This window comes from Streptomyces sp. CC224B, assembly GCF_030010595.1.
In the GTDB taxonomy this organism is placed as follows: Bacteria; Actinomycetota; Actinomycetes; order Streptomycetales; family Streptomycetaceae; genus Streptomyces; species Streptomyces longispororuber.
In genome coordinates, this window is sequence record NZ_JASCXL010000003.1 from 114,472 (window position 1) to 165,632 (window position 51,161).

General features: G+C 70.1%; 46 protein-coding genes (1 of these 46 running past the window's edge). 23 read left to right on the plus strand and 23 right to left on the minus strand.

The features are described from left to right. Nucleotides 1–812, minus strand: the 5' portion of a protein-coding gene (locus tag QK440_RS02425; RefSeq protein ID WP_282791233.1) for a globin domain-containing protein. The gene continues 841 nt to the left of window position 1, outside the view; only the first 812 of its 1,653 coding nucleotides appear in the window; its start codon is at nucleotides 810–812; the stop codon falls past the left edge of the window. A 392-nt stretch (nucleotides 813–1,204) separates the two neighbouring features. Further along, a complete protein-coding gene (locus QK440_RS02430) occupies nucleotides 1,205–1,855 on the minus strand; it encodes an HAD-IB family phosphatase (RefSeq protein WP_282791234.1) in 651 nt (216 codons plus the stop codon). Between the two features lie 76 nt (nucleotides 1,856–1,931). On the opposite strand from QK440_RS02430, the gene QK440_RS02435 reads away from it, so the two are divergent. Together QK440_RS02435 and QK440_RS02440 are read left to right on the plus strand one after the other, a co-directional pair. Further along, nucleotides 1,932–2,513 (plus strand): DUF2269 domain-containing protein, encoded by a 582-nt coding sequence (locus QK440_RS02435; RefSeq protein WP_282791235.1) that lies wholly within the window; start codon nucleotides 1,932–1,934, stop codon nucleotides 2,511–2,513. Nucleotides 2,514–2,518: 5 nt separating this feature from the next. After that, complete coding sequence (locus QK440_RS02440; RefSeq protein WP_282791236.1) at nucleotides 2,519–3,397, plus strand: GNAT family N-acetyltransferase; 879 nt, start codon at nucleotides 2,519–2,521, stop codon at nucleotides 3,395–3,397. Nucleotides 3,398–3,535: 138 nt separating this feature from the next. Here QK440_RS02440 and QK440_RS02445 read toward each other — a convergent pair whose 3' ends face one another. Beyond that, the gene (locus QK440_RS02445) at nucleotides 3,536–3,967 is read right to left on the minus strand and encodes a heme-binding protein (RefSeq protein ID WP_282791237.1); all 432 of its coding nucleotides are present in this window, start codon (nucleotides 3,965–3,967) and stop codon (nucleotides 3,536–3,538) included. Between the two features lie 30 nt (nucleotides 3,968–3,997). Then, nucleotides 3,998–5,209: an MFS transporter gene (locus tag QK440_RS02450; RefSeq protein WP_282791238.1), complete on the minus strand. Its 1,212-nt coding sequence runs from the start codon at nucleotides 5,207–5,209 to the stop codon at nucleotides 3,998–4,000. A gap of 148 nt (nucleotides 5,210–5,357) precedes the next feature. On the opposite strand from QK440_RS02450, the gene QK440_RS02455 reads away from it, so the two are divergent. Further along, nucleotides 5,358–5,816 carry a MarR family transcriptional regulator gene (locus QK440_RS02455; RefSeq protein ID WP_282791239.1) on the plus strand — a complete coding sequence of 153 codons (459 nt, stop codon included), beginning with the start codon at nucleotides 5,358–5,360 and terminating at the stop codon, nucleotides 5,814–5,816. Between the two features lie 72 nt (nucleotides 5,817–5,888). After that, nucleotides 5,889–6,341, plus strand: a complete 453-nt coding sequence (locus QK440_RS02460; RefSeq protein ID WP_282791240.1) for a GNAT family N-acetyltransferase — start codon at nucleotides 5,889–5,891, stop codon at nucleotides 6,339–6,341. 96 nt (nucleotides 6,342–6,437) lie between these two features. Here QK440_RS02460 and QK440_RS02465 read toward each other — a convergent pair whose 3' ends face one another. Together QK440_RS02465 and QK440_RS02470 are read right to left on the minus strand one after the other, a co-directional pair. Beyond that, on the minus strand, nucleotides 6,438–7,811 hold the full coding sequence (locus QK440_RS02465) for a serine hydrolase domain-containing protein (RefSeq protein WP_282791241.1): 1,374 nt from the start codon (nucleotides 7,809–7,811) through the stop codon (nucleotides 6,438–6,440). 180 nt (nucleotides 7,812–7,991) lie between these two features. Continuing rightward, nucleotides 7,992–8,966, minus strand: coding sequence for a WYL domain-containing protein (locus tag QK440_RS02470; RefSeq protein WP_282791242.1), 975 nt, complete (start codon nucleotides 8,964–8,966; stop codon nucleotides 7,992–7,994). Nucleotides 8,967–9,101: 135 nt separating this feature from the next. Here QK440_RS02470 and QK440_RS02475 point away from each other — a divergent pair, with 135 nt between their 5' ends. Further along, a complete protein-coding gene (locus QK440_RS02475; protein ID WP_282791243.1) occupies nucleotides 9,102–9,497 on the plus strand; it encodes a RidA family protein in 396 nt (131 codons plus the stop codon). A 109-nt stretch (nucleotides 9,498–9,606) separates the two neighbouring features. On the opposite strand, the gene dnaB is transcribed toward QK440_RS02475, so the two are convergent. Beyond that, complete coding sequence (dnaB, locus tag QK440_RS02480; RefSeq protein ID WP_190134567.1) at nucleotides 9,607–11,070, minus strand: replicative DNA helicase; 1,464 nt, start codon at nucleotides 11,068–11,070, stop codon at nucleotides 9,607–9,609. 459 nt (nucleotides 11,071–11,529) lie between these two features. On the opposite strand from dnaB, the gene QK440_RS02485 reads away from it, so the two are divergent. Further along, nucleotides 11,530–12,867, plus strand: coding sequence for an MATE family efflux transporter (locus QK440_RS02485; protein WP_282791244.1), 1,338 nt, complete (start codon nucleotides 11,530–11,532; stop codon nucleotides 12,865–12,867). 225 nt (nucleotides 12,868–13,092) lie between these two features. Here the strand turns inward: QK440_RS02485 and rplI are convergent, their stop codons facing one another. The 4 genes from rplI to rpsF form a co-directional block, all read right to left on the minus strand. Further along, nucleotides 13,093–13,539 (minus strand): 50S ribosomal protein L9, encoded by a 447-nt coding sequence (gene rplI / locus QK440_RS02490; RefSeq protein ID WP_282791245.1) that lies wholly within the window; start codon nucleotides 13,537–13,539, stop codon nucleotides 13,093–13,095. An 18-nt stretch (nucleotides 13,540–13,557) separates the two neighbouring features. After that, complete coding sequence (rpsR, locus tag QK440_RS02495; protein WP_003949403.1) at nucleotides 13,558–13,794, minus strand: 30S ribosomal protein S18; 237 nt, start codon at nucleotides 13,792–13,794, stop codon at nucleotides 13,558–13,560. 75 nt (nucleotides 13,795–13,869) lie between these two features. After that, nucleotides 13,870–14,463 carry a single-stranded DNA-binding protein gene (locus QK440_RS02500; RefSeq protein ID WP_282791246.1) on the minus strand — a complete coding sequence of 198 codons (594 nt, stop codon included), beginning with the start codon at nucleotides 14,461–14,463 and terminating at the stop codon, nucleotides 13,870–13,872. 99 nt (nucleotides 14,464–14,562) lie between these two features. Beyond that, nucleotides 14,563–14,853, minus strand: a complete 291-nt coding sequence (gene rpsF, locus QK440_RS02505) for a 30S ribosomal protein S6 (protein WP_006604399.1) — start codon at nucleotides 14,851–14,853, stop codon at nucleotides 14,563–14,565. 310 nt (nucleotides 14,854–15,163) lie between these two features. On the opposite strand from rpsF, the gene QK440_RS02510 reads away from it, so the two are divergent. The 3 genes from QK440_RS02510 to QK440_RS02520 all read left to right on the plus strand — a co-directional run bounded on the left by QK440_RS02510 (nucleotide 15,164) and on the right by QK440_RS02520 (nucleotide 17,911). Continuing rightward, the gene (locus tag QK440_RS02510; RefSeq protein ID WP_190134571.1) at nucleotides 15,164–15,475 is read left to right on the plus strand and encodes a hypothetical protein; all 312 of its coding nucleotides are present in this window, start codon (nucleotides 15,164–15,166) and stop codon (nucleotides 15,473–15,475) included. Nucleotides 15,476–15,683: 208 nt separating this feature from the next. Beyond that, entirely contained in the window at nucleotides 15,684–16,805 is a 1,122-nt protein-coding gene (locus QK440_RS02515) for a peptidoglycan bridge formation glycyltransferase FemA/FemB family protein (RefSeq protein WP_190134572.1), read from the plus strand. Nucleotides 16,806–16,879: 74 nt separating this feature from the next. Continuing rightward, nucleotides 16,880–17,911 (plus strand): alanine racemase, encoded by a 1,032-nt coding sequence (locus tag QK440_RS02520; protein WP_282791247.1) that lies wholly within the window; start codon nucleotides 16,880–16,882, stop codon nucleotides 17,909–17,911. 136 nt (nucleotides 17,912–18,047) lie between these two features. On the opposite strand, the gene QK440_RS02525 is transcribed toward QK440_RS02520, so the two are convergent. Both QK440_RS02525 and QK440_RS02530 read right to left on the minus strand, forming a co-directional pair. Further along, nucleotides 18,048–19,565, minus strand: coding sequence for a glycosyltransferase 87 family protein (locus tag QK440_RS02525; protein WP_282791248.1), 1,518 nt, complete (start codon nucleotides 19,563–19,565; stop codon nucleotides 18,048–18,050). Nucleotides 19,566–19,813: 248 nt separating this feature from the next. Beyond that, nucleotides 19,814–22,543 (minus strand): transglycosylase domain-containing protein, encoded by a 2,730-nt coding sequence (locus QK440_RS02530; RefSeq protein WP_282791249.1) that lies wholly within the window; start codon nucleotides 22,541–22,543, stop codon nucleotides 19,814–19,816. Nucleotides 22,544–22,917: 374 nt separating this feature from the next. On the opposite strand from QK440_RS02530, the gene QK440_RS02535 reads away from it, so the two are divergent. The 4 genes from QK440_RS02535 (at nucleotide 22,918) to QK440_RS02550 (ending at nucleotide 26,724) form a co-directional block, all read left to right on the plus strand. Next, nucleotides 22,918–23,598 (plus strand): helix-turn-helix transcriptional regulator, encoded by a 681-nt coding sequence (locus QK440_RS02535; RefSeq protein ID WP_282791250.1) that lies wholly within the window; start codon nucleotides 22,918–22,920, stop codon nucleotides 23,596–23,598. A gap of 59 nt (nucleotides 23,599–23,657) precedes the next feature. Beyond that, entirely contained in the window at nucleotides 23,658–24,740 is a 1,083-nt protein-coding gene (locus tag QK440_RS02540) for an inositol-3-phosphate synthase (RefSeq protein ID WP_282791251.1), read from the plus strand. Nucleotides 24,741–24,818: 78 nt separating this feature from the next. Next, on the plus strand, nucleotides 24,819–26,084 hold the full coding sequence (locus tag QK440_RS02545; protein WP_282791252.1) for an MFS transporter: 1,266 nt from the start codon (nucleotides 24,819–24,821) through the stop codon (nucleotides 26,082–26,084). A 127-nt stretch (nucleotides 26,085–26,211) separates the two neighbouring features. Continuing rightward, a complete protein-coding gene (locus QK440_RS02550) occupies nucleotides 26,212–26,724 on the plus strand; it encodes a hypothetical protein (protein ID WP_282791253.1) in 513 nt (170 codons plus the stop codon). A 240-nt stretch (nucleotides 26,725–26,964) separates the two neighbouring features. Here QK440_RS02550 and QK440_RS02555 read toward each other — a convergent pair whose 3' ends face one another. After that, complete coding sequence (locus tag QK440_RS02555) at nucleotides 26,965–28,431, minus strand: CCA tRNA nucleotidyltransferase (protein WP_282791254.1); 1,467 nt, start codon at nucleotides 28,429–28,431, stop codon at nucleotides 26,965–26,967. A 227-nt stretch (nucleotides 28,432–28,658) separates the two neighbouring features. On the opposite strand from QK440_RS02555, the gene QK440_RS02560 reads away from it, so the two are divergent. From QK440_RS02560 to trxA, 7 genes are all read left to right on the plus strand, one after another. Beyond that, complete coding sequence (locus QK440_RS02560) at nucleotides 28,659–31,133, plus strand: DUF6049 family protein (RefSeq protein WP_282791255.1); 2,475 nt, start codon at nucleotides 28,659–28,661, stop codon at nucleotides 31,131–31,133. 47 nt (nucleotides 31,134–31,180) lie between these two features. Continuing rightward, nucleotides 31,181–33,817, plus strand: a complete 2,637-nt coding sequence (gene murJ, locus QK440_RS02565; protein WP_282791256.1) for a murein biosynthesis integral membrane protein MurJ — start codon at nucleotides 31,181–31,183, stop codon at nucleotides 33,815–33,817. A gap of 118 nt (nucleotides 33,818–33,935) precedes the next feature. Next, nucleotides 33,936–35,636, plus strand: a complete 1,701-nt coding sequence (locus tag QK440_RS02570; protein ID WP_282791257.1) for a protein kinase family protein — start codon at nucleotides 33,936–33,938, stop codon at nucleotides 35,634–35,636. A 36-nt stretch (nucleotides 35,637–35,672) separates the two neighbouring features. Continuing rightward, entirely contained in the window at nucleotides 35,673–36,428 is a 756-nt protein-coding gene (sigM, locus tag QK440_RS02575; RefSeq protein ID WP_282791258.1) for an RNA polymerase sigma factor SigM, read from the plus strand. Then, the gene (locus QK440_RS02580; protein WP_282791259.1) at nucleotides 36,425–37,522 is read left to right on the plus strand and encodes a hypothetical protein; all 1,098 of its coding nucleotides are present in this window, start codon (nucleotides 36,425–36,427) and stop codon (nucleotides 37,520–37,522) included. Before sigM ends, QK440_RS02580 begins: the two co-directional genes overlap by 4 nt. Nucleotides 37,523–37,745: 223 nt before the next feature. Continuing rightward, the gene (trxB, locus tag QK440_RS02585) at nucleotides 37,746–38,708 is read left to right on the plus strand and encodes a thioredoxin-disulfide reductase (protein WP_282791260.1); all 963 of its coding nucleotides are present in this window, start codon (nucleotides 37,746–37,748) and stop codon (nucleotides 38,706–38,708) included. A gap of 41 nt (nucleotides 38,709–38,749) precedes the next feature. Further along, nucleotides 38,750–39,079, plus strand: a complete 330-nt coding sequence (gene trxA, locus QK440_RS02590; RefSeq protein WP_282791261.1) for a thioredoxin — start codon at nucleotides 38,750–38,752, stop codon at nucleotides 39,077–39,079. A gap of 147 nt (nucleotides 39,080–39,226) precedes the next feature. Here trxA and QK440_RS02595 read toward each other — a convergent pair whose 3' ends face one another. The 9 genes from QK440_RS02595 to rpmH all read right to left on the minus strand — a co-directional run bounded on the left by QK440_RS02595 (nucleotide 39,227) and on the right by rpmH (nucleotide 46,216). Beyond that, nucleotides 39,227–39,844: a GNAT family N-acetyltransferase gene (locus QK440_RS02595; RefSeq protein WP_190134587.1), complete on the minus strand. Its 618-nt coding sequence runs from the start codon at nucleotides 39,842–39,844 to the stop codon at nucleotides 39,227–39,229. Nucleotides 39,845–40,226: 382 nt separating this feature from the next. Beyond that, entirely contained in the window at nucleotides 40,227–41,336 is a 1,110-nt protein-coding gene (locus tag QK440_RS02600; protein ID WP_282791262.1) for a ParB/RepB/Spo0J family partition protein, read from the minus strand. After that, a complete protein-coding gene (locus tag QK440_RS02605; protein ID WP_282791277.1) occupies nucleotides 41,333–42,409 on the minus strand; it encodes a ParA family protein in 1,077 nt (358 codons plus the stop codon). Before QK440_RS02605 ends, QK440_RS02600 begins: the two co-directional genes overlap by 4 nt. A 263-nt stretch (nucleotides 42,410–42,672) precedes the next feature. Further along, nucleotides 42,673–43,389 carry a 16S rRNA (guanine(527)-N(7))-methyltransferase RsmG gene (gene rsmG / locus QK440_RS02610; protein WP_190134589.1) on the minus strand — a complete coding sequence of 239 codons (717 nt, stop codon included), beginning with the start codon at nucleotides 43,387–43,389 and terminating at the stop codon, nucleotides 42,673–42,675. A 97-nt stretch (nucleotides 43,390–43,486) separates the two neighbouring features. Beyond that, nucleotides 43,487–43,996, minus strand: a complete 510-nt coding sequence (locus QK440_RS02615; protein WP_282791263.1) for a R3H domain-containing nucleic acid-binding protein — start codon at nucleotides 43,994–43,996, stop codon at nucleotides 43,487–43,489. Between the two features lie 14 nt (nucleotides 43,997–44,010). Further along, nucleotides 44,011–45,327 (minus strand): membrane protein insertase YidC, encoded by a 1,317-nt coding sequence (gene yidC, locus QK440_RS02620; protein WP_282791264.1) that lies wholly within the window; start codon nucleotides 45,325–45,327, stop codon nucleotides 44,011–44,013. A 3-nt stretch (nucleotides 45,328–45,330) separates the two neighbouring features. Further along, the gene (yidD, locus tag QK440_RS02625; RefSeq protein ID WP_190134592.1) at nucleotides 45,331–45,690 is read right to left on the minus strand and encodes a membrane protein insertion efficiency factor YidD; all 360 of its coding nucleotides are present in this window, start codon (nucleotides 45,688–45,690) and stop codon (nucleotides 45,331–45,333) included. Continuing rightward, nucleotides 45,687–46,058 carry a ribonuclease P protein component gene (gene rnpA / locus QK440_RS02630; protein WP_282791265.1) on the minus strand — a complete coding sequence of 124 codons (372 nt, stop codon included), beginning with the start codon at nucleotides 46,056–46,058 and terminating at the stop codon, nucleotides 45,687–45,689. The genes yidD and rnpA overlap by 4 nt, the downstream gene beginning before the upstream one ends. A gap of 20 nt (nucleotides 46,059–46,078) precedes the next feature. Then, a complete protein-coding gene (gene rpmH / locus QK440_RS02635) occupies nucleotides 46,079–46,216 on the minus strand; it encodes a 50S ribosomal protein L34 (RefSeq protein WP_016644655.1) in 138 nt (45 codons plus the stop codon). 387 nt (nucleotides 46,217–46,603) lie between these two features. On the opposite strand from rpmH, the gene dnaA reads away from it, so the two are divergent. The 3 genes from dnaA to QK440_RS02650 form a co-directional block, all read left to right on the plus strand. Continuing rightward, on the plus strand, nucleotides 46,604–48,556 hold the full coding sequence (dnaA, locus tag QK440_RS02640) for a chromosomal replication initiator protein DnaA (RefSeq protein ID WP_282791266.1): 1,953 nt from the start codon (nucleotides 46,604–46,606) through the stop codon (nucleotides 48,554–48,556). Between the two features lie 1,033 nt (nucleotides 48,557–49,589). Further along, nucleotides 49,590–50,720 carry a DNA polymerase III subunit beta gene (gene dnaN, locus QK440_RS02645; protein ID WP_282791267.1) on the plus strand — a complete coding sequence of 377 codons (1,131 nt, stop codon included), beginning with the start codon at nucleotides 49,590–49,592 and terminating at the stop codon, nucleotides 50,718–50,720. A 133-nt stretch (nucleotides 50,721–50,853) separates the two neighbouring features. Beyond that, on the plus strand, nucleotides 50,854–51,161 hold a 308-nt coding region (locus tag QK440_RS02650), incomplete at its 3' end, for an NAD(P)-binding domain-containing protein (protein WP_282791268.1).

The window sequence follows — 51,161 nt, forward strand, 5'->3', positions numbered from 1 at the left end:
TAGTGCACGGACCTCGTGCCGTACTTGCGGTGTCCGCGGCCGAGGTGGCCCAGGTGCTCGGTGAGTGCGTCGCCGTCGTCGATGTGCTCCGCCGCCGTAAGCAGGGCCGCCAGGAGCCGGTCCCGCTGGGCGTCCATCGCCGCGGGGAACAGCCCGCGCAGGTCGGGGTGGCGGGTGAAGAGCAGCGCGTAGAAGTACGAGGTGACCTTGTCGGCGATCGGGGCGATCTCGGCCATCGTGCGCTGGACGAGGACGGCGTCGGGGGACGCGGTGCCGGTGGACGCGGCCTTGGGGAGCGCGGCAGCGGACGGCGTGGCAGGAGAGGACAGGGGTTCCGAAGGCGTGGCGCCGGGTGGTGCCGGGCTGCCCGGCGGCGCGGCTGCGGTAGGAGTCGGGCTCCCGGCAGCGGGCTCCTGGCGGGCTCCCGGAGCCGTCACGGGGGCCTCCGGAGCCTTGATGGGAGCTTCCGGAGCCCCCGCGGGGGTGCCTGGAGCCGTCACGGGGGCGCCCGGAGCTGTCGCCGGCCCGGTGGAGGAGGGAGGTGCTATTCGCCCCGGCACGTCGTCGGTGGCCCCGGCTGTCCGCCCGCCGAGGGGAGCGGTGGCCGCCGCGCGCCGTCCTGGTGGCTCCTGGGACGGCCTGCTCGCGGGTCCTGCCGGGCCCGGGGCCGCGGGTTCCGCTCCGTCCCCGCTGCTGCCGGAGGCCGACTGTGCCTCCTCCGGCTGGTCCTGCGGTTTCCGTGGCGTGAACCAGCCGCTGCCGCTGTTCCCGGAAGTGCCGTTGTCCGCCGACGTGGTGGTCGGAGCGTCCATCCTGTGCCTCGCCTCGAACATCTCTCAGTCGGTCCGCGCACTTCCTCGCCGGGACGTGCTTGCTTCCCCGCCTTGCCTCGGCAGCCGTTGACGATCACATTGAACCCGGCGTCCTACGCCTTACGGACAAGTAGGGCATCAATGTGACGTGGGTCGCAGTCACCTCAGCGGCAGCATGGCACCGGCGTTCCGTGCCTGGCGCGTATAGCCGGAAGAAGGGGTTCTCGATCTCCCTACCCCGTTAAGCTCTGTCGATCTGTGCATGTCCTCCCGTCACGCCTCCCGGCCCCCCGCGGACGCGCAGCGGAACGCAGCGGCGTGCACCCTTCCCGACCCTACTGGCACTCGTCGAACACACAAGTGCCGCTGCTTCACTCGAAGTTCCGCGATCCTCACACTTCTCGTGCCTCCCTTACCGGTGTGTGCACCAGTTCGTACGCCTTCCGCAGGTCCCGGCCGACGTAGGAGTGGGTGGCCAGGTTCAGCAGCCGCGCGTCAGCGTTCACGGCCACCGAAACGGGCACCGAGGCGAACAGCTCCAGGTCGGACAGCGAGTCGCCGTAGGCAACACAGTCGGCCCGAGCGACACCGAACTCTTCACAGAGCCGGTTCGCGATCTCCACCTTCGCCGCCCCGGTGAGGATGCCCGCGGGATCCACCGGTGCGGAGAACGGCACGGCGGGGAACCGGGAGCCGTGAGCGGCGTGTGCGCCCCAGCCGAGGAGCCGCTCCACGAAGAACGAGGGCGAGAGGGAGATGACGGCGCAGTAGTCGCCGCGCGCCCGGATCTCGGACCAGGTCTCCTGGATACCCGTCAGCCAGGGCGCCCCGTCGAAAGCAGCCGCCACATGGGCCTCGGTGAGGTCTGTCCACAGCGTGCGCACCCGTACCGCGTACTGCGTCGAGTCGGTGTACCCCGCCACGAAATCCGCCTCGAGCGCGGCGATCTCGTGCTCCAGGCCCAGTTGCCGGGATATCTCCACGGGCGCCGCGGTGCCATACAGCAGGGTCCCGTCCAGGTCGAAGAGGTGAAGGCGCGCCATGTACGCCGAGGCTAGTACCCGGGGTTACTCCCGCTGTCAGACGCTGGGGCCCGCCTCCCCCGGCACGGTGTTTCACGTGAAACTACGCCGTCCCGCTCGCCGGGCCACCCTCGTCGTCCATGTTGCCGCCTCGGCCGGCTGGCTCGGGCTCACCCTCGGGCTCGTCGCCCTCGCCACGACCGCGCTCACCACCGCGTCCCACCCGACCGTCGAGGCCTCCGTTCGCGCGATGAAGGTCTTCACCGACTGGCTCGTCCTGCCCCTGGCGTTCCTCACCTTGCTGAGCGGCCTGCTGCTCTCGCTCGGGACGTCCTGGGGACTCGCGCGTCACCGCTGGGTCTACACGAAGTTCTGGCTGACGCTGGTGACGACCACCGCGTCCGTCTTCGCGCTGCGCCCGGGCATCGGCGAAGCCGTCGCCACCGTGTCCGCGGGCCGTCCGATCCCGAGTACGTCCGACCTCATCGCGGGTCCCCTCATCTCCCTCGGTGCCTACTTGTTCATGACGGCGGTCTCCGTCCTCAAGCCCTGGGGCCCGACCCGGCGCGGCCGTCGCCTGCGTACCGCTCAGCAGCGGGAGCAGAGGCGACTTGGCCAAAAGCGGCGTGCTTCTCCCCACAAAGAGGTGGACGCCGGGGCGATGCGTCAGACAGCCTGACCCGCGTGTCGACACCTTCCCTCTCCGCACTGCCCATCCGCAGGCTCACGCCCCGCGACCTCACCGCCTGCGCCGATCTGTCCGAGGACCGCGGCTGGCCCCGCGAGGAACACAAGTGGGGCCTGCTGCTCTCGGCCGGCACGGGCTACGGCATCGATGACCCCGACGGCGACGGCTTGGTCGCCGCGTGCGTCGTAACGCAGTACGGGGCGTACGAGAATCCAGGGCTCGCGGCGATCGGCATGGTGCTCGTCGCCGAACGGCACGCCCGCCAGGGCATCGGCCGCCGGCTGATGCGGTCCGTCGTCGAGGCGGCGGGGACCACTCCGCTCACCCTGCACGCGACGCCGAACGGCCGGCCCCTGTACGAGCAGCTCGGCTTCAAGACGACGGGCCGGGCCGAGATGGTCCTCGGCCGCTTCGACGCCGAGAGCGGTCAGGCCCAGACGCCGGGCATCACCACCCGCGCGGCGACCGCCGAGGACCTGCCCGTCCTGGTCCGCCTCGACACCGAGGTCTTCGGCCTGGACCGCACCCCGATCGTCACGCGCCTGCCCGCCTTCACCGACCAGCTCCGGGTCGCGGAGGCGGACGGCGAGATCATCGGCTACGCGGGGGCCTGGCCGAACATGGAGACCCATGTGGTCGGCCCGCTGATCGCCCGGGACACGGACACGGCCAAGGCGCTCATCGCCTCCCTGGGTGCCCGTACCGACCGCCCGCTGCGCACGGACATCGACGTACGCCACGAGGAGTTGCTCACGTGGGTCAAGGCGCGCGGCCTGGAGTCCGTCGCCTTCAACGCCGTGATGACGTACGGCGTCCCGGAGCTGCCCGGTGACTGGACGCGCCGGTTCGCACCGCTGACGGTGGCGGCGGGCTGAGGCGGCACGGGCCGGGGCCGCGCGGAGTCCGCGGACAGCGCGAAGCCCGCCTTCACCTGCCGTGATGCGTCCGGCGGGTGAAGGCGGGCTGTTGTCCTGCCGCGGTCCGGGGGCCTGCGCGCGCGGCGGGCCCGGGGGTCAGGCGAGGGCCTCCACCGCCGCGGTCGCGAAGCCGTGGTCCTGCTCCGGGGCGCCGCCGCCGACACCGACGGCACCGATGAGCCGGCCGTCACGGTGGACGGGTACGCCGCCCGCGATGAACAGCAGCGGCCGGTCGAGGGCCGTCGGCAGCGTATGGAAGAGGCCACCGGGCTGGACGGCGTCCACCAGGTCGGCGGTCGGGGCGTTGAGCTGGAGCGCGGTGTACGCCTTGCGGGTGCTGGTCTCGCCGGAGATCAGCACGGCCCGGTCGTCACGCCGGAAGGCCAGGAGGTGACCGCCGGCGTCGAGGACGGTGACGCTGACGGTGACCCCGGCGGCCTCGGCGGCACGGCGGGCTGCGGCCACGAGGGCCTCGGCGTCGGCGATGGTCAGCGGGGCGACGGCGGTGGGGGCGGGGGTGGTGCTCATGAGAGGTGTGTCTCCTTGGGGAGCGGTGTTTCAGTGGTGGACGGCCTGCGCGCGCTCGGCCACGGGGGTGGCACCCGCGATGACCGGGGAGGGCGCGGCGGACCGGCGTTCGAGGGCGGCCGACAGGACGGCCAGGACGAGGGCGGACCCGGCGAGCAGGGCACCGACCCAGTTCGGGGCGGTGTAGCCGAGGCCCGCGGAGATGACCACGCCGCCGAGCCAGGCCGACAGGGCGTTGCCGAGGTTGAAGGCGCCGATGTTGACGGCGGAGGCGAGCGTCGGGGCCCCTGAGGCCTGGTCGAGGACCCGCTTCTGCAGCGGCGGCACGGTCGCGAAGCCCAGGGCGCCGATGAGGACGATGGTCACCGCCGAGGCGACCTTGTTGTGCGCGGTGAGGGTGAAGACGGCGAGCACCAGGGCCAGGGCGCCGAGCGAGACGTACAGCATGGGCATCAGCGCGCGGTCGGCGAACCGGCCGCCGACCAGGTTGCCGCCGACCATGCCGAGGCCGAACAGGACGAGGAGCCACGTCACGGCGGAGTCGGAGTAGCCGGCGACCTCCGTCATCATCGGCGTGATGTAGGTGATGGCCGCGAAGACGCCGCCGAAGCCGAGGACGGTCATCGCCATGGCGAGCAGGACCTGCACGTTGCGGAAGGCTCCGACCTCGTCGCGCAGCCGTACGCCCTCGGGCTTGGGCAGGTCCGGCACGAGCTTGGCGACACCGGCGAGGCCGAGCACGCCCAGGGCGGCGACGATGACGAAGGTGACGCGCCAGCCGATGGCCTGGCCGACGAACGTACCGAGCGGCACACCGACCACGTTGGCCACGGTGAGGCCCGAGAACATGGTGGCGATGGCCCCGGCCTTCTTCTCGGGGGCGACCAGCTCGGCCGCGACGACGGAGCCGATGCCGAAGAAGGCCCCGTGGGCGAGCGAGGCGACGATGCGACCGGCGAGCATGACGCCGAACGCCGGTGCCACGGCCGAGAGCAGGTTGCCCGCGATGAACAGGCCCATCAGCAGCATGAGCATCCGCTTGCGCGTGATGCGGGTGCCGAGCGCGGTCATCAGCGGGGCGCCGAGGACGACGCCGAGGGCGTAGCCGGTCACGAGGAACCCGGCGGTGGGGATGGAGACGTCGAAGTCACCCGCGACCTCGGGAAGCAATCCCATGATCACGAATTCCGTGGTTCCGATTCCGAAGGCCCCGATCGCGAGGGCCAGAAGCGCGAGAGGCATGGAGGTATACCTTCCAAACGGTTGCGGGTGCGCTTAACGTTCGTCCACAATAATTGCAGACGCGGGATATTTGCAAGCGCTGGATATTGCAGTGGTGGACTATCCTGGACGCAGCAGCTCCGGGACGCAGGAAGACGGAGGAACAGGTATGACGGCGACCGACCCCGCACTCACCGCGCTCGCCCAGGGCTGGTGCGCGCTCTCCCTGCTCCACGGGAGGATCGAGTCCCATGTCGAGCGGGCCCTGCAGGCCAAGCACGGTCTGAGCGTGCGGGAGTACAGCCTTCTCGACGTCCTCAGCCGCCAGCACGACGGCGAAGGCGGGCACCTGCAGATGAAGCAGGTCGCCGACGCCGTCGTCCTCAGCCAGAGCGCCACCACGCGCCTGGTGACCCGCCTTGAGGAGCGCGGTCTGCTCTCGCGCTACCTGTGCCCGACCGACCGGCGCGGCATCTACACGAACGTCAGCGAAAGCGGCGCCAAGCTCCTCGCCGAGGCCCGGCCCACCAATGACGCCGCCCTGCGCGAGGCCCTGGACGAAGCCGCGAAGAACCCTGAGCTCGCCCCGCTGGTCCGGGCCGTGGAAGCGGTGCGCGCACCCGCGTAGGCCGTAGACCACCCCGGGCGGGCACGAGTCTCTCCACACCGTCCGGACAGAGGGCTCCCGTAGGCTGCGGCCATGGGAGATCTTGAAATACGCCCGGCCGTCGCCGACGACATCCCCGCGATCGTGGCCATGCTCGCGGACGATCCGCTGGGCGCGCACCGCGAGTCACCGGACGACCTCAGCCCGTACGGCCCCGCGTTCGAGCGGTTGGCCGAGGATCCGAACCAGCACCTGACCGTCGCCGTCCGCGAAGGCCGCGTGGTCGGCACGCTTCAGCTCACGGTCATCCCCGGGCTGTCCCGGAAGGGCGCCACACGCTCCATCATCGAAGCCGTACGGGTGCACGCCGACGAACGCGGCAGCGGCCTCGGCACCCAGCTCATCGAGTGGGCCGTCGAGGAATCACGGCGGCTCGGCTGCCAGTTGGTGCAGCTCACGTCGGATGCCAGCCGCACCGACGCGCACCGCTTCTACGAGCGCCTGGGCTTCACGGCATCCCACGTGGGCTTCAAGCGACAGCTCTGAAGCGGCTCGGCACCGGCTCGTACGGGCCCTGAGCCAAGGCCAGGCCGTTCTGCTCAACGTTTCACGTGAAACAGAACGGCCTGGCCCATGCCCTGCTCAGGCGAGGCCTCGCCAGCCCTCGGGGTCCACCCCGCCCGGCACCGGGGCGTTCTTGTCATACGGCTCGCGCGTGAAGACGAATGACCCGAGGTCCAGGTGGCTCACCGTGCCGTCGGCCCTACGGACGGCACGCAGCCGCTCCCCGGCGTAGTAGCCGTCGAGCCCTGTCCACGTCCCGTCCCCGTTCGGCCGGAAGCGTGAGCCACGGCCACCGCCCGCGAGGGGGCCCAGCCGGACCTCGCCCCCCGCCGCCAGACGCAGCGCCTGCACGCTCGTCCCCCAGTACCAAGGGCCGGCCAGCTCCAGCAGCGACGGGTCCACGTCGGGCAGAGGCCGCCACGGCTCCGGGATACGCGGCTCCGCCTCTGCCACGATCCGCACGAGCTCGGCCGCCACGGTGGCCACCGCCGGTCCCGAGGTGCAGTTGGCCAGGACGACCGTCGCGATGTCCTCCTCCTCACAGGTCCACAGACTGGCGAGGAAGCCGGGGAGCGAGCCGGTGTGGCCCACGAGCGCACCGCCGTCGTACCGCACCATGCCGAGGCCGAACCCGTACGTCTGCTCCGCGTCCCCGAACTCCGCGACGGCCGCGGGCATCTTCATCTCACGGACCGATTCCGCACCGAGCACACGGTCGTCACCTCGCATCAGGAACACGGCGAAGCGCGCCAGGTCCGCCGTCGTCGACCACAGTTGTCCGGCCGGGGCCATCAGTCCCAGATCCTCCATGGGCTCCGGCAGCAACACGTCGGCCCACGGGTGCACCGCCCAACCACCCGCGTGGGGAGCCACCGGCTGCCCGCTCGTACGGCGCAGGCCGAGCGGTTCCAGAACCTCCCGGCGCAGGACGTCCTCCCACGGGGCACCGCGCAGCGCCTCGATGAGCGAACCGAGCACCGTGTAACCCGGGTTCGAGTAGTGGAAGCGGCGCCCGGCCGGATGCTTGAGAGGCTCCTCGCCCAGTACGTCACGCAGCTCCGGCCGCAGTGACGCAGGGCTGCGCTCCCACCACTGTCCAGGCGTCTCGGCCGCGAGGCCGCCCCGGTGAGCGAGGAGGTCGGCGATCGTGATCTCGCCGACGCCGGTGCCCGGAAGGTGCTTTTCCAGCGGGTCGGACAGATCGAGGAGCCCCTCGTCGCGCAGGCGCATCACCAGGACGGCGGTGAACGTCTTGGTGATCGACCCGATGCGGTACTGCACGTTCTCGTCCGGCGCGTGGCCGTCGACGGACGTACGCGCGCCTGTCCACACCAGCTCACCCCCGCGGACGACGGCAGCGACCAGGGACGGGGCACGCCCTTCCGTCTGGGCGGTCGCGATCCGGTGCAGCAGGGCCCGGCGCGTGGAGGGGAGCAGCTCTTCATTCGTCATGGAGCAAGTTCATACGGGCGGAAGCACAGCGTCGAGTCAATTCCTGCTGTACACGGCTTCCTTCCTTCCATGCCACACGTCACAGGGCCGGTTCTCGCCACGGCTGCGCCATGTTTCACGTGAAACACTCCCAGCCTTCGTCATGCCCGGCCTCGAAGCGACCCCTCGTAGCCCTCTGCCTCAGGGCGAGTCCTCGTAACGGGTGACGAGCGCGGCGGCACGGTCCCGCAGGGCGGTACGCAGCGACTGCGGGGACAGCGCCTCCGCGTCCGTGCCGAGCTGCCACAGCGCCCATTCGGCATGTCGCGCGTCCTGGAAGGTCACCTCCAGCCGCAGCCGGCCGTCCGCGTCGGGCTCCTCCGCGCGCACGGCCAGCGCGGTGTCCAGCAGTTCCTCCCGCCGCTCCGGGGCCACCCGGAGCAGCACGGTGACGTGGTCGCCGCCGGAGAGGAACCGTGCGGAGCGTTCCCGCCAGATCCGGTCCAGGTCGACCCGGGACGGTCGCTGGGACTTCTCGGCGAGCTCTTCGGCGGCCAGCACCCGCGAGAGGCGGTAGGTGCGGTCCTCGCCGGACCTGCTCGCCAGCAAGTAGGCCCGATCGCGAACAGTGACCAGACCGATCGGGTCCACCGTGCGCCACCGCGCTGTCTGGCCGGTGGCCGCGTAGTGGATACGCAGCTTGTGCCCGGTGAGCACCGCGCGCCGGACCGTGATCATGGTGGCGTCGGGGACCTGCTCAGTGACCAGCCGCCGTGCCAGCAGGTCGGTCTCCGGTTCGACGAGGAAGCGCTGCGCCGCGTCGCTCGCGGTGGCCCGGTGGCGCTCGGGCAGCGCGTCGAGCACCTTGCGCATGGCCGACGTGAGCGCCGAGCCGAGGCCGAAGACCTGCTCACCGCGGCCCGATCCGGCCGTCAGCAGGGCGAGGGCCTCGTCGTGGTTCAGGCCGGTGAGCTCGGTACGGAAGCCGGGCGCCAACGCGAACCCGCCGTAGCGGCCGCGTTCGGCGTAGACCGGGACACCCGCCGCGGACAGTGCCTCGATGTCACGGAGCACGGTGCGGGTGGACACCTCCAGCTCGCGGGCCAGCGTGTCCGCGGTCAGCCGACCGCGCTGACGCAGCAGCAGCACCAGCGAGACCAAACGGTCGGCGCGCATGCGAAAACTCTAGCGATATACGTGACGGGAGATGTCACGTTTCGTTGCGAGGCTCGTCGCCACGACGTCGACGTCACGGGCCGCGGAGCCGGTGGCCGGCGTACTCCCTCTGAAGCGAACGGAGCTGGCGTGGCGATGAAACGAACAGCGGTCAACCCGGTGGCATGGTCGGCGGAGATGGGCTTCAACCAGGGCGAGCTCGTCTCCGGGCACACCCGGACCCTGTACACCTCGGGCCAGACGGCGATGGACGGCGACGGCAAGCCCCAGCACGACGGTGACATGGCGGCACAACTGGCGCTGAGTCTCGACAACCTGGCGGCCGTGCTGGACGAGGCCGACATGTCGCTCGCCCACCTCGTCCGGCTCAACGTCTACACGACCGACGTCGACCTGCTTTTCCAGCACTACGGCGTCCTGGCGGCCCGGTTGGGCGCCGCCGGAGTGGCACCGGCCACCACGATGCTCGGGGTGACGCGACTGGCGATCCCCGGTCAGATGGTCGAACTGGAGGGCACCGCCGTCGCGTGACGCGACCACGCCAGCACCGCCACACCGGGCCGCAGCACCGGCACCGGCTGGCACCGCCGCCACGACACCCCGGCCGGACGGCCGTACGGCGAGGGCGGCGGCGAGCAGATCACGTCTGCGCCATGTCCACGAACCGGGAGTAGTGGCCCTGGAAGGCGACCGTGATCGTGGCCGTCGGACCGTTACGGTGCTTGGCCACGATCAGATCCGCCTCGCCCGCGCGCGGCGACTCCTTCTCGTACGCGTCCTCGCGGTGCAGCAGGATCACCATGTCCGCGTCCTGCTCGATGGAGCCCGACTCACGCAGGTCGGACACCATCGGCTTCTTGTCCGTGCGCTGCTCGGGACCTCGGTTGAGCTGGGAGAGCGCGATGACCGGGATCTCCAGCTCCTTGGCCAGGAGCTTCAGGTTTCGCGACATGTCCGAGACCTCCTGCTGCCGGCTCTCGGCGCGCTTGGAACCGCCGGACTGCATGAGCTGGAGGTAGTCGATGACCACGAGCCGCAGGTCGTTGCGCTGCTTCAGGCGGCGGCACTTCGCCCGGATCTCCATCATCGACAGGTTCGGGGAGTCGTCGATGTACAGCGGGGCGGCCGACACCTCGGGCATGCGGCGAGCCAGCCGCGTCCAGTCCTCGTCCGTCATCGTGCCGGAGCGCATGTGGTGCAGGGCCACGCGCGCCTCGGCCGAGAGGAGGCGCATCGCGATCTCGTTGCGGCCCATCTCGAGCGAGAAGATGACGCTCGGCAGATTGTTCTTGATCGACGCGGCCCGGGCGAAGTCGAGGGCCAGCGTGGACTTACCCATGGCGGGACGGGCCGCGATGACGATCATCTGGCCGGGGTGCAGACCGTTGGTGAGGGAGTCGAAGTCCGTGAAACCCGTGGGCACACCGGTCATCTCGCCGCTGCGCGAGCCGATCGCCTCGATCTCGTCGAGGGCGCCCTCCATGATGTCGCCGAGGGGCAGGTAGTCCTCGCTGGTGCGCTGCTCGGTGACGGCGTAGATCTCGGCCTGGGCGCTGTTGACGATCTCGTCGACGTCGCCGTCCGCCGCGTATCCCATCTGCGTGATGCGCGTGCCCGCCTCGACCAGGCGGCGCAGGACCGCGCGCTCGTGCACGATCTCCGCGTAGTACTCGGCGTTGGCCGCAGTCGGCACCGTCTGGACCAGCGAGTGCAGATACGAGGGTCCGCCGACCTTGGTGATCTCGCCGCGCTTGGTGAGCTCGGCGGCGACCGTGATCGGGTCGGCGGGCTCGCCCTTGGCGTACAGGTCGAGGATCGCGGTGTAGATCGTCTCGTGGGCGGGGCGGTAGAAGTCGTGGCCCTTGAGCACCTCGACGACGTCCGCGATGGCGTCCTTCGACAGCAGCATGCCGCCGAGCACGGACTGCTCCGCGTCCAGGTCCTGCGGCGGTACGCGCTCGAAGGAGGGGCCGCCGCCGTCCCAGCCGCGCTCGTGCTGCTCCTCGCGGCCGCGGTCGCCGTCACGGCGCGGGCGGGACACGGGCAGCCGATCCCCCGGTCCGCTGTCGGCCCACGGGTCGTCCAAGGGCTCGGAGATGCTCACCGGGCCGCCTCCTCCCGTCCGCCGCGCGGACCTCGCCGTGCCCTCTTTCCTAAGGCACGACACTGACAAATAAGGGGGCCCGGCTCCGGTTCTGACGCGTCGGATTTGCGTGGTTTCCGTGGTGGCAGGACGAGGCGGGCGCCGCACAACGGTAGGCCCGCGGGCACCGTCAGCCAATCTGGTTATCCACAGGCGGTGTGGATGAACGGCCCGATGCTGTGGAGAACCCCGGGAAACCTGTGCACGGCCCGGTGGACAGGCCTGTGAACAAGCCCTCAAGGCACTTTTCGTGCCCGCTCTGACCTGCGGGTTTCCCGTCCACCGGCTGTGCAGAAGAAAAACTTCCCCAGTCGGCCCAAGAACCTGTCGAACGACGCCCGATCCGCCGCCCGGCCCCAGACGAAGTAAGGGTCCTAGGGCAATTGCATCTCTTACCTGTGGAAGATTAGATTGGTGCTCATGACACAGGCTCCCGCGGCACCCGAGGCCGTCCGGCGACGACACGACCGAGAGATCGTCGCACTCGCCGTCCCCGCCTTCGGCGCCCTCGTGGCCGAACCCCTCTTCGTCATGGCCGACAGCGCCATCGTCGGCCACCTCGGCACCGCACAGCTCGCCGGTCTCGGCATCGCCTCGGCCCTTCTGACAACCGCCGTCAGCGTCTTCGTCTTCCTCGCGTACGCCACCACGGCCGCCGTGGCCCGCCGTGTCGGCGCCGGCGACCTTCCCGCCGCCATCCGGCAGGGCATGGACGGGATCTGGCTCGCGCTGCTGCTCGGCGCTGCCGTCATCGCCGCCGCCCTGCCCACCGCCCCCGCGCTCGTGGACCTCTTCGGCGCCTCGGACGCGGCCGCACCGCAGGCGGTCACCTACCTGAGGATCTCCGTCCTCGGCATCCCCGCGATGCTCGTCGTCCTCGCCGCCACCGGTGTGCTGCGCGGCCTCCAGGACACCAAGACCCCGCTGTACGTCGCGGTGGGCGGCTTCATCGCCAACGGCCTGCTCAACGTGCTCCTCGTCTACGGATTCGACCTCGGCATCGCCGGTTCCGCCTGGGGCACCGTCCTCGCCCAGTGCGCCATGGCCGTCGTCTATCTCACCGTGGTCGTGCGCGGAGCCCGGCGCCACGGCGCTTCCCTGCGCCCGGACGTCGCCGGGATCCGAGCCTGCGCGCAGGCGGGCGTTCCGCTTCTGGCACGCACGCTCTCCCTCAAGGCGATCACCATCATCGCCACCGCCGTGGCCGCCCGGCTCGGCGACGCCGACATAGCGGCACACCAGATCGTGCTGTCCCTGTGGAGTCTGCTGTCGTTCGCCCTCGACGCCATCGCGATCGCCGGGCAGGCCATCATCGGCCGCTACCTGGGAGCCGACGATCCACAGGGTGCCCGCGACGCCTGCCGCCGCATGGTCCAGTGGGGATTCGTCTCGGGCATCGTCCTCGGGCTGCTGGTCGTCGCGGCCCGGCCGGTGTTCGTCCCGCTCTTCACCAGCGACGCCACCGTCCAGGACGCGGCGCTGCCCGCCCTGATCGTGATAGCCCTCGCCCAGCCGATCTGCGGCATCGTCTACGTACTGGACGGCGTCCTGATGGGCGCGGGGGACGGACCGTACCTGGCCTGGGCGATGCTCGTCACCCTCGCGGTCTTCGCACCCGCCGCCCTGCTCGTTCCCACGCTCGGCGGTGCGCTGACCGCCCTGTGGGTGGCCATGACGCTCATGATGACCGTGCGCCTGATCACCCTGTGGCTGCGCTCCCGCTCGGGCCGCTGGATCGTCACGGGAGCCACACGCTGAGGCAGGCACTGTTCCTGATGTTTCACGTGAAACAGGCCCCCGGCCCGAGAACACCCCCACCGAAGCGAGCAGAGCACAACCAAGCCGAGCAGCACACAGCGAGGCGGCCCCTGCACAGCAAGCAGGCTCCCGCACGGCGGAAGGGCCCGCTGTACGGCAGCTGCACGGCAAAGGGGCCGCACCCAGCGGGTGCGGCCCCTTCACACGGTCCTGCGAACGCAGCGCTTAGGCAGCGACGACCTCGACGTTGACCTTCGCGGCAACCTCGGGGTGCAGACGCACGGACGTCGCGTGGGCGCCCAGCGTCTTGATCGGCGCGCCCAGCTCGACACGGCGCTTGTCGACCTTCGGGCCACCGGCGGCCTGGATCGCCGAAGCGATGTCAGCCGGGGTGACGGAACCGAAGAGACGACCGGCGTCGCCGGAGCGGACGGCCAGGCGGACCTTGACGCCCTCGAGCTGGGCCTTGATCTCGTTGGCCTGCTCGATGGTCGCGATCTCGTGGATCTTGCGAGCACGACGGATCTGCTCGACGTCCTTCTCGCCACCCTTGGTCCAACGGATCGCGAAGTTCCGCGGGATCAGGTAGTTGCGAGCGTAACCGTCCTTGACGTCCACGACGTCGCCGGCGCCACCGAGGCCGGAGACCTCGTGGGTGAGGATGATCTTCATCTGTCGGTCACCCTTCCCTTAGCGCGCGGTGGACGTGTAGGGCAGCAGCGCCATCTCACGGCTGTTCTTCACAGCCGTGGCGACGTCACGCTGGTGCTGGGTGCAGTTGCCGGTCACGCGGCGGGCACGGATCTTGCCGCGGTCGGAAATGAACTTCCGCAGCATGTTCGTGTCCTTGTAGTCCACGTACGTGACCTTGTCCTTGCAGAAAGCGCAGACCTTCTTCTTCGGCTTGCGCACAGGCGGCTTCGCCATGGTGATTCTCCTGTGTGATCAAGAAGTGGGGGTACGACCCGCCTTCTCGCTCCCGTGGCCGTGGATGGCCCGGGCTTAGAAGGGGGGTTCGTCCGAGTAGCCGCCGCCGGAGCCGCCGGAGCTTCCGCCCCAGCCGCCGCCACCGCCGCCGCCCTGCTGGCCGCCGCCGGCCGGCGCGCCGGTCGCCCACGGGTCGTCGGCGGGAGCACCGCCGCCGCCCTGCTGGCCACCGCCGGAGCCACCGCCCCAGCCGCCGCCCTGCTGGCCGCCGCCACCGCCGCCGTATCCACCCTGGCCACCGCGGCCCGAGGTCTTGGTGACCTTGGCCGTGGCGCTCTTCAGGCTGGCACCGACCTCTTCGACGTCGAGCTCGTAGACCGTGCGCTTGATGCCCTCACGGTCCTCGTAGGACCGCTGCTTCAGCCGGCCCTGCACGATGACGCGCATGCCTCGCTGGAGCGACTCGGCGACGTTCTCCGCCGCCTGACGCCAGACCGAGCAGGTCAGGAACAGGCTGTCGCCGTCCTTCCACTCGTTGGTCTGCCGGTCGAAGGTGCGGGGGGTGGACGCGACGCGGAACTTCGCGACCGCCGCACCGGACGGGGTGAAGCGCAGCTCGGGGTCGTCGACAAGATTGCCGACGACCGTGATGACGGTCTCGCCTGCCATTGGGGGAACCTCTCGGCGGGTTTGCTGCTGGCTGCTGGTGCTGCTACTCGGATCCCGAGTGCCGCCGAGCCCGAGGGCTCAGCGGATCTGAGCCGGGGCTCAGTGGGTCTCGGGACGGAGGACCTTGGTCCGGAGGACCGACTCGTTCAGGTTCATCTGGCGGTCGAGCTCCTTGACGACCGCAGGCTCGGCCTGCAGGTCGATGACCGAGTAGATGCCCTCGGGCTTCTTCTTGATCTCGTACGAGAGACGACGACGGCCCCAGGTGTCGACCTTCTCGACCTTTCCGTTGCCCTCACGGACGACGGAGAGGAAGTTCTCGATCAGCGGGGAGACAGCGCGCTCCTCGAGATCGGGGTCGAGGATGACCATCACCTCGTAGTGACGCATGTGGAACCCACCTCCTTTGGACTCGGCGGCCACGGTCGTTCCGTGGCAGGAGGGTCGTGATGCGTACGCAACGGTATCGGCCGCCACTGACAATCGCGTCCTCCGAGCGGACGTCAGCGGACTTCCGAGAGGGGGAGGCGTGTCCTGTGGCCGAACCAGTCGGGGACTGGCCTGGGCAGACACCGGTGCAGACGGTACAGAGTACCCGCACAGAGGCTTCCGGTTGAAATCCGGCGGCGGAGGGGGAGAATCTGTACACATCGGGTGTGTAGGGCGCTACGATGCGCTGCTCTCCGCAGGAGGTGCCTCCATGGCACAGACAATGCGACGTGACGCCGCCGGTTCCCTCTTCGCCACCGACGGCAAACCTCATCCGCTCCAGGACACACTGCTCGGCGTGACGCTGGTGCTCGGCGCCATCGCCTTCGTGACCGCGATGTTCCACCACCTCCACCTGCTGAGTTCCTGGACCGGCCTGGTGGGGATCTGCACCGGCGCGTACGGACAGTTCATCTCAGTGACGACGCGGGAGCGCTTCTTCCTGATCGTCGGTCTCGGCGCCAGCGCGGTCGGCTTCCTCCTGGGCATGGCACACGGCGGCCTCTTCGGCGGCCTCTGGTGACCGGCGGCGGCCCCGGCTGACCGCGGCCGGGCCGCGCGGCACGACCCGGACCGGCGGCTGACCGGTCCGCACCACCCCTGGTCGGGCACCGGCCAGGGGCGAAGGTGCGACAGGCCCAGACGACGCGCTCGCAGGGCGCAGTAGGCTTCGGCGCTAGAGCCGGAGCCCCTGTACCCATGGGGACACACCAGCCCGAGGAGCGCCGCGAATGAGCCTGACCCTGAGGACCATCAGCCGAGAGCAACATCTGGCGTACATCCAGAGCCTGCCGTCGGCGAGCCATTGCCAGGTCCCCGCATGGGCAGACGTGAAGAGTGAGTGGCGTTCGGAGAACCTCGGCTGGTTCGACGACCGGACCGGTCACCTGGTGGGCGTGGGCCTGGTGCTCTACCGCCAACTGCCCAAGGTCAAGCGCTATCTCGCGTACCTCCCCGAGGGCCCGGTCATCAACTGGTACGCCCCGAACCTGGACGACTGGCTCCAGCCGATGCTCGCGCACCTGAAGAAGCAGGGCGCCTTCTCGGTGAAGATGGGCCCGCCGGTCGTCATCCGCCGCTGGAACGCCCCCGCGATCAAGGCGGGCATCCAGAACCCGGACGTGAAGCGGCTGCGCGACATCGAGCCCACGACCATCGAGCCGCGCGCCTTCGAGGTCTCCGACAAGCTGCGCCGCATGGGCTGGCAGCAGGGCGAGGACGGCGGCGCCGGCTTCGGTGACGTCCAGCCCCGCTACGTGTTCCAGGTCCCGCTGGCCAACCGCTCGCTGGACGAGGTCCTCAAGAACTTCAACCAGCTCTGGCGCCGCAACATCAAGAAGGCGGAGAAGGCCGGCGTCGAGGTCGTCCAGGGCGGCTACAACGACCTGCCCGAGTGGCAGCGGCTGTACGAGATCACGGCGATCCGCGACAAGTTCCGGCCGCGGCCGCTGAGCTACTTCCAGCAGCAGTGGCGGGCCCTCAACTCCGAGGACCCCAACCGCATGCGGCTCTACTTCGCGCGCCACAACGGCGTGAACCTTTCGGCGGCGACGATGCTCGTCGTGGGCGGGCACGTCTGGTACTCCTACGGGGCGTCCGACAACATCGGCCGCGAGGTCCGGCCCTCGAACGCGATGCAGTGGCGGATGCTGCGCGACGCCTACGCGCTCGGCGCCACTGTCTACGACCTGCGCGGCATCTCCGACTCGCTGGACGAGACCGACCACCTCTTCGGCCTGATCCAGTTCAAGGTCGGCACCGGTGGCGAGGCCGTCGAGTACGTCGGTGAGTGGGACTTCCCGCTGAACAAGCTGTTGCACAAGGCGCTCGACATCTACATGTCGCGTCGCTGAGCACGCAGTTCCTGTCTCAATTCCTTCCATACCTCTGTTACACCGCTGTCACGAGAAAGGTTCCGGGACCAGCCATGGCGCTCACGCTCTATGTCGACACCGCGCGCTGGCGGGCACACCAGAAGCACGTGCTTGACCAGTTCCCAGGCATCGTCCCGGTCTGCAAGGGCAACGGCTACGGCTTCGGTCACGAGCGCCTGGCGGAGGAGGTCACGCGGTTCGGCGCGGACATCCTCGCCGTGGGCACGACGTACGAGGCCGCTCGGATCAAGGACTGGTTCAGCGGCGACCTGCTGGTCCTCACGCCGTTCCGGCGGGGTGAGGAGCCCGTACCGCTGCCCGACCGGGTCATCCGCTCCGTGTCGTCGCTGGACGGCGTGCACGGGCTCGTGGGCGCCCGTGTCGTCATCGAGGTCATGTCCTCCATGAAGCGGCACGGCGTCAGCGAGCAGGACCTGCCGCACCTGCACGCCGCGATCGAGGACGTGCGCCTGGAGGGCTTCGCGATCCACCTGCCCCTCGACCGTCCCGACGGCTCGGACGCCGTCGACGAGGTCGTCGCGTGGATGGACCGCCTGCGCGCGGCGCGCCTGCCGCTGCACACCATGTTCGTCAGCCACCTCAAGGCGGACGAGTTGGCCCGGCTGCAGCAGCAGTTCCCGCAGACCCGCTTCCGCGCGCGGATCGGCACGCACCTGTGGCTGGGCGACCACCACGCGACCGAGTACCGGGGCGCCATCCTGGACGTCACGCGCGTCGCGAAGGGGGACCGCTTCGGCTACCGCCAGCAGAAGACGGCGTCCGACGGCTGGCTGGTCGTCGTCGCGGGCGGCACCTCGCACGGCGTCGGCCTGGAGGCGCCGAAGGCGCTGCACGGCATGATGCCGCGCGCCAAGGGCGTCGCCCGTGCGGGCCTCGCGACGGTCAACCGCAACCTGTCGCCGTTCGTCTGGGGCGCCAAGCAGCGCTGGTTCGCCGAGCCGCCGCACATGCAGGTGTCGATCCTCTTCGTGCCGTCGGACGCGCCGGAGCCGCACGTGGGTGAGGAACTGGTGGCGCACCTGCGCCACACCACCACGCAGTTCGACCGCATCGTCGACTACTGAGCACAGGCGCCATTTGTGCCGAAGGGCCGGACGCGAGACCCCTCGCATCCGGCCCTTCGCCGTTCCCTGCCGCCTTCGGCACCCAGGCCCCACGGCGCGCCGCCTCCGCAGCGCACCGACCCAGGGCCGTGTTCGCTCAGGGCGAACGGTCGTCCGAGGACCCCCACTTCACATACGCCCCTCCGTGGTCAGGTGCCCCGTACCGCGAGGAGTCCGCGGCGGGGCCGAGGACGAACACGTCCGGTGCCCCGTCGAGAACCCCGCCCCCGGGGTCGTCCTCCCCGGTCCGCCGCACCACGTCCCGCTCCGGCATGAGGATGTCCCGTACGACGACAGCGCACAGGTACAGCGTCCCCAGCAGATGGACGGCGATGGCCACCTGGTAGCCCTCGGTCGGCAGGCCCCTGTGGGCGTCGCCGCTCGTCGTGTACGCGAGGTACAGCCAGATGCCCAGGAAGTACGCGACTTCACACGCCTGCCAGACGAGGAAGTCACGCCAGCGCGGCCGGGCCAGCGCGGCCAGCGGCACGAGCCACAGCACGTACTGCGGCGAGTAGACCTTGTTGGTGAGGATGAAGGCGGCGACGACCAGGAACGCGAGCTGGGCGAAGCGTGGGCGCCGGGGCGCGGTGAAGGCGAGCGCGGCGACGCCGAGGCAGGCGAGCAGCATGAGGGCCATCGCCAGCTTGTTCACGGTGTCCGTGGTCGGCGGGTCGTCCATGCGCTGGGCCAGGATGAGCCAGAACGAGCCGAAGTCGACGCCCCGCTCCCGGCTGAAGCTGTAGAACTTCGCCCAGCCGTCCGGTGCGAGCAGCATCACCGGCAGGTTCACCACCAGCCAGGCCGCGGCCGTACTGGCGAACGCGGCCACGGCCTCCCGCCATCTGCCCGCCCGCCAGCACAGCACGAGGAGCGGTCCGAGGAGCAGGACGGGGTAGAGCTTGGCGGCCGTCGCCAGCCCCAGGAGGAGGCCGAAGGCCACCGCCCGTCCGCGCGACCACATCAGCATCGCGGCGGCCGTGAGGGCGACGGCGAACAGGTCCCAGTTGATGGTGGCCGTCAGGGCGAAGGCGGGGGCCAGGGCGACCAGCAGGGCGTCCCAGGGACGGCGCCGGTGGATGCGCGACACGCAGACGGCGATGACGGCCGTGCAGACCATCAGCATCCCCGCGTTGACCATCCAGTAGACCTTCTCCTGGTGCTGGAGGCTGCCGCTGCCCGGCGTCAGCCAGGCGGCCACCTCCATGAAGAGCCCCGTCAGCACCGGGTACTCCAGGTACCGCATGTCGCCGGGCAGCTTGTCGAAGTACGGCACGAGTCCGTCGGCGAAGCCGCGGCCCTGGTAGAGGTGGGGGATGTCGGAGTAGCACGCGTGGGTGTACTGCGAGCTCGCGCCGACGAACCAGGCGCCATTGTAGCAGGGCGCCTTCTGCACCATGCCGAGGGCGAACATGCCGAGGGCGACCAGGGCGATGACACGCACGGGCGTCCACCAGGTCGTCAGGAGGAGCGCTCTGCGGCCGACGGGCCCGCCGATCAGCTCGCTGCCGGCGGCGGCGACCTCGTCCTGCTGGGACGGGAGCGCGGGCTGCGGCTCACGCTCACTCGCGGAGGGGTGAGCGCGTGTGGGGGGCGTCTTCTCTGCGCTGGGCATGGCGCACATCCTGCCGTACGGACCCTGCCGGACTCAGGAACCGGACGGCGTCGCGGCCCCGTGGGCAGCCTCCCTCGGGAAGCGGCCCCGCAGCTCTCTGGGCGGCCGAAGTCCCTGCCCAGTCCGTAGACAGCCCGGCAGCCCCGCGGACACGGCTACAGAGCCGCCTGGAGGCTCAGACACGGGCAAGGCCGCCGCACCCGTCAGGTGCGGCGGCCTTGTTTCACGTGAAACACACGCGGACGGCGTCAGTCGTCTTCTCCACCGGTTGGCCCGGCGAAGATGCCTCCCCCGTTGTCGTTGTGCCCGTTGCCACCGTTGTTGTTGCCGTTTCCGTTGCCACCGTTGGCATCACCCGCGGGTGGTGATGTCTCACCGCCCGGTTCACCGATGGCGCCACCGTTGTCGTTCCCGCCGTCCGTGACGCCGCCGTCGTCGTCCCCACAGCCGGGGTCCGACTCCTTGCAGGTCTCGGTCGGGTCGGGGGAGTCCGACGGGGTGGGCGTCTTGGAGGGGCTCTTCGTGGGGGTGGGCGTCGTCGGAGTCGTGCTCGGCTCCGGCTCCTCCTCCGTCTGCGTCGGCTTGGGGATGACGGGCTGGCCGACGATCTTGCCGATGGGCTCAGGCGTCGGGAACGTCAGCACGGGCTCACCCTTGAGCGCCTGGGACATGTAGTCGTGCCAGATCTCCGCGGGGAACGACGCACCGTGGATCTTCTGCTGCCCGCCCGTGCCGAACATCTCCAGGAACTGGCGCTTCTTGTTGGACTCGTCGTCGTCCATCCGGTACATGCTGATCGCCGTGGACAACTGCGGGGTGTAGCCGACGAACCAGGCGGACTTGTTGCCGTCGGTCGTACCGGTCTTGCCCGCCACCTGGCGGCCCGGCAGCCGTGCCGACTTGCCCGTGCCCTCGTCCACCACGGTCCGCAGGACGTCCGTGACGTTGTTCGCGACCTCGGGGGAGAAGGCGGCCTTGGTCTTGGTGGGGTGCCGGTAGACCGTGTCGCCCTTCTCCTCGATCTCCGTCACCGAGAACGGGTCGTTCTGCTTGCCGCTGGCCGCGAAGGTGGCGTAGGCGCCCGCCATGCGGATGGCGCTCGGCGAGGAGGTGCCGAGGGAGAACGACGGGTACGTGGCGCCTGCCATGGAGTTGTCGTCCTTGAGGCCCGCGTCTATGGCGGCGGCCTTCACCTTGTCGAGCCCGACGTCCATGCCGAGCTGGACGTAGGCCGAGTTGACCGACTCCCGCATCGCCTCCCGCAGGTCGATCCGGTAGGAGGGCGGGTTGTAGGACTGCTGGCCGTCGTTGGCCTGCAGCCACTCCTTGCCGTCCTTGTCGGTCCAGACCGTGCCGTCGTAGTTCTTGATCTTGAGTTTGTTCTTGCCGCTGTACAGGCTCTTCGGGTTGATGATGATGCGCTGGGCGTCGCTCTGCTCCGCCGGGCCGGTCTTGTCGCGGATGCCGTTCTTGAAGGCCGCCGCCAGCACGAAGGGCTTGTACGTGGAGCCGACCTGGGCACCGGTCGTGTCGGCGTTGTTGGTGAAGTGCTTGGTGGCGTCCTCACCGCCGTAGATCGCCTCGATCGCGCCGGTCTTCGGATTCACCGAGGCACCGCCGAACTGGACGTGGGTGTCCTTCTCGGGGCGCAGCTTGGGCTTGATGTTCTCCTTGCGGACCTTCTGCACGGCCTTCTCGAGCTTCGCGACCTTCTTCTTGTCGAAGGTCGTGTGGATCTCGTAGCCGCCCTGCTCCAGCTGCTGGCTGGTGATGTTGGTGTTGTTGATGACGTACGCCTTGGCGAGCGAGACGAGGTAACCGATCTGACCGCTCAGCTTGACGTTCGAACGGGGGTTCTCCAGCTTCGGGAACTCGGTGTACTTCTCCCGTTCGGACGCCTCCATACGGCCGTCCTTGACCTCCTCGTCGAGGATCCACGCCCAGCGCTTCTTGGCCCGCTCCGTGTTTGCCTTCTGGTTCGCCGCGGGGTCGATCTCCGGGTAGCCCGCCGGGTCGTAGTACGTGGCGCCCTTGAGCACCGTCGCGAGCAGGGCGCACTGGCTGGGGTCCAGGTCCTGGGCGTCCTTGCCGAAGTAGGCGCGCGCGGCGGCCTGGATGCCGTAGGCGTTGCGACCGTAGTAGGCGGTGTTGAGGTACCCCGCCATGATGTCTTCCTTGGGGACGGTCCGGCCGACCTTTATGGAGATGAAGAGCTCTTTGAACTTCCGGCTGAACGTCTGCGACTGGTCGTCCAGGCGGGCGTTCTTCACGTACTGCTGCGTGATGGTCGAGCCGCCCTGGGTCTGACCGCCCTTGGCCATGTTGACCATGGCACGGGCGATGCCCATCGGGTCGACGCCCTTGTCCTTCTCGAACGTCTTGTTCTCCGCCGAGATGACGGCGTTGCGCATCGCCTCGGGGATGTCCTCGTACTTGATGATCTGGCGGTTGGTCTCACCGCCGGTCGCGACCATCTGCGAGCCGTCGGCCCAGTAGTAGACGTTGTTCTGGGCCTTGGCCGCGTCGGCGACGTTCGGCACCTCCACGAGGGCGTACGCGATGCCCGCGACCGCCAGGAGGCTGCCGAAGAAGCCGATGACCAGGCTGGTGACCAGCCGCCACGACGGGATCCAGCGCCGCGCTCCGCTCCGGCCCGCGCGCGGGTAGTCGATGAAGCGCTTCTTGGCCGGGTGGGCGCGCCCTCGGCCGCGTCCCCCGCCGCCGTCCACCGGTGGCCGGCGCCGACCACCGCCCACGGACCCGTTGCGGGCGGCGCGCCTGGCCTCGGCACGACCCCCGTAGGGCCGCCCGCCACCCTCGGACGCCCCGGCCCCGTACGGCGCGGGCGCGTGCGGCGAGGACGGCGATCCAGTGGCGTCACGTGGTGCTGCGCGGCGGCCGGACGGCGTGCCGGACGCACCTCGCCTGGCCGCTGCACGTCCGCCACCCTGCGGCGGTTTGCGACGGTGCTCGCTCATCGAACGATTACTCCTCGGGCAGGCGCGGTGGTCCGCACCTGGAAACGGCAGCTGGTTTCCGGTCCCCCCGATGCGCGGAAGAGTTCATTCCGGAACTCGCCCGCACGGCACCGGGGACGGTGACGCCACCCCGCGTCACGTGGTTCCCGGCGGTATGCATGGCGCACAGACTACGCACCGTCAAAACCCTCTTAGGACCGAAGTTCACCCCAAATCAGGCAAGTTACATCCTACGAATCGGTGATGTGACGCCGTTCACCGTTCCCCCTCTTGTCGCAGCAGGCACGCCGTCCTATCGTCGTGATGTATCGAGTCGATACATCAGCTCGGCATAAGGGCCGCGGCAGGCAGACCAGGACAGACGGGAGGAGACCATGAGCAGGCGCTCCGGCATCCTCGAGTTCGCGGTCCTCGGCTTGCTCCGCGAGTCCCCGATGCACGGCTATGAGCTGCGCAAACGGCTCAACACATCGCTGGGTGTGTTCCGCGCCTTCAGCTACGGGTCGCTGTACCCCTGCCTGAAGACCCTGGTCGCCAACGGCTGGTTGATCGAGGAGACGGGCACGGCCTCCGCGGAGGCCATGACTCCGCTCTCCGGACGCCGCGCCAAGATCGTCTACCGGCTGACCGCGGAAGGTAAGGAACACTTCGAGGAACTGCTCTCGCAGACCGGCCCCGACGCGTACGAGGACGAGCACTTCGCCGCCCGCTTCGCCTTCTTCGGGCAGACCTCGCGGGACGTGCGGATGCGGGTGCTCGAAGGGCGCCGCAGCCGCCTGGAGGAACGCCTCGAGAAGATGCGCGCCTCCCTGGCCCGCACCAGGGAGCGCCTCGACGACTACACCCTTGAGCTGCAGCGCCACGGGATGGAGTCCGTGGAGCGCGAAGTGCGCTGGCTGAACGAGCTCATCGAGAGCGAGCGCGCGGGGCGCGACCAGCGGTCCGGCCCCGCGAGCTCCGCACAGCAGAACAGCACATCTGGGGAGTCGGACGTCCTGCCCCGGCGGCGGGGGGACAACCCGCCGCCGGATACGTCCGACGACACCGCCAAGTGACGCCCCGCACTCCGCGGGGTGTCATCCGGAATACCGAGATCACACAGGGAGCAACCGGAATGGGTTCGGTTCGCGTAGCCATCGTCGGCGTGGGCAACTGCGCCGCCTCGCTGGTCCAGGGCGTCGAGTACTACAAGGACGCCGACCCGGACACCAAGGTCCCGGGCCTGATGCACGTCCAGTTCGGCGACTACCACGTCAAGGACGTCGAGTTCGTGGCCGCCTTCGACGTCGACGCGAAGAAGGTCGGTCTCGACCTCGCGGACGCCATCGGTGCCAGCGAGAACAACACCATCAAGATCTGCGACGTGCCCCACACGGGCGTGCAGGTCCAGCGCGGCCACACCCTCGACGGTCTCGGCAAGTACTACCGCGAGACCATCGAGGAGTCCGCCGAGGCCCCCGTCGACGTCGTCCAGGTCCTCAAGGACAAGCAGGTCGACGTCCTCGTCTGCTACCTGCCCGTCGGTTCCGAGGACGCGGCGAAGTTCTACGCCCAGTGCGCCATCGACGCCAAGGTCGCCTTCGTCAACGCCCTCCCGGTCTTCATCGCCGGCACCAAGGAGTGGGCGGACAAGTTCACCGAGGCCGGCGTCCCGATCGTCGGTGACGACATCAAGTCGCAGGTCGGCGCCACCATCACGCACCGCGTCATGGCGAAGCTGTTCGAGGACCGCGGTGTCCGCCTCGAGCGCACGATGCAGCTCAACGTCGGCGGCAACATGGACTTCAAGAACATGCTGGAGCGCGACCGCCTCGAGTCGAAGAAGGTCTCGAAGACGCAGGCCGTCACCTCGCAGATCCCCGACCGCGAGCTGGGCGAGAAGAACGTCCACATCGGCCCGTCGGACTACGTCGCGTGGCTCGACGACCGCAAGTGGGCGTACGTCCGCCTCGAGGGCCGCGCCTTCGGCGACGTCCCGCTGAACCTGGAGTACAAGCTCGAGGTCTGGGACTCCCCGAACTCGGCCGGTGTCATCATCGACGCCCTGCGCGCCGCGAAGATCGCCAAGGACCGCGGCATCGGCGGCCCGATCCTGTCGGCGTCCTCGTACTTCATGAAGTCCCCGCCGGTCCAGTACTTCGACGACGAGGCCTTTGACAACGTCGAGAAGTTCATCAAGGGCGAGGTCGAGCGCTGAGCGCACCCACCCCGCGGTGAGTAGGGGTCCCCGGACGAACGCGTCCGGGGACCCTCGCCGTATGTGAGGCTGTCCCCCATGGCTGTCGTCGGTGACCTGCGCGTTCTGCTGCGCTTCCGCGACTTCCGGCGGCTGCTGGCCGTGCGGTTGCTGTCTCAGGGGGCGGACGGCGTCTACCAGGTCGCGCTCGCCACGTACGTGGTCTTCTCGCCGGAGAAGCAGACCTCGCCCGCGGCGATCGCGTCGGCGATGGCGGTGCTGCTGCTCCCGTACTCGCTCGTCGGCCCCTTCGCCGGCGTGCTGCTCGACCGCTGGCGGCGGCGCCAGGTCCTCGTCCACGGCAACGTGCTGCGGGCCGCGCTGGCATCCCTGACGGCCGTCCTGATGTTCAGCGGCGCGCCGGACTGGCTCTTCTACGCCTCCGCGCTGTGCGTCACCGCCGTCAACCGCTTCGTGCTCGCGGGGCTCTCCGCGGCCCTGCCGCGCGTCGTCGACACCGATCGCCTCGTCATGGCCAACGCGCTGTCGCCGACCGCCGGGACGCTGGCGGCGACCGCGGGCGGCGGCCTCGCCTTCGTCGTCCGCGTCGTCGTGGCCGACTCGGACGCGGCCGTCGTCCTCCTCGGCGCCGCGCTGTACCTGTGCTCCGCGCTCGCCGCCCTGCGCATGGCCCGCGGACTGCTCGGGCCCGACAGGGAGCTGGTGCGCCCCCGTCTCGCGGCAGCGCTCGCGGGCACCGCGCGCGGCCTGCTCGCGGGGGTACGCCATCTCGCGGCCCGGCGCCCCGCCGCCCACGCCCTGGTGTCGATGACCCTGATGCGGTTCTGCTTCGGCGCCCTGACGGTGATGGTGCTGATGCTGTGCCGGTACGCGTGGTCGTCGGGGGAGCCGGGCGGGGCCGACGGGCTCGCGCTGCTCGGGGTCGCCGTCGGGGCCTCCGGCACCGGCTTCTTCGTCGCCGCCGCGGTGACGCCGTGGGCGGTCGGCCGCTTCGGCGCCCGCGGCTGGATGGCGGTCTGCGCGGCCGCCGCCGCGGTGCTCGGCCCCGTCCTCCTGCTGCCGTTCGCTCCGGTCCCGGTTCTCGTGGCCGCCTTCGTCATCGGGTTCACCACTCAGGGCGCGAAGATCGCCACGGACACGGTCGTGCAGTCGACTGCCGACGACGGCTTCCGCGGCCGGATCTTCTCCCTGTACGACGTGTTGTTCAATGTCGCCTTTGTCGGAGCGGCGGGCGTGGCGGCCCTCATGCTGCCCCCGGACGGTGAATCGACCGCCCTGGTTGCGTCCGTGGCCTTGGTCTACGCAGCGGTTGCTACCGCTATGGTCAGATTTGAGGCCCAGTAAGTGTCACATCAATGCCACAGAGGCCCGCTGAGCTACGTCGCGCGCGCAGGAGCCGGATAGCTTACGGAGGTCTTTTCGCGCCATCGCGCTTCCGTCTCAGCGTCATGCTTCTTCTAGGGGGATCCCCGTGTCCACTCCGCCGCCCCAGGGCCAGAACCCGTTCGCCCAGGGCCAGCAGCCCTACGGCCAGCCGCAGGGCGCGGGCGCTCCGCAGCACCCGGGCGCGGCCCCGTACGGCCAGACGCCTCCGCCCTACCCGCAGCACCCGGGCGCCCCCCAGCAGGGCGTCCCCTTCTACCAGGGCGGCCCGGACCCGATAGCGCCGCCCAAGAAGAGCAAGAAGAAGTTCATCATCATCGGCGTGGCCGTCCTCGGCATCCTCGGCCTCGCGGGCGCCGCCGTCGTCGCCGGCCAGGACGAGGCCGCGGCGGCCGAGGTCGGGGACTGCATGAGCATCGGCAACCCGGACAGCACCACGGACCCCGACCTGAAGATCGTGGACTGCGGGGACACGAAGGCCAAGTACAAGGTCGTGCAGAAGAAGGAGAGCGGCTCCTGCGACCGCACGAAGTACGCGGAGTACCGGGAGACGGGCGCCGGTGACGACTTCACGCTCTGCCTGCGGCCGCACAAGCCGTAAGGCCATCGAGCCCTGGAGCCCGTAGAGCCCTGGAGCCCTAGAGCCCTGGAGCCGTAGTCATCGACCGCCCCATGGTGGGTCGAGGCGCCGAGGAGCGGCACCGAGGGGCCATGTTTCACGTGAAACATGGCCCCTCGGTGTATCTACGCCGCGCGTGCGACATCTCTCCCTATGTCCCTTGACGCACGAAAGGGGCGGTGTTTCACGTGAAACACCGCCCCTTGTGCCGCAAGACGCCCGTCAGCTCTCCGCGGCCCACCACTCCTTGAGCGCCGCGATCGCCGCGTCGCGCTCCATCGGCCCGTTCTCCAGGCGCAGCTCCAGCAGGAACTTGTAGGCCTTGCCGATCACCGGGCCCGGGCCCACGCCCAGGACCTCCATGATCTCGTTGCCGTCGAGGTCGGGGCGGATCGCGTCCAGCTCCTCCTGCTCCTTGAGGCGCGCGATGCGCTCCTCAAGGCCGTCGTACGCCCGCGACAGTGCGTTGGCCTTGCGCTTGTTGCGGGTCGTGCAGTCGGAGCGGGTCAGCTTGTGCAGCCGCTCCAGGAGCGGGCCCGCGTCGCGCACGTAGCGGCGTACGGCGGAGTCCGTCCACTCGCCGGTGCCGTAGCCGTGGAAGCGCAGGTGCAGCTCCACCAGGCGGGAGACGTCCTTGACGAGCTCGTTGGAGTACTTGAGCGCCGTCATCCTCTTCTTGGTCATCTTGGCGCCCACCACCTCGTGGTGGTGGAAGGAGACGCGGCCGTCCTCCTCGAAGCGGCGCGTCCTCGGCTTGCCGATGTCGTGGAGCAGCGCGGCGAGCCGCAGCGTCAGGTCGGGCCCGTCCGTCTCCAGATCCATCGCCTGCTCAAGGACGATCAAGGTGTGGTCGTAGACGTCCTTGTGGCGGTGGTGCTCGTCGCGCTCCAGGCGCAGCGCGGGCAGCTCCGGCAGGACGCGGGCGGCCAGGCCGGTGTCCACCAGGAGGGCGAGGCCCTTGCGCGGGTGCGCGGAGAGGATCAGCTTGTTCAGCTCGTCGCGGATGCGCTCGGCGGACACGATGTCGATGCGCTCGGCCATCGCCGTCATCGCGGCGACGACGTCCGGAGCCACGTCGAAGTCGAGCTGCGCGGCGAACCGCGCGGCCCGCATCATCCGCAGCGGGTCGTCGGAGAAGGACTCCTCAGGGGTCCCGGGGGTGCGCAGGACCCGCTCCGACAGGTCGTCGAGCCCGCCGTGCGGGTCGATGAACTCCTTCTCCGGGAGCGCCACGGCCATCGCGTTCACGGTGAAGTCGCGGCGCACGAGGTCTTCCTCGATGGAGTCGCCGTAGGACACCTCGGGCTTGCGGGAGGTCCGGTCGTACGCCTCCGAGCGGTAGGTCGTCACCTCGATCTGGAAGCGCTGCTCGGCGCCGTTCACGCGGGCGTCCTTCTGGCAGCCCACCGTGCCGAAGGCGATCCCGACCTCCCACACCGCGTCCGCCCACGGCCGGACGATCTTCAGTACGTCCTCGGGGCGGGCGTCCGTGGTGAAGTCCAGGTCGTTGCCGAGCCTGCCGAGGAGCGCGTCCCGGACCGAGCCGCCGACCAGGGCGAGCGAGAACCCGGCCTCCTGGAAGCGGCGGGCGAGGTCGTCCGCGACGGGTGAGACGCGCAGCAGCTCGCTCACAGCGCGGCTCTGCGCTTGGCTCAGGGCACGGGGATTGTCTTCGTTGGCGTTCGGCACAACAGAAAAGGGTACGTGCCCCGGCGGGCCCCGGCTTCCTCGATTTCCGCGGCCCCCGCGCCGGCCGTCCACGGCGCTCACCTCGGCCCTTCCAGCGGCCCCGGCACCGTCTTCCGATCTTGTGGAGTGGTCCGCGGCACTTAGGCCCTGCGCGTCTCGTTACCATGCGTGGACGCAGCAACCGACAACCACCGACACAGCGGACGACGACGAGGGACGGGCAACGCGTGGCCGAGGCGGCAGACTTCCCGGGGACCGGCCCCTCACCTGCCCACCGGTGGTTCCGGCGGGCGGCGACAGTGCTGGTCGGAGGGCCTCTGCTGGCCGGTCTGCTGCACCTGCCCGCGGACTCCGCCGCGTACGCCGCCGTGCCGGTGCCGGGGACGGCCGCGGCAGGCGCGAAGACCGCCGGGCAGGGCGCGCCGGGAAGCTCCGCCCAAGGCGTGCGGAACACCTCCGGCACCGTTGTACGGACGGGCCTCAAGGCCGAGGCCACCGGCTCCCGGACGGTCGACGTCTCCCTGGACTCCCTGACGCCCGGCGCTCCCCGTAAGGGCGACACCGTCACGGTCTCCGGCACGGTCACCAACGAAGGCCGCGAGCCGGTGACCAAGGCGCAGGTCGGCCTCCGTCTCGGGGCGCCCCTCGGCGGGCGGAGCGCGATCGACGCCGCCGCGCAGCGCGAGCGGTTCCAGCCGGGGTCCGACGGCACCGAGGTCGGCGGCAAGTACGTCCAGAAGTTCGCCAGGCTCGCCCCGGGCGTCCCGCAGCGCTTCAGCGTCTCGGTGCCCGTCAGCGCCCTCGATCTCGGCATCGACGGCGTCTACCAGCTCGGCGTGGCGCTGACCGGCCAGACGGCCGCCCAGCCGTACCCGCAGGTCCTCGGCATCGAGCGAACTTTCCTGCCCTGGCAGGACGGCGCGGCGGAGACGAAGACCAAGACCAAGACCACGTACCTGTGGCCGCTGATCTCCACCACCCACCTCACGGCCCGGACCCGCTCCGACGAACAGCAGACGCCCGTCTTCAAGAACGAGGACCTCGCCAAGGAGATCCAGCCCGGCGGCCGCCTCGCCCAGCTCGTGACGCTCGGCAGCCGGCTCGACGTAACCTGGGTGATCGACCCGGACCTGCTGGTGTCCGTCGACGCGATGTCGGAGAAGTACGACGTCGAGGGGCCGGACGGGACGACGGTGCCGGGCCGGTACCAGTCGGTCGCCAAGCAGTGGCTCAACGAGCTGCAGAAGACGGTCAAGGGCAAGAAGGTCGTCGCGCTGCCCTTCGCCGACCCCGACCTCGCCTCGCTCGCCCACAGCGGCAAGGCCGTCTCCGGGTCCCTCGGCCACCTCAAGGAGGCCACCGAGGTCGGACTCAAGGCGGTCACCTCGATCCTGCACGTCAAGGCGACGGCCGACTTCGCGTGGCCCGCGGAGGGCGCCGTCGACCCGTCGATCGTCGACGTCGCCACGTCGGCGGGCGCCCGCCGGGTGATCGCCCGCAGCGACAGCCTGCGCGAGACCAACAGCCTGCCCTACACGCCCAGTGCGGCCCGTCCCATCGGCGGCGGCACCACCGCCGTGGTCGCCGACGCCCGCCTGTCCACGGCCTTCCAGGGCGACATGACGCGGTCCGAGAACGCGACGCTGGCCGTCCAGGAGTTCCTGGCCCAGAGCCTCATGGTCACGCTGCAGGACAACAGGCAGCGCCACCTCGTCGTCGCCCCGCAGCGCACGCCCACCGCGAGCCAGGCCCAGGCGATGGCCACGGCCCTCAGGACCCTCGACGACGAGCGCTGGTCGCAGCCGCAGGACCTGTCCGCGGCCGCGAAGGCCAAGCCGGACCCGGCCGCCACCACGCAGGTGCCGTCGGCCGCCGCCTACCCGGCGTCGCTGCGCAAGCAGGAGATGCCCCGGTCCGCGTTCGAGAAGCTCCGGATCACCAAGGACAGGCTCGACCGGTTCAAGATGATCCTGTCCGAGCCGGACCGCGTGATCACGCCCTTCGGGCGGGCCATGGACCGCGAGATGTCCACGTCGTGGCGTGGCCGCCCCGGCGAGGCACGCGGCTTCCGCGAGGGCGTGCAGCAGTACCTGTCCGGCCTCATGCACCAGGTCGGGCTGATCAAGAAGTCCAACGCGAAGCTGTCAGGGCGCAGCGCGACGATCCCCGTGACGGTCCAGAACAACCTGGTCCAGGGGGTCGACCACCTCGTACTCCGGCTGACGTCGACGAACCCCACCCGCCTGAAGATCGGCGACGGCCTCTACGAGGAGCAGCCGGTCAAGATCACGGGCGGCGGTCACACCCAGTCCGTCAAGTTCACCACCACGGCCAACGCCAACGGCCGGGTGCCGGTCTACGCCCAGCTCTACACCGAGGACAACCAGCCCTACGGCGAGGCCGTACGGTTCGAGGTCAACGTCACCGAGATCACCCCCACAGTGATACTGGTCATCGCCGGCGGCGTCCTGCTGCTGGTCCTCGCCGGGTTCCGCATGTACACCCAGCGCAAGCGCGCGGCCCGGCTCCAGGCGGAGACCGGCCCGGACGGCGGCTCCGACGGGGACGACGGCACCGCGTCCGGCGCCGCCCCCGGCAGCGGTTCCGGCGGCGGCGATTCCGAGCAGCCGAGTGACCCGGCGCCGGACACCGCTCCCGAAAGCACCGAGGCGTCGCAGACGGGTGAGAGAGTGGACCGTTGAGCGATGTCGTGGCCGGTGGGCCCGCGGACCATGAGGTGGGGTAAACCATGAACGCGCCGTACGACGGTGAGCGCGGCCAGGGCGCGGGCGGCTCCGGCGCGGCCGGAGGCCAGCCTCCAGGCCCTCATGACGAAGGCCAGGTGCCGCACCAGCAGGCACCCGACGCCTACCTCCAGGACGCCTACGCGCAGGACCCCTACCGGGCCCAGGACCTCTCGGCCCAGGACCCGGTCACCGAGGCGCTCTACGACCACGCCGCGCACCCCCCGCCCCCGCCCGGCACGTACCAGGACCCCCAGCACCTCTACGCCCAGCCGCCGCCGTCGCCGCACGCCCCGGACCCCCGTGTGTGGGCGCAGACGCCGCCCCCGGAGCCGGACGGCGTGACCATGCACCTCCCGTACGGCGACGACCCCCGTACGACGCAGTACGTCGGGGTCGACGACCTGGTCAGCCAGGCCGGGGAGGAACGGCACCAGCCGGACGCCTTCGCGCACCTCTTCCGCGACCAGCAGAGCGGCGGCTACCCCGACCCGCGCGGCGCCGCACCGCACGAGCAGGACCCGCACCTGGGCAGCGGCTACCGCCCCGACCCTCGCGGCGAGGCCCACCAGCCCGGGAGCTACCCCGACCAGGGCCAGGCCGGCTACCCCGGCCAGCAGGGCGCCGGGCACCACGACCCGCGGCAGAGCGGCTACGAGGGCCGGCAGGCCGCCCCCGGCTATCCCGACCAGGGCGCCGCGTACCCCTACCAGCAGGGCGTCGCTCCCTACGCCGACCAGCAGGGCGGTGCGCCGTACGCGTATCCGCAGCAAGACCAGTACCACCCCCAGAGCGGCACCCCGTACGTGAACCACCAGAACACCCCCTACGCGCACCAGCAGCAGGGCGGCTACTACCAGGACCCCGACCCGCAGGGCGGCCCGTACCAGGACCCCCAGGCGTACGACCAGCAGTACGACATCGTGCGCCCGCCCGCGGAGTCCCCCACCGTCGCCATTCCGGCGGCGGCGGAGCCGGCGCCCGCCCCGGCCGCGCCCCCGGTGAAGTCCGGCGGCCGCGCGTCCAGCCTGCTGAAGTCCAGCGCCGTGATGGCCGCGGGCACGATGGTGTCCCGGCTCACCGGCTTCGTCCGCTCCGCGATGATCGTCTCGGCCCTCGGCATCGGCCTGCTCGGCGACACCTTCCAGGTCGCCTACCAGTTGCCGACGATGATCTACATCCTCACCGTGGGCGGCGGCCTCAACTCGGTCTTCGTGCCGCAGCTCGTGCGCGCCATGAAGGACGACAAGGACGGCGGCCAGGCGTACGCCAACCGCCTCCTGACCCTCGTCATGGTGGCGCTCGGCGTGCTGACCGTGATCGGCTGGTTCGCGGCGCCCTTCCTCGTGCACCTGCTGTCCACCCCGGTCGCGAGCGACCCGGACGCCAACGAGGTCGGGGTCACCTTCGTCCGCTACTTCCTGCCCTCGATCTTCTTCATGGGCCTCCACGTCGTCATGGGGCAGATCCTCAACGCGCACGGCAAGTTCGGCGCGATGATGTGGACGCCGGTCCTCAACAACGTCGTCATCATCGCGACGCTCGGCATGTTCCTGTGGGTGTACGGCACCTCCGAGAAGTCCGGCATCCGCGTCACGAACATCCCCGACGACGGCGTACGCCTCCTCGGCGTCGGCGTCCTGCTCGGACTCGTCGTCCAGTCGCTCGCGATGATCCCCTACCTGCGCGAGACCGGGTTCAAGCCGCGTCTGCGCTTCGACTGGAAGGGCCAGGGCCTCGGCAAGGCGGCCATGCTCGCCAAGTGGACGCTGTTCTTCGTCCTCGCCAACCAGGCCGGCGCGATCGTCGTGTCCCAGTTGGGCACCGCGGCGGTCAAGCACTCCGGCATGGACGGCACCGGCTTCTCCGCCTACTCCAACGCCCAGCTCATCTGGGGCCTGCCGCAGGCCATCATCACCGTCTCGCTCATGGCCGCCCTGCTGCCCCGCCTGGCGCGCTCCGCGCATGAGGGCGACACCGGCGCGGTCCGCGACGACATCTCGCAGGGCCTGCGCACCTCGGCCGTCGCGATCGTGCCGGTCGCCTTCAGCTTCGTCGCGCTCGGCATCCCGATGTGCACCCTGATGTTCGGCTCGTCCGGGATCAACGGCGCCACCCGCATGGGCTACATGCTGATGGCCTTCGGTCTCGGTCTGATCCCCTACTCCGTGCAGTACGTCGTCCTCCGCGCCTTCTACGCGTACGAGGACACCCGCACCCCCTTCTACAACACCGTCATCGTGGCCGCCTTCAACGCCGCCGCCTCCGGGCTCTGCTACGTGGTGCTGCCCGCCCGCTGGGCCGTAGCCGGCATGGCCGCTTCGTACGGCCTCGCCTACGCGATCGGGGTGGGGGTCGCCTGGCAGCGGCTGCGCAAGCGGCTGGGGGGCGACCTGGACGGCGCGAACGTGGTGCGTACGTACGCCCGCCTCGTGATCGCCTCGGTGCCGGGTGCGATTCTCGGTGCCGCGACCGGGTACGCGATCACGAAGGCGATGGGACAGGGCGTCATCGGCTCGCTGGCCGCGCTGGTCGCCGGCTGCGGCGTCCTCTTCGGGGTCTTCTTCCTCGTCGCACGGCGCCTGCGCATCCAGGAACTCAACTCCCTCGTCGGCACGGTACGGGGGCGCCTGGGACGCTGAGGCACGGCAGTCCGCACAACCATCGTCGGCCATCGCGTGTCGTGCATAGCGGCGGACTGTGGGCACAATTGGCTTCGGCGTCTGACGAAGCGCAACGGATGGGGAGGCAGGAACGACGGTGGCGGAACGGAGCACGGCTGCCGTCGACGTGGCAGATACCAGCGGTGAGCAGCCGCTGACCGCGAAGGCGGAGCAGGCCACGGCCGACGGGGTGGCCCAGACCCGGGAGCGGGACACGGCGGACGACAGCGCGGTGAAGAAGAAGGGGCGCTCGACCCCGACCGGGGCGACCACACCCCCCGAACTGCACAGCGGGCACAAACTCGCCAGGCGCTATCGCCTTGAGGAGTGCGTCACCCGTCTGGACGGTTTCAGCAGTTGGCGCGCGGTGGACGAGAAGCTCCGCCGGGCGGTGGGCGTGCACGTGCTGCCCGCCGACCACCCCCGCGCCCGCTCGGTCCTCGCCGCGGCCCGGTCCGCCGCGCTCCTCGGCGACCCGCGCTTCGTGCAGGTCCTGGACGCGGTCGAGGAGAACGACCTCGTCTACGTCGTACACGAATGGCTTCCGGACGCCACGGAGCTGACCACCCTCCTCGCCTCCGGTCCGCTGGAGGCCCATGACGCCTACCAGCTCGTCCACCAGGTCGCCCAGGCCATGGCGGCCGCCCACCGCGAAGGGCTCTCCCACCTTCGTCTGACGCCCGGGGCGGTCCTGCGCACGTCCTCCGGGCAGTACCGCATCCGCGGCCTCGCCGTGAACGCGGCGCTGCGCGGCATCAGCTCCGAGTCGCCCCAGCGCACCGACACGGAAGCCGTCGGCGCCCTCCTGTACGCCGCCCTGACCCAGCGCTGGCCGTACGAGAACGACGCGCACGGCCTGTCCGGGCTGCCCAAGGACGTCGGCCTGATCCCGCCGGACCAGGTCCGCGCCGGTGTGCACCGCGGTCTGTCCGAGCTCTGCATGCGCGCGCTGGTCAACGACGGCGCGACCGCGTCCCGCCAGGAGCCCGCCTGCGCCACCCCGGACGACCTGGTGAAGGCCATCGGCGAGATGCCCCGCGTCCGCCCCCCGGAGCCGGCCTTCACGGCTCCGCCCGAATACCAGCGCACGTCCTTCCAGCAGGGCTCCTACGGCCGCACCGCGCAGCCGCCGGGCGTCACCCAGCCCATCCCGCCGCCGCCCCCGCTGCAGAGCCGCACCGGCAAGGCGCTCAAGTGGGCGGTCTCCGCGCTGCTCATCGCGGCCCTCGGCCTCGGTAGCTGGCAGCTCGCGGACGCCCTGATGGACCGCGACGGGAAGTCGGGGGACTCGGGGACGACGCGGACGTCCGAAGGCGGCGACAAGAACAGGTCCAGGCCCGGCAAGCCGCTTCAGGTCGCGAACTCCCTGGCGAGCGGCATGGGTGGTGCGTTCAAGAAGTCCTACGAGAACGGCTCCTCGCTCTGGCGCACCTCGACGTACCAGGACGGGCCGCGCCTCGCCCCGTACCAGCCCGGCGCCGGCATCGTCTACGACCTGGGGTCGACGAAGGAGATCTCCGACGCGGAGATCGAGCTCCTCTACAGCGGCGACCGCACCTCGATCGAGCTGTACGCGTCCGATTCGATGTCGCCCACCGGCTCCGTCGGCTCCATGAAGAAGCTCGGCAAGGGCACCACGACCGGCTCCACCCTGAAGCTGAGGGCGGACGCCAAGGTGAAGACGCGGTACGTGCTCCTCTGGGTGACGGAGGTGCCGAGGGTCGCGGCCGAGCAGTACCGCGAACCCGGTTTCCGGCAGGCCATCAAGAACGTGCGGTTCAAGGGCTTCAAGGGCTGAGGGCCGGCACATCTCACCAGGGGGAGGGGGTTGGAGGTGGACGACGCCGCGCGCGACGAGCTGAGCGACCAGGACCTCCTGTCCCGGCACGTCGCCGGTGACACGGACGCCTTCGGTGAACTCGTCCGCCGCCACCGTGACCGGCTGTGGGCGGTGGCCCTGCGCACCCTGGGAGACCGTGAGGAGGCCGCGGACGCCGTCCAGGACGCCTTGGTCTCCGCCTACCGCGCCGCCCACACCTTCCGCGGCCAGTCCGCCGTGACCACCTGGCTGCACCGCATCACCGTGAACGCCTGCCTCGACCGGGCGCGCAAGGCCGCCTCCCGGAAAACCTCGCCCGTCGAGGACACCGAGCGCCTGGACCAGCTCCTGGAGCCGCACGAGTCCGCGGCGGCGCCGGTCGAGCGCGGCGACTTGCACCGCGAGCTCCTGCGGGCGCTGCGTACCCTGCCGCCGGACCAGCGTGCCGCCCTCGTCCTGGTGGACATGCAGGGCTACCCCGTGGCCGAAGCGGCCCGCGTCCTCGACATCCCCACCGGCACGGTGAAGAGCCGCTGCGCCCGGGGCAGAGCGAGGCTCCTGCCCCTCCTGACCCATCTGCGGACCGAACCGCCGGGCGAGAGCGGCGCGAGCAGCCCGGACAGCCAGGGCGGCGGCAAAAAGCCCGGCCCAGGAAGGAACCGGACGCAGGGGACAACCGTCCCACCGGCAGCGGGCCCCCCGCGTACGGAGGGTCCGCAGGACCCAGGACCCGATTCAGCGGCAGTGAAGGGCGGAGGTGGGCGAGCGTGACCACGACGACGGACTCGGCTGGGCACCCGGACGTCTCCGAGATCTCCGACCTCACCGAAGGCCTGCTCTCGCCGTCCCGCACCCACGACGTGCGACGCCACCTGGACGACTGCGCGCTCTGTACCGACGTCTACGACTCCCTCGAAGAGATCCGCGGCATGCTCGGCACGCTCCCCGGCGCCCCGCGCATGCCCGCCGACGTCGCGGAGCGCATCGACGCGGCGCTGGCGGCCGAGGCGCTCCTGGATGCCACGGTGGCCGACGGAGCGCGTACGCCCGCACGTGACGCCGACACGGCCGGGGAAGCGGTCAGCCAGGTGTCGGCCGCCGGGCCCGCCGTCGATGTTTCACGTGAAACATCGGCCGTCCGGGCGAGCACACCGGATTCCGCCTCGAAGGTCTCGGGCCCCGTGCCCGGCACACCGGACGACGCTGCGGAGGTCTCGGAGGCCGCCTCAGGCCCCTCGGCCACGTCCAGCATGCCGGTGGCGTCCACGGGCGCCACCTCGGGGAGCGGTACTCTCCGGCCGGCCGGGCACCCCCGCGCGGCCACCGGTCCGGGGCGCGGCGGGCGTCTGCGCGGCAGGCGACGCCGTACCGCCGTCCTCGGCGCCGTCGTGGGCGCGGCCGCTCTGAGCCTGGGCACGCTCCTGATCCAGCCGTGGGACAACGGCTCGAAGGGGACCACGGCCGGCCGGTCGGAGGGCGCGCACACGTTTTCCGAGGACAAGCTAGAGGACCGGGTCAGCAAGCTCCTGGCCAAGGAGCCCTCGATCACGGGCGTCGGTACCCCGCGTCCCCAGTCGAGCGTCGGCGCCCAGTCCAGCCCGAACGGCCCGAAAAAGGGCTCGACGATGCAGGACGACTATGTCCAGGTGCCCGCCTGTGTCGAGCGTGGCCTCGACGGCCGCACCCCGCTCGCCGCCGACAAGGGCACGTACGAGGGCAAGAGCGCCTACCTCGTCGTCGTCCCGCACGACTCCGACGGCGCGAAGGTGTCCGCGTACATCGTCGACGCCTCCTGTGTGAACGCGTCCTCGTCACCGGACGCGACCGGCAAGGTGCTGCTCACCGAGTCCTACGCCCGGGACTGAGCGGAACCTCTCCGCGGGCCCCGGGCCTTGCTCGCGCGTCTCGTCGGGCACGCTGGCCGTCCGGCGCCGGTCGGGCGCCCCCTGCGCGCCGTGCACGCCGCTTCCGTGTGCTCGGACACGTTTGGGAATGCGCGCCCCGTAGGATCCGTTGGGTGGGGTGAGAGCCCTGAGACAGGCACCCGCCAGCAGTACGCAGCAGTCTTCAGAGACGAGGAATCAAGCCGTGACCGACGTCCGTAACGTGATCATCATCGGCTCCGGGCCCGCCGGCTACACGGCGGCGCTCTACACCGCGCGCGCGTCCCTGAAGCCCCTGGTGTTCGAGGGTGCCGTCACCGCGGGCGGCGCGCTGATGAACACCACCGAGGTGGAGAACTTCCCCGGCTTCCAGGACGGCATCATGGGCCCGGAGCTCATGGACAACATGCGCGGGCAGGCGGAGCGCTTCGGTGCCGAACTCGTCCCCGACGACGTGGTCTCCGTGGACCTCACCGGTCAGATCAAGACCGTCACGGACACGGCCGGCACCGTCCACCGCGCGAAGGCGGTCATCGTGGCGACGGGTTCCCAGCACCGGAAGCTGAACCTGCCGAACGAGGACGCGCTGTCCGGCCGCGGTGTCTCCTGGTGCGCGACCTGCGACGGGTTCTTCTTCAAGGACCAGGACATCGCCGTCATCGGCGGTGGTGACACGGCGATGGAGGAGGCGACCTTCCTCTCCCGGTTCGCCAAGTCCGTCACCATCGTCCACCGCCGCGACAGCCTGCGTGCCTCCAAGGCGATGCAGGAGCGTGCCTTCGCCGACCCGAAGATCAAGTTCGTCTGGGACAGCGAGGTGGCCGAGATCAAGGGTGAGCAGAAGCTCTCCGGTCTCACCCTGCGCAACGTCAAGACGGGCGAGACGTCCGAGCTGCCGGTGACCGGCCTGTTCATCGCGATCGGCCACGACCCGCGCACCGAGCTCTTCAAGGACCAGCTCACGCTGGACGGCGAGGGCTACCTGGTGGTCGACGCGCCGTCGACCCGGACGAACGTCCCCGGTGTCTTCGCCTCCGGCGACGTCGTGGACCACACCTACCGCCAGGCGATCACCGCGGCGGGCACCGGCTGTGCCGCCGCCCTGGACGCCGAGCGCTTCCTCGCCGCCCTCGTGGACAGCGAGAGCGCCACCACCGCCGCTGTCTGATTCCCTCTCCCGCCCCACCCGCACCATGTGAGGAGCCCGCCGTGGCCGACCTGAAGAACGTGACCGACGCCTCCTTCGAAGAGGACGTCCTCAAGAGCGACAAGCCCGTCCTGGTGGACTTCTGGGCCGCCTGGTGCGGTCCGTGCCGCCAGATCGCGCCGTCGCTCGAGGCGATCGCCAAGGAGTACGGCGACAAGATCGAGATCGTCAAGCTCAACATCGACGAAAACCCGGGTACGGCCGCCAAGTACGGCGTGATGTCGATCCCGACGCTGAACGTCTACCGCAACGGCGAGGTCGCCAAGACCATCGTCGGCGCCAAGCCGAAGGCCGCCATCGAGCGCGACCTGGCGGACTTCATCGCCGAGTAAGGCACCGATCCATCGCTGCCGGTCGTGACAGCGGCGCACGATGTTTCACGTGAAACATCGAAGGGGTCGACCCCACGGGGTCGGCCCCTTCGCCTGTTCTGGCGGCGGCTCCGGTCCCCTGACGGGGCTGCCGTGGCACCGGCTCGGTCAGAGGGGCCGGAGGGCTGGTTCCTTCTGCACCGCTCCCAGGAGCCGGTCGAGGGCCATCTCCACGTCTTCCTTCCACGACAGCGTGGTGCGCAGCTCCAGTCGCAGACGGGGGTAGGCCGGGTGCGGCCGGACGGTCTTGAAGCCCACCGCGAGGAGATGGTCGGCGGGCAGCAGGCAGGCGGGCTTCTCCCAGCGCGCGTCGCCGAATGCCTCGATGGCCTTGAACCCGCGACGCAGCAGGTCCTTCGCGACCGTCTGCACGATGACGCGGCCGAGGCCCTGCCCCTGGTAACCCGGCATGATCCAGGCGGTCATGAGCTGGACGGCGTCAGGCGAGACGGGACTCGTGGGGAAGGCCGTGGAACGCGGCACGTAGGCGGGGGGCGCGTAGAGCACGAAGCCCACCGGTACCTCGTCGACGTAGACGACGCGGCCGCAGGACCCCCACTCCAGCAGGACGGCGGAGATCCACGCCTCCTTCTCCAGTTCGGGCGTGCCCGCCTTCAGCGCGGCTTGGCCGCTGACCGGGTCCAACTCCCAGAAGACGCACGCGCGGCAGCGCTTGGGAAGGTCCGGAAGGTTGTCCAGCGTGAGCGGTACGAGCCGTCGCCCCATGAAGGCGGTTCCTCACTTCCTTCGCCCGCGGCGCCACGGGCAGCCGTCAGTGCGCTCCGTTCCCTGAGCAGGCTTCCGACGAACCCACCGACCGCGCCCAGTCCGAGCCCGGCGGTCACCAGTCCGGTGCGGCTCACGGTTCGCATGGCCCTGCCTCCCCTTAGCGGTGCCGTCAGGTGATGCGCCATACCGAACGCATCGTATCCACGAAGTGATTGCATCGATACCGGAAGAAAGCAAAGAGCGGGCCGTGTTCCGGCACACACCGGACACGGCCCGCTTCCCTGAGCGTCACGCGGTTCAGCCACGCCGTCCGCCGGGCCTGAGGGGCCCTTGTGGCGGAGGGTTCTGGGGCTGTGGCGAGAAGGCTCTGAGGCTCGGCTCAGTCCTGCTCGTCCCCGGAGGCGTCCTCGACCTCGGCCAGGCCCCGCTTGAGGACCTGTCCCTCTTCGGGAGCGAGCGTGGAGAGGATGCGCTCCAGGTCCTCCAGCGAGGCGAAGTCGACGACGATCTTGCCCTTCTTCTGGCCGAGGTCGACCCGCACCCGGGTCTCGAACCGGTCGGAGAGGCGCGTGGCGAGGCTCGTCAGAGCGGGGGACACACGCGTCCCGGCCCGGGGTCCCTTGGCCTTCGGCTTCGTCTGGGGCCGCGACCCCATGAGGGTCACGATCTCCTCGACGGCCCGCACCGAGAGCCCCTCGGCCACGATCCGGTAGGCGAGCCGGTCCTGCTCCTCGGGATCCTCGACGGACAGCAGTGCCCGGGCGTGGCCCGCGGACAGCACACCCGCGGCGACGCGGTTCTGCACCTTCGGCGACAGCTTCAGGAGGCGCAGGGTGTTGGAGACCTGCGGCCGGGAACGGCCGATCCGGTCCGCCAACTGGTCATGCGTGCACTTGAAGTCCTTCAGGAGCTGGTCGTAGGCCGCTGCTTCTTCCAGCGGGTTGAGCTGGGCGCGGTGCAGGTTCTCCAGGAGCGCGTCCAGGAGGAGCTTGTCGTCCTCCGTCGCCCGCACGATGGCGGGGATGGCTTCCAGGCCGGCCTCACGGCACGCACGCCAGCGCCGCTCGCCCATGATGAGCTCGTACCGGGACGGGCCGAGCTGCCGTACGACGACGGGCTGGAGGAGTCCGACCTCCTTGATCGAGGTCACCAGTTCGGCGAGGGCGTCCTCGTCGAACACCTCACGCGGCTGCCGCGGGTTGGGCGTGATGAAGTCGAGCGGCAGCTCCGCGAAGTGTGCCCCGGCCGGCTGGCGCAGTTCCTCCACCGTGTCGCCGACGGGCTCCTCCGCTTCCCGCGGCACGGACACGGAGCCCTGCGGCAGCGAGGTCACCTTGGCCGCCGCCACCCCGCGCTCCGCGGTGAGCACGGGCACGGCGGTGGGCGAGGTGGACACCCCGTTCGTACTCGGCGCGACCGACTTCTCTGTGGGAGCCGCAGGGATCAGAGCGCCAAGGCCCCGCCCCAGCCCTCTCCGTCGCTCGCTCACTGGATCCCCTCCGTCATGGTGTGCTGGTCTTTCTGCGTGCCCGCGGCGCCGTGCTGCACGTCGTACCGTACGCCGACCCCGCGCAACGCGATCTCTCGCGCCGCCTCGAAGTACGAGAGGGCACCGCTGGAGCCTGGATCGTAGGTCAGCACGGTCTGGCCGTAGCTGGGGGCCTCGGAGATGCGCACGGAGCGCGGGATGCTCGTTCTCAGCACCTCGTCACCGAAGTGGCTCCGCACCTCCTCAGCCACCTGGGAGGCGAGCCGGGTCCGGCCGTCGTACATGGTGAGCAGGATCGTCGACACGTGCAGGCCCGGATTGAGGTGCCCGCGCACCAGGTCGACGTTGCGCAGGAGCTGACCGAGGCCTTCCAGGGCGTAGTACTCGCACTGGATCGGGATCAGCACCTCCGCACCGGCCACCAGGGCGTTCACCGTCAACAGCCCCAAGGAGGGCGGGCAGTCGATGAGGATGTAGTCCAGCGGCTGCTCATACGCCTGGATCGCCCGTTGCAGCCGGCTCTCGCGGGCCACCAGCGACACCAGTTCGATCTCCGCACCGGCGAGATCGATGGTGGCCGGGGCGCAGAAGAGGCCCTCGACATCCGGGACGGGCTGGACAACCTCGGCAAGAGGCTTGCTCTCCACCAACACGTCGTAGATGGACGGGACTTCGGCGTGGTGGTCGATACCGAGGGCCGTGGAGGCGTTCCCCTGCGGGTCCAGGTCGATCACCAGAACGCGCGCGCCGTGCAAGGCCAGCGAGGCGGCAAGGTTGACCGTGGTGGTCGTCTTGCCTACTCCACCCTTCTGGTTGGCGATGACCATGACGCGGGTCTGCTCGGGCCGTGGCAGGCCCTCGCCCGCGCGCCCAAGCGCTTCCACCGCCAGCTGGGCAGCGCGACCAATGGGGGTGTCGTCCATCGGGCTCGGTGTTTCACGTGAAACATCCTCCCCCACCGACTCGGTACGGGGGCCGGGGACCGGTTCGGTCATCGGTCCCGCGATGTTGGCGTCGGACCGCAAGGATTCACTCTCCTCGACTTCAGGCTCGCAATGAACAGAGCCTCCCATGCTTTCGGGGTCGTGAACCAGCGAGGCCCGGTCTTCTGTGGACGAATCCGTCTCTGTGGACAACTCCGTTCCCTTATCGAGGGAACCAAGTGGCCGACGCTCGCGAGGTTCGGCAGCGCGACCGCGACTGATGATGCCATGCAGCAGTGAGCGACGTTTCACGTGAAACACGATGCACGGCAACCGGGGTGCCGCTGGTGCGACACCCCGGTATGCGTACGTTTGACAGCTTTTGTGGAGTACGGCTCGTCGTCCGGGACGGATCAGCGACGGCGGCGGGTCCGCCCCGTCCGTGCGGCCTTGGCACGCTTGGCGGCGAAGCGCACACCGCCCGGGCTCTCGCCCACCTCGACGCGCACGACGGTGGACAGCGGGTCCACGATCCCCTCGCCCACCTGAACCACGGACACGGATTCGGCGCCGAGCTTGCTCAGCGCGGCTCCTGCCGCCTTGACCTCTTCCTCGGCGGTGTCGCCCTTGAGCGCCAGCATCTCGCCGTAGGGACGCAGCAGCGGGACCCCCCACCCGGCGAGGCGGTCCAGCGGGGCCACGGCGCGCGCGGTCACCACGTGGACGGGCGGCAGCTTGCCGAGAACCTCCTCGGCACGGCCACGGACGACCGTCACATGGTCGAGGCCCAGGAGCTCGACGACCTCGCTGAGGAAGTTCGTGCGCCGCAGCAGCGGCTCAAGAAGCGTGATCTTGAGGTCCGGGCGCACGAGGGCGAGCGGGATACCGGGCAGCCCGGCACCGGAGCCCACGTCGCACACCGTCACGCCCTCGGGAACCACCTCGGACAGCACGGCGCAGTTCAGCAGGTGCCGCTCCCACAGCCGGGGAACCTCACGGGGGCCGATCAGGCCGCGCCGCACTCCCGCCTCGGCGAGCAGCTCCGCATACCGGACCGCGTCCGGGAACCGCTCGCCGAAAACCGTGCGCGCCTGCTCCGGCGCCGGGGGGAGCTCCGCTTCCTCCGTCACGGGGACCGTCCTTCCGTACCGCACTGGGTCGCTGACTATCAGGCTGACAAAGACCGGCCCCGTCTGCGAACAGACGGGGCCGGGAACGAGCTGCCGATCAGGCGGGGAGAACCACGACGAAGCGCTGCGGCTCCTCGCCCTCGGACTCGCTGCGCAGGCCGGCGGCCTTGACCGCGTCGTGCACGACCTTGCGCTCGAAGGGCGTCATCGGCTGGAGCTGCACCGGCTCGCCGGAGCTCTTCGCGTCCGCGGCGGCCTTGGCGCCCAGCTCGGACAGCTCCTCGCGCTTCTGGGCGCGGTAGCCCGCGATGTCCAGCATCAGACGGCTGCGGTCGCCGGTCTCCCGGTGCACCGCGAGCCGGGTCAGCTCCTGGAGCGCCTCCAGGACCTCACCGTCGCGGCCGACCAGCTTCTGCAGGTCACGGCTGCCGGTGTCGCTGATGATCGACACGGCGGCGCGGTCGGCCTCGACGTCCATGTCGATGTCGCCGTCGAGGTCGGCGATGTCCAGCAGACCCTCGAGGTAGTCCGCCGCGATCTCCCCCTCCTGCTCGAGGCGGGTGAGGGTGTCGCCGGCCTCAGCGGAGGTGGTGGTGCCTTCCGTCACGGGATGGACTCCTTCTACTTCTTGGACGGGTGCTTGGGCCGCTGCTGGCCCTTGCCCTGTCCGGACTTGGCTTTGCTGCGGGTGCCCTGGCCGGGCTGACCGCCCTTGGTGCCACCGGCGGTCTTGCCCTTGGCCGGCGCGTTCTGCGGCTTTTCCTCGGACTTGGTCAGCGACGTCTTCGCGTCGGCCCCGCCGGAGGCCGCGGTGTCCGTCGGGGCGTCGTCCGCCTTGGCTCCGCTCACAGCGGTGCCGGCCTGGCGCTTGGACTTGCTCTGCCGCTTGGGCTGCTGCCGCTTGGGCGCCGCTGCGGGCGCGCCGTCCTCGGTCGTGGTGGCAACGGTCTCGCTGACGATCACGGTGCCGTCGGCCTGGGCGGCGAAGCCCGCCTTGTTCAGGCCGTTGATGAACTTGCGCTCGTACTCGTTGCGGTCGCGGCCCTTGGCGACGATGGCCTTGACGGCCCGGGTCTGGCCGCGGCCACGGGTCTTCCCCGCGGCAGTGATGTGCTTCTGCAGGCGCTCCAGGTACGCGGCCTGGGCCTTGGAACCGGGGGTCGGGTTCTGGCGGATCACGTACATCTGCTGGCCCATGGTCCACACGTTGGTGGTCAGCCAGTAGACGAGGACACCGACCGGGAAGTTGATGCCGAAGACGGCGAACATGATCGGGAAGACGTACATCAGCATCTTCTGCTGCTGCATGAACGGCGTCTTCACCGTCGTGTCGACGTTCTTCGTCATGAGCTGGCGCTGCGTGAAGAACTGCGACGCCGACATCAGGATGATCATGAGCGCGGTCACCACGCGCACATCGGTCAGCGAGGCGCTCAGCGAGGCGACCTTGTCGGCGCTGTCCGTGAACTTCACCGCGAGCGGGGCACCGAAGATGTGGGCGTCACGAGCGCTGTCGAGCAGCTGCTGGTCGATGACGCCGACCTTCTTGTTCGACGCGATGCCGTTGAGCACGTGGTACAGCGCGAAGAAGAACGGTGACTGCGCCAGGATGGGAAGGCACGAGGAGAGCGGGTTGGTACCCGACTCCTTGTACAGCTTCATCATCTCTTCGGACTGACGCTGCTTGTCGCTCTTGTAGCGTTCCTGGATCTTCTTCATCTCGGGCTGCAGCGTCTGCATGGCCCGGGTCGCCTTGATCTGCTTCACGAAGAGCGGGATCAGGCAGATGCGGATCAGGATCACCAGGGACACGATCGACAGGCCCCAGGCCCAGCCCGTATCAGGGCCGAAGATCGCACCGTACAGTTTGTGGAACTGCACGATGACCCAGGAGACGGGTGTCGTGATGAAGCTGAAGAAACCGGCAATCGTGTCCACTAATCAGGCTCCTTGAGCATGGGACGGGGTCTCGGCGGCCGGGCTCACGGGAGCCGGGGGAAGGTCCCCGGACGGCACGCCAGCGGCGGAGGGCCCGCCCTTGCGTGCGCGCCAGGAGGCGCGCAGCATCTCGTGCCACCGCGGACGCTTACGCGGCGGGACATGGTCGACACCGCCGAGCGACCACGGATTGCACCGCAGGATGCGCCAGGCAGTGAGCGCCGTTCCCTTGATCGCGCCGTGGCGATCGATGGCCAGGTAGCCGTAGTGGGAGCACGACGGGTAGTACTTGCACACCGGGCCGAGAAGTGGACTGATCGTCCACTGGTACAGCTTGATCAGCGCCAGCAGCGGGTACTTCATCGCGCGCCCCCTCCGAGGAGGCGCCGCAGGGCGGCGTCCAGGTCGTCGGCCAGCTGTGCGTAGGTGGCGTCGCCCGCGCCGGGCAACGCTCGTACGACCACCAGGCTACCGGGGGGAACCAGGGCCAGTCGGTCGCGCGTCAGATGGCGAAGTCTGCGCTTGACCGTGTTGCGTACGACGGCTCCACCCACGGCCTTGCTCACGACGAAACCCGCACGTGTCGGGGGAACGCTCTCCCCAGGCACGTGCGGGTCCGTTGCACCGCTGCGTAGGTGGACGACGAGTAGCGGGCGACCGGCCCTGCGTCCTCGGCGTACCGCGGTCGCGAAGTCCTCGCGCCGCCTCAGCCGATGCTCGGTAGGCAGCACGACGTCATGACCTAATGCGCTTAGGCGGACAGGCGGGCGCGACCCTTGCTGCGGCGGGACGCCAGGACGGCGCGGCCGGCACGGGTGCGCATACGCAGCCGGAAGCCGTGGGTCTTCGCGCGACGACGGTTGTTCGGCTGGAAGGTGCGCTTGCTCACTCGGGGGCTCCAGAAATGACTCGTGTGGTGGCGGGTATCGCCTGGCTGTCACCGTGCGCCCACGAGAAGCTCATAGAAGCTCGCGTAGTAGGCACCGAGTGCACCGCTTCACAATCACAGACCGTGATCTTTGCCCATCGGAGGCAGGCGGCAGCAGCCATCGACAACTCGACCTGGTTACGGTACGCGGGGCTGCGCCATCCGGTCAAACCAGCGGTCGGGGGGAGACACTGTGCACAGCCTGTGGACAACAACTTGAACCGCACCCGTCGCCCTGACTACCGTGGCTGAACTCCGATTCGTTCCCTTCCCCCCGCCCCTCCCGATTTCCGTCCCGACCCGTCCCAAGAACCACACCTTCGTGGGACCTGTGAGAGAGCGTGCCCTGTGGCTGACGTACCTGCCGATCTTGCCGCAGTGTGGCCAAGGGTTCTCGAACAGCTGCTGGGCGAAGGCCGGGGGCAGGGCGTCGAGGCGAAGGACGAGCACTGGATCCGCCGGTGCCAGCCGCTCGCGCTCGTCGCCGACACGGCACTGCTCGCGGTGCCCAACGAGTTCGCCAAGGGCGTCCTGGAGGGCCGTCTCGCCCCCGTCGTCAGCGAGACGCTGAGCCGCGAGTGCGGGCGCCCGATCCGTATCGCGATCACCGTCGACGACTCCGTGGGCGAGCCCCAGGGCCCGCCCGCGCCGTCGGCCCAGCAGCACCAGCAGCGCTACGACGAGCAGCCTTCCCGGTACGAGGAGCAGCCTTCCCGCTACGAGGAGAAGTCGTCCAGGTACGAGGAGTCGCCGCGGTACGAGGAGCCGGAGCCGCCGCACGGCTCCGGGCAGGGCCATGACACGTACGACGGCTACAGCCGCCGCCCCGGCGACGAGCGCCCCGCGAACCCGCGCTCCGAGCAGATGCCGACGGCCCGGCCGGCCTACCCGGACTACCAGCATCCCGGCGCCTGGCCGCAGCAGCCCCAGGACGACTACGGCTGGCAGCAGCAGCGGCTCGGCTTCCCCGAGCGCGACCCGTACGCGAGCCCCGGGCAGCAGCACGACTACCGCTCGCAGGAGCGCTCCCCGTACGACCGGCTCTCCGAGCGCCAGGGGCAGGAGCGCCACGACCGGCGCGAGCGCCACGAACGGCCCGAGTCGTCCAGCGGCGGCTCCTCGGCCGCAGGCCCGCACGACGGCGGCCCGGGAGGCCGCGGCGGTCACGGAGGCCCCGTCGGCCACGGCGGCACCCCCCTGCCCGCGTCCAGCGGTGCCCCCGGCCCGCTGGCGGCGCAGCCCGCGCCGGCGACGGGCCCCGGTGAGCCCACCGCGCGCCTGAACCCGAAGTACCTCTTCGACACCTTCGTGATCGGGGCGTCGAACCGCTTCGCGCACGCGGCCGCCGTCGCCGTCGCCGAGGCGCCCGCGAAGGCGTACAACCCCTTGTTCATCTACGGGGAGTCGGGGCTCGGCAAGACGCACCTGCTGCATGCCATCGGGCACTACGCGCGCAGCCTGTACCCCGGCACGCGGGTGCGGTACGTGAGCTCCGAGGAGTTCACCAACGAGTTCATCAACTCCATCCGTGACGGCAAGGGCGACAGCTTCCGCAAGCGGTACCGCGAGATGGACATCCTGCTGGTCGACGACATCCAGTTCCTGGCGGACAAGGAGTCGACGCAGGAGGAGTTCTTCCACACCTTCAACACGCTCCACAACGCGAACAAGCAGATCGTGCTCTCCAGCGACCGGCCGCCTAAGCAGCTCGTGACGCTGGAGGACCGGCTCCGCAACCGGTTCGAGTGGGGCCTGATCACCGACGTCCAGCCGCCCGAACTGGAGACGCGCATCGCGATCCTGCGCAAGAAGGCGGTCCAGGAGCAGCTCAACGCCCCGCCGGAGGTCCTGGAGTTCATCGCCTCGCGCATCTCGCGGAACATCCGCGAGCTGGAGGGCGCGCTGATCCGCGTGACGGCGTTCGCGTCGCTCAATCGACAGCCTGTGGACCTGGGGCTCACCGAGATCGTCCTCAAGGACCTGATCCCCGGTGGCGAGGACGCCGCTCCGGAGATCACCGCGACGGCCATCATGGCGTCGACCGCCGACTACTTCGGCCTGACGGTGGACGACCTGTGCGGATCCTCGCGCAGCCGGGTGCTGGTGACGGCCCGGCAGATCGCCATGTACCTGTGCCGCGAGCTCACCGATCTGTCGCTGCCCAAGATCGGCGCCCAGTTCGGCGGCCGCGACCACACGACCGTCATGCACGCCGATCGCAAGATCCGCGCGCTGATGGCCGAGCGCCGGTCCATCTACAACCAGGTCACCGAACTCACCAACCGCATCAAGAACGGCTGACGGCCGCGGCGGTACGTCGCGACGCGCGAGGGCGCCCGGGAGCACGCCTCCCGGGCGCCCTCGCGTGTCCCCGGAGCCCCGGGCCCGGCTCGCCCAGGACGCCCTCCAGGCGCGCCCGCCACCCCACCAGAGGCCCCACGGAAACCCACGGAGGCCCACGGAAACTCACGGAAGTCCTGCGGGCGGGCCCTCAGACAAGCCCTTCAGACGGCCCTCCAGGCGGCCCTCAGGCACCCCTCAAGCGCTCCGAAGGCCCCCTCAGACGGCTCGCCAACGCCCCGAACCCCCTCAGCGGCGCCCGCGCTCCGCGACCCGTTCGTCATCTTCTGTTCGATTCATGGCTGCCTCGTCGGGGTTCTCCACAGATCTGCGGCCTTTTCACCGTCCACACCCTGGGGAGTACGAAGTTGTCCCAACCGTGTCCACAGGGGACCCTGCTGATACGTCATCAGAGCAGGTCATGTGGTTGTGGATTCGTGGACGACGACTCTCCACAGCCTGTGGATGAATATTTTCTCCACAGGCGGTGGACAGAGTTGTCCACCGGCGACCCACAGGCCGGGCCCGGTTGTGCACAGCTTCTCCCCAGCCCTGTCCACTGTTCGGCAAGGCGACGCGCCCTCTCACCGGGGCGAGTGAAAGGCATCACACAAAGGTGCCGGGTTGGCCTGTGGGGAAGCTGGGTAAAGCTGGGGACAGGGTTGGGGAGAAGTACCCCTGTCCTGTGCATCGGGTGTGCAGAACTTTCGCCTGTCCACAGAAACCCCGGGTTGTCCACGACCGTCGCCCACAGGGCCGGTGGACAAAAAACGCGGGGTGACCTGGGCCTTCGCGGTTATCCACGGTTTCCACAGGCCCTACTACTACTCCCGACTAGAGAGAGCCAGGTTTCCGCTTTGAAGCGGGGGCTGTGCACAACTCGTCCCTCGGGCCGCCGCGACCTCTCGGCACGACTTGACCCCGACAGGCACAAGCTGTCAGTGCGGTGCGTCAGACTGGTCCCCAGTGCCAGCAACAGCAGGAGGGCGGCTAAGTGAAGATCCGGGTGGAACGCGACGTACTCGCGGAGGCGGTGGCGTGGGCGGCACGCAGCCTCCCGGCTCGGCCGCCAGCGCCCGTCCTCGCGGGCCTGCTGCTGAAGGCCGAGGAGGGCGCACTCTCCCTGTCGAGCTTCGACTACGAGGTCTCGGCGCGGGTCTCCGTGGACGCGGAGGTCGACGAGGAGGGCACGGTGCTCGTCTCCGGCCGCCTGCTCGCCGACATCTGCCGCGCCCTCCCCAACCGACCGGTGGAGATCTCCACAGACGGTGTACGGGCGACGGTGGTCTGCGGCTCCTCCCGCTTCACCCTCCACACCCTGCCTGTGGAGGAGTACCCGGCGCTGCCGCAGATGCCGACCGCCACCGGCACCGTCCCCGGTGAGGTCTTCGCCTCGGCCGCCTCCCAGGTCGCCATCGCCGCGGGCCGCGACGACACGCTGCCGGTCCTCACCGGTGTGCGCATCGAGATCGAGGGCGACACGGTCACGCTGGCCTCCACCGACCGGTACCGCTTCGCGGTCCGCGAGTTCCTGTGGAAGCCGGAGAACCCGGACGCCTCCGCCGTCGCCCTGGTGCCCGCCAAGACGCTCCTGGACACCGCCAAGGCCCTCACGAGCGGCGACACGGTCACGCTCGCCCTGTCCGGCTCCGGCGCGGGCGAGGGCCTGATCGGCTTCGAGGGCGCGGGCCGCCGCACGACCACGCGGCTCCTCGAAGGCGACCTGCCGAAGTACCGCACGCTGTTCCCGACGGAGTTCAACTCCATCGCGGTCATCGAGACCGCCCCCTTCGTGGAGGCCGTCAAGCGCGTGGCGCTCGTCGCCGAGCGGAACACCCCGGTGCGGCTGAGCTTCGAGCAGGGCGTGCTCATCCTGGAGGCCGGCTCCAGCGACGACGCACAGGCTGTGGAAAGGGTCGACGCCCAGCTCGAGGGCGACGACATCTCGATCGCCTTCAACCCGACGTTCCTGCTCGACGGCCTCAGCGCCATCGACTCGCCGGTCGCCCAGCTCTCGTTCACGACGTCGACGAAGCCCGCGCTCCTCAGCGGCAAGCCGGCCGTCGACGCCGAGGCGGACGAGGCGTACAAGTACCTGATCATGCCCGTACGTCTGAGCGGCTGAGCCCACAGGTGTGTGGCCGCGTCCGGGCGTAGGCTCGGACGCGGGTACGAACGTGCCGCGGGTACGCGAGCCGTCCGGGTTCCGGGCGGCGGCCCCGTCCCCTCACGCCACATCGCTAGTTAGGAACGCACTGATGGAGCTCGGTCTCGTCGGTCTCGGCAAGATGGGCGGCAACATGCGCGAGCGCATCCGCCGCGCAGGCCACACCGTCATCGGATACGACCGCAACCCGGACCTCGCGGATGTCGACAGCCTCGAAGAGCTGGTGAGCAAGCTCAAGGGTCCGCGCGTCGTGTGGGTGATGGTCCCGGCCGGACCCGCGACCCAGTCCACGATCGACGAGCTGGGCGAGCTCCTGTCCCCCGGCGACGTCGTGGTGGACGGCGGGAACTCCCGCTGGACGGACGACGAGAAGCACGCCGCCGAGCTCGCCGAGCGCGG

What these genes read in the sequence shown, in the direction of transcription:
- QK440_RS02430 (WP_282791234.1), bottom strand. Translation starts at nt 1,855, where the DNA reads ATGGCGCGCCTTCACCTCTTCGACCTGGACGGGACCCTGCTGTATGGC.
- QK440_RS02445 (WP_282791237.1), bottom strand. Translation starts at nt 3,967, where the DNA reads ATGAGCACCACCCCCGCCCCCACCGCCGTCGCCCCGCTGACCATCGCC.
- QK440_RS02450 (WP_282791238.1), bottom strand. Translation starts at nt 5,209, where the DNA reads ATGCCTCTCGCGCTTCTGGCCCTCGCGATCGGGGCCTTCGGAATCGGA.
- QK440_RS02455 (WP_282791239.1), top strand. Translation starts at nt 5,358, where the DNA reads ATGACGGCGACCGACCCCGCACTCACCGCGCTCGCCCAGGGCTGGTGC.
- QK440_RS02460 (WP_282791240.1), top strand. Translation starts at nt 5,889, where the DNA reads ATGGGAGATCTTGAAATACGCCCGGCCGTCGCCGACGACATCCCCGCG.
- QK440_RS02465 (WP_282791241.1), bottom strand. Translation starts at nt 7,811, where the DNA reads ATGACGAATGAAGAGCTGCTCCCCTCCACGCGCCGGGCCCTGCTGCAC.
- QK440_RS02470 (WP_282791242.1), bottom strand. Translation starts at nt 8,966, where the DNA reads ATGCGCGCCGACCGTTTGGTCTCGCTGGTGCTGCTGCTGCGTCAGCGC.
- QK440_RS02475 (WP_282791243.1), top strand. Translation starts at nt 9,102, where the DNA reads ATGAAACGAACAGCGGTCAACCCGGTGGCATGGTCGGCGGAGATGGGC.
- QK440_RS02485 (WP_282791244.1), top strand. Translation starts at nt 11,530, where the DNA reads ATGACACAGGCTCCCGCGGCACCCGAGGCCGTCCGGCGACGACACGAC.
- rplI (WP_282791245.1), bottom strand. Translation starts at nt 13,539, where the DNA reads ATGAAGATCATCCTCACCCACGAGGTCTCCGGCCTCGGTGGCGCCGGC.
- rpsR (WP_003949403.1), bottom strand. Translation starts at nt 13,794, where the DNA reads ATGGCGAAGCCGCCTGTGCGCAAGCCGAAGAAGAAGGTCTGCGCTTTC.
- QK440_RS02500 (WP_282791246.1), bottom strand. Translation starts at nt 14,463, where the DNA reads ATGGCAGGCGAGACCGTCATCACGGTCGTCGGCAATCTTGTCGACGAC.
- rpsF (WP_006604399.1), bottom strand. Translation starts at nt 14,853, where the DNA reads ATGCGTCACTACGAGGTGATGGTCATCCTCGACCCCGATCTCGAGGAG.
- QK440_RS02510 (WP_190134571.1), top strand. Translation starts at nt 15,164, where the DNA reads ATGGCACAGACAATGCGACGTGACGCCGCCGGTTCCCTCTTCGCCACC.
- QK440_RS02515 (WP_190134572.1), top strand. Translation starts at nt 15,684, where the DNA reads ATGAGCCTGACCCTGAGGACCATCAGCCGAGAGCAACATCTGGCGTAC.
- QK440_RS02520 (WP_282791247.1), top strand. Translation starts at nt 16,880, where the DNA reads ATGGCGCTCACGCTCTATGTCGACACCGCGCGCTGGCGGGCACACCAG.
- QK440_RS02525 (WP_282791248.1), bottom strand. Translation starts at nt 19,565, where the DNA reads ATGCCCAGCGCAGAGAAGACGCCCCCCACACGCGCTCACCCCTCCGCG.
- QK440_RS02530 (WP_282791249.1), bottom strand. Translation starts at nt 22,543, where the DNA reads ATGAGCGAGCACCGTCGCAAACCGCCGCAGGGTGGCGGACGTGCAGCG.
- QK440_RS02535 (WP_282791250.1), top strand. Translation starts at nt 22,918, where the DNA reads ATGAGCAGGCGCTCCGGCATCCTCGAGTTCGCGGTCCTCGGCTTGCTC.
- QK440_RS02540 (WP_282791251.1), top strand. Translation starts at nt 23,658, where the DNA reads ATGGGTTCGGTTCGCGTAGCCATCGTCGGCGTGGGCAACTGCGCCGCC.
- QK440_RS02545 (WP_282791252.1), top strand. Translation starts at nt 24,819, where the DNA reads ATGGCTGTCGTCGGTGACCTGCGCGTTCTGCTGCGCTTCCGCGACTTC.
- murJ (WP_282791256.1), top strand. Translation starts at nt 31,181, where the DNA reads ATGAACGCGCCGTACGACGGTGAGCGCGGCCAGGGCGCGGGCGGCTCC.
- QK440_RS02595 (WP_190134587.1), bottom strand. Translation starts at nt 39,844, where the DNA reads ATGGGGCGACGGCTCGTACCGCTCACGCTGGACAACCTTCCGGACCTT.
- QK440_RS02605 (WP_282791277.1), bottom strand. Translation starts at nt 42,409, where the DNA reads ATGGGAGGCTCTGTTCATTGCGAGCCTGAAGTCGAGGAGAGTGAATCC.
- yidD (WP_190134592.1), bottom strand. Translation starts at nt 45,690, where the DNA reads ATGAAGTACCCGCTGCTGGCGCTGATCAAGCTGTACCAGTGGACGATC.